This window comes from Stenotrophomonas sp. TEPEL (assembly GCF_004348785.1).
GTDB lineage: Bacteria > Pseudomonadota > Gammaproteobacteria > Xanthomonadales > Xanthomonadaceae > Stenotrophomonas > Stenotrophomonas indicatrix.
Window position 1 is genome coordinate 409,954 of record NZ_QQXJ01000001.1, and the last position, 55,032, is coordinate 464,985.

General features: G+C 67.2%; 54 protein-coding genes, 1 pseudogene and 2 riboswitches. Of the genes and pseudogenes, 31 read left to right on the plus strand and 24 right to left on the minus strand.

Annotated features, from left to right (window positions below):
* Positions 1–87: pseudogene (locus tag TEP_RS01830) on the minus strand (uracil-DNA glycosylase); the annotation flags it as partial.
* Between the two features lie 94 nt (positions 88–181).
* Here TEP_RS01830 and TEP_RS01835 point away from each other — a divergent pair.
* The 6 genes from TEP_RS01835 to TEP_RS01860 are packed head-to-tail and all read left to right on the plus strand — an operon-like array spanning position 182 to position 5,995.
* On the plus strand, positions 182–802 hold the full coding sequence (locus TEP_RS01835; RefSeq protein WP_132823950.1) for a CDP-alcohol phosphatidyltransferase family protein: 621 nt from the start codon (positions 182–184) through the stop codon (positions 800–802).
* A 39-nt stretch (positions 803–841) separates the two neighbouring features.
* Positions 842–2,593 carry a bifunctional alpha/beta hydrolase/class I SAM-dependent methyltransferase gene (locus tag TEP_RS01840; protein ID WP_132823952.1) on the plus strand — a complete coding sequence of 584 codons (1,752 nt, stop codon included), beginning with the start codon at positions 842–844 and terminating at the stop codon, positions 2,591–2,593.
* Complete coding sequence (locus tag TEP_RS01845) at positions 2,593–3,927, plus strand: phosphatase PAP2/dual specificity phosphatase family protein (protein WP_132823954.1); 1,335 nt, start codon at positions 2,593–2,595, stop codon at positions 3,925–3,927. Before TEP_RS01840 ends, TEP_RS01845 begins: the two co-directional genes overlap by 1 nt.
* The gene (locus TEP_RS01850) at positions 3,924–4,361 is read left to right on the plus strand and encodes a hypothetical protein (RefSeq protein WP_132823956.1); all 438 of its coding nucleotides are present in this window, start codon (positions 3,924–3,926) and stop codon (positions 4,359–4,361) included. The genes TEP_RS01845 and TEP_RS01850 overlap by 4 nt, the downstream gene beginning before the upstream one ends.
* A gap of 12 nt (positions 4,362–4,373) precedes the next feature.
* Complete coding sequence (locus tag TEP_RS01855) at positions 4,374–5,003, plus strand: lysophospholipid acyltransferase family protein (RefSeq protein ID WP_025878621.1); 630 nt, start codon at positions 4,374–4,376, stop codon at positions 5,001–5,003.
* Positions 5,000–5,995, plus strand: coding sequence for a phosphatidate cytidylyltransferase (locus tag TEP_RS01860; RefSeq protein WP_025878622.1), 996 nt, complete (start codon positions 5,000–5,002; stop codon positions 5,993–5,995). The genes TEP_RS01855 and TEP_RS01860 overlap by 4 nt, the downstream gene beginning before the upstream one ends.
* Before the next feature lie 134 nt (positions 5,996–6,129).
* Here TEP_RS01860 and fis read toward each other — a convergent pair whose 3' ends face one another.
* The 3 genes from fis to prmA all read right to left on the minus strand — a co-directional run bounded on the left by fis (position 6,130) and on the right by prmA (position 8,233).
* The gene (gene fis, locus TEP_RS01865) at positions 6,130–6,405 is read right to left on the minus strand and encodes a DNA-binding transcriptional regulator Fis (protein WP_006397198.1); all 276 of its coding nucleotides are present in this window, start codon (positions 6,403–6,405) and stop codon (positions 6,130–6,132) included.
* A 115-nt stretch (positions 6,406–6,520) separates the two neighbouring features.
* Positions 6,521–7,270 (minus strand): DUF3426 domain-containing protein, encoded by a 750-nt coding sequence (locus TEP_RS01870; protein ID WP_132823958.1) that lies wholly within the window; start codon positions 7,268–7,270, stop codon positions 6,521–6,523.
* Positions 7,271–7,312: 42 nt separating this feature from the next.
* Positions 7,313–8,233, minus strand: coding sequence for a 50S ribosomal protein L11 methyltransferase (gene prmA / locus TEP_RS01875; RefSeq protein WP_132826424.1), 921 nt, complete (start codon positions 8,231–8,233; stop codon positions 7,313–7,315).
* A 163-nt stretch (positions 8,234–8,396) separates the two neighbouring features.
* Between prmA and TEP_RS01880 the strand changes: the two genes are divergently transcribed.
* A complete protein-coding gene (locus TEP_RS01880; protein WP_132823960.1) occupies positions 8,397–9,362 on the plus strand; it encodes a hypothetical protein in 966 nt (321 codons plus the stop codon).
* Positions 9,359–9,733 carry a hypothetical protein gene (locus TEP_RS01885; protein ID WP_105164750.1) on the plus strand — a complete coding sequence of 125 codons (375 nt, stop codon included), beginning with the start codon at positions 9,359–9,361 and terminating at the stop codon, positions 9,731–9,733. Before TEP_RS01880 ends, TEP_RS01885 begins: the two co-directional genes overlap by 4 nt.
* A 146-nt stretch (positions 9,734–9,879) precedes the next feature.
* Here TEP_RS01885 and accC read toward each other — a convergent pair whose 3' ends face one another.
* Genes accC through aroQ form a run of 4 tightly spaced genes read right to left on the minus strand, consistent with a single transcriptional unit; the run spans position 9,880 to position 12,677 of the window.
* The gene (accC, locus tag TEP_RS01890) at positions 9,880–11,247 is read right to left on the minus strand and encodes an acetyl-CoA carboxylase biotin carboxylase subunit (protein ID WP_025878627.1); all 1,368 of its coding nucleotides are present in this window, start codon (positions 11,245–11,247) and stop codon (positions 9,880–9,882) included.
* Positions 11,248–11,259: 12 nt separating this feature from the next.
* Positions 11,260–11,751, minus strand: a complete 492-nt coding sequence (gene accB, locus TEP_RS01895; RefSeq protein ID WP_132823962.1) for an acetyl-CoA carboxylase biotin carboxyl carrier protein — start codon at positions 11,749–11,751, stop codon at positions 11,260–11,262.
* Between the two features lie 54 nt (positions 11,752–11,805).
* Positions 11,806–12,228, minus strand: a complete 423-nt coding sequence (locus tag TEP_RS01900; protein ID WP_132823964.1) for a lysozyme inhibitor LprI family protein — start codon at positions 12,226–12,228, stop codon at positions 11,806–11,808.
* Entirely contained in the window at positions 12,225–12,677 is a 453-nt protein-coding gene (gene aroQ / locus TEP_RS01905; RefSeq protein ID WP_132823966.1) for a type II 3-dehydroquinate dehydratase, read from the minus strand. The genes TEP_RS01900 and aroQ overlap by 4 nt, the downstream gene beginning before the upstream one ends.
* 269 nt (positions 12,678–12,946) lie before the next feature.
* On the opposite strand from aroQ, the gene TEP_RS01910 reads away from it, so the two are divergent.
* Positions 12,947–14,287 carry an acetamidase/formamidase family protein gene (locus TEP_RS01910; protein WP_206140167.1) on the plus strand — a complete coding sequence of 447 codons (1,341 nt, stop codon included), beginning with the start codon at positions 12,947–12,949 and terminating at the stop codon, positions 14,285–14,287.
* A gap of 46 nt (positions 14,288–14,333) precedes the next feature.
* Complete coding sequence (locus tag TEP_RS01915; RefSeq protein WP_206140169.1) at positions 14,334–15,161, plus strand: isocitrate lyase/phosphoenolpyruvate mutase family protein; 828 nt, start codon at positions 14,334–14,336, stop codon at positions 15,159–15,161.
* An 11-nt stretch (positions 15,162–15,172) separates the two neighbouring features.
* Here TEP_RS01915 and TEP_RS01920 read toward each other — a convergent pair whose 3' ends face one another.
* A complete protein-coding gene (locus tag TEP_RS01920; protein WP_132823970.1) occupies positions 15,173–15,574 on the minus strand; it encodes a response regulator in 402 nt (133 codons plus the stop codon).
* Between the two features lie 191 nt (positions 15,575–15,765).
* On the opposite strand from TEP_RS01920, the gene TEP_RS01925 reads away from it, so the two are divergent.
* Together TEP_RS01925 and TEP_RS01930 are read left to right on the plus strand one after the other, a co-directional pair.
* A complete protein-coding gene (locus tag TEP_RS01925; protein ID WP_132823971.1) occupies positions 15,766–16,362 on the plus strand; it encodes an NAD(P)H-dependent oxidoreductase in 597 nt (198 codons plus the stop codon).
* Between the two features lie 9 nt (positions 16,363–16,371).
* Complete coding sequence (locus TEP_RS01930; protein ID WP_240790614.1) at positions 16,372–16,974, plus strand: TetR/AcrR family transcriptional regulator; 603 nt, start codon at positions 16,372–16,374, stop codon at positions 16,972–16,974.
* Between the two features lie 19 nt (positions 16,975–16,993).
* Here the strand turns inward: TEP_RS01930 and TEP_RS01935 are convergent, their stop codons facing one another.
* Both TEP_RS01935 and TEP_RS01940 read right to left on the minus strand, forming a co-directional pair.
* Entirely contained in the window at positions 16,994–17,527 is a 534-nt protein-coding gene (locus TEP_RS01935) for a hypothetical protein (protein WP_132823973.1), read from the minus strand.
* 70 nt (positions 17,528–17,597) lie between these two features.
* On the minus strand, positions 17,598–18,395 hold the full coding sequence (locus tag TEP_RS01940) for a serine hydrolase (RefSeq protein WP_132823974.1): 798 nt from the start codon (positions 18,393–18,395) through the stop codon (positions 17,598–17,600).
* Positions 18,396–18,479: 84 nt separating this feature from the next.
* Between TEP_RS01940 and TEP_RS01945 the strand changes: the two genes are divergently transcribed.
* Together TEP_RS01945 and TEP_RS01955 are read left to right on the plus strand one after the other, a co-directional pair.
* A complete protein-coding gene (locus TEP_RS01945; protein WP_132823976.1) occupies positions 18,480–19,034 on the plus strand; it encodes a GIY-YIG nuclease family protein in 555 nt (184 codons plus the stop codon).
* A gap of 243 nt (positions 19,035–19,277) precedes the next feature.
* Entirely contained in the window at positions 19,278–20,180 is a 903-nt protein-coding gene (locus TEP_RS01955; RefSeq protein ID WP_032976453.1) for a LysR substrate-binding domain-containing protein, read from the plus strand.
* 36 nt (positions 20,181–20,216) lie between these two features.
* On the opposite strand, the gene TEP_RS01960 is transcribed toward TEP_RS01955, so the two are convergent.
* Both TEP_RS01960 and TEP_RS01965 read right to left on the minus strand, forming a co-directional pair.
* Positions 20,217–20,915 carry a transporter substrate-binding domain-containing protein gene (locus TEP_RS01960; protein ID WP_132823977.1) on the minus strand — a complete coding sequence of 233 codons (699 nt, stop codon included), beginning with the start codon at positions 20,913–20,915 and terminating at the stop codon, positions 20,217–20,219.
* A gap of 12 nt (positions 20,916–20,927) precedes the next feature.
* Complete coding sequence (locus tag TEP_RS01965; RefSeq protein WP_132823979.1) at positions 20,928–21,761, minus strand: arylamine N-acetyltransferase; 834 nt, start codon at positions 21,759–21,761, stop codon at positions 20,928–20,930.
* 202 nt (positions 21,762–21,963) lie between these two features.
* Between TEP_RS01965 and TEP_RS01970 the strand changes: the two genes are divergently transcribed.
* A complete protein-coding gene (locus TEP_RS01970) occupies positions 21,964–24,501 on the plus strand; it encodes a methyl-accepting chemotaxis protein (protein ID WP_132823980.1) in 2,538 nt (845 codons plus the stop codon).
* 88 nt (positions 24,502–24,589) lie between these two features.
* On the opposite strand, the gene TEP_RS01975 is transcribed toward TEP_RS01970, so the two are convergent.
* From TEP_RS01975 to TEP_RS01995, 5 genes are all read right to left on the minus strand, one after another.
* On the minus strand, positions 24,590–27,115 hold the full coding sequence (locus TEP_RS01975) for a sulfite reductase flavoprotein subunit alpha (RefSeq protein ID WP_132823982.1): 2,526 nt from the start codon (positions 27,113–27,115) through the stop codon (positions 24,590–24,592).
* 717 nt (positions 27,116–27,832) lie between these two features.
* Positions 27,833–28,390 carry a TlpA disulfide reductase family protein gene (locus TEP_RS01980; protein ID WP_132823983.1) on the minus strand — a complete coding sequence of 186 codons (558 nt, stop codon included), beginning with the start codon at positions 28,388–28,390 and terminating at the stop codon, positions 27,833–27,835.
* On the minus strand, positions 28,387–30,777 hold the full coding sequence (locus TEP_RS01985; RefSeq protein ID WP_132823985.1) for a protein-disulfide reductase DsbD domain-containing protein: 2,391 nt from the start codon (positions 30,775–30,777) through the stop codon (positions 28,387–28,389). Before TEP_RS01985 ends, TEP_RS01980 begins: the two co-directional genes overlap by 4 nt.
* Positions 30,774–31,112 (minus strand): divalent-cation tolerance protein CutA, encoded by a 339-nt coding sequence (gene cutA, locus TEP_RS01990; RefSeq protein ID WP_132823986.1) that lies wholly within the window; start codon positions 31,110–31,112, stop codon positions 30,774–30,776. The genes TEP_RS01985 and cutA overlap by 4 nt, the downstream gene beginning before the upstream one ends.
* A gap of 68 nt (positions 31,113–31,180) precedes the next feature.
* A complete protein-coding gene (locus tag TEP_RS01995) occupies positions 31,181–32,971 on the minus strand; it encodes an endonuclease (protein ID WP_132823988.1) in 1,791 nt (596 codons plus the stop codon).
* Positions 32,972–33,323: 352 nt separating this feature from the next.
* On the opposite strand from TEP_RS01995, the gene TEP_RS02000 reads away from it, so the two are divergent.
* Complete coding sequence (locus tag TEP_RS02000) at positions 33,324–33,611, plus strand: co-chaperone GroES (RefSeq protein WP_025878649.1); 288 nt, start codon at positions 33,324–33,326, stop codon at positions 33,609–33,611.
* An 82-nt stretch (positions 33,612–33,693) separates the two neighbouring features.
* Complete coding sequence (gene groL / locus TEP_RS02005; RefSeq protein WP_049467197.1) at positions 33,694–35,343, plus strand: chaperonin GroEL; 1,650 nt, start codon at positions 33,694–33,696, stop codon at positions 35,341–35,343.
* An 81-nt stretch (positions 35,344–35,424) separates the two neighbouring features.
* On the opposite strand, the gene TEP_RS02010 is transcribed toward groL, so the two are convergent.
* A complete protein-coding gene (locus tag TEP_RS02010; RefSeq protein WP_132823990.1) occupies positions 35,425–36,393 on the minus strand; it encodes an aspartyl protease family protein in 969 nt (322 codons plus the stop codon).
* Positions 36,394–36,504: 111 nt separating this feature from the next.
* Between TEP_RS02010 and TEP_RS02015 the strand changes: the two genes are divergently transcribed.
* From TEP_RS02015 to TEP_RS02040, 6 genes are all read left to right on the plus strand, one after another.
* Positions 36,505–37,215: a response regulator transcription factor gene (locus TEP_RS02015; RefSeq protein WP_132823992.1), complete on the plus strand. Its 711-nt coding sequence runs from the start codon at positions 36,505–36,507 to the stop codon at positions 37,213–37,215.
* Positions 37,216–37,247: 32 nt separating this feature from the next.
* Positions 37,248–38,543 carry a HAMP domain-containing sensor histidine kinase gene (locus TEP_RS02020; protein ID WP_132826427.1) on the plus strand — a complete coding sequence of 432 codons (1,296 nt, stop codon included), beginning with the start codon at positions 37,248–37,250 and terminating at the stop codon, positions 38,541–38,543.
* Positions 38,544–38,616: 73 nt separating this feature from the next.
* Positions 38,617–39,117 (plus strand): MarR family transcriptional regulator, encoded by a 501-nt coding sequence (locus tag TEP_RS02025; protein WP_132823993.1) that lies wholly within the window; start codon positions 38,617–38,619, stop codon positions 39,115–39,117.
* Complete coding sequence (locus TEP_RS02030) at positions 39,114–39,851, plus strand: DNA alkylation repair protein (protein WP_132823995.1); 738 nt, start codon at positions 39,114–39,116, stop codon at positions 39,849–39,851. The genes TEP_RS02025 and TEP_RS02030 overlap by 4 nt, the downstream gene beginning before the upstream one ends.
* A gap of 187 nt (positions 39,852–40,038) precedes the next feature.
* Entirely contained in the window at positions 40,039–40,299 is a 261-nt protein-coding gene (locus TEP_RS02035) for a hypothetical protein (RefSeq protein ID WP_132823996.1), read from the plus strand.
* A gap of 252 nt (positions 40,300–40,551) precedes the next feature.
* Positions 40,552–41,625 carry a 3-deoxy-7-phosphoheptulonate synthase gene (locus tag TEP_RS02040; protein WP_132823998.1) on the plus strand — a complete coding sequence of 358 codons (1,074 nt, stop codon included), beginning with the start codon at positions 40,552–40,554 and terminating at the stop codon, positions 41,623–41,625.
* A 171-nt stretch (positions 41,626–41,796) separates the two neighbouring features.
* Here the strand turns inward: TEP_RS02040 and TEP_RS02045 are convergent, their stop codons facing one another.
* Entirely contained in the window at positions 41,797–42,414 is a 618-nt protein-coding gene (locus TEP_RS02045) for a trimeric intracellular cation channel family protein (protein ID WP_132824000.1), read from the minus strand.
* An 84-nt stretch (positions 42,415–42,498) separates the two neighbouring features.
* Positions 42,499–42,602, minus strand: a riboswitch (glycine riboswitch).
* A gap of 13 nt (positions 42,603–42,615) precedes the next feature.
* Positions 42,616–42,705: riboswitch (glycine riboswitch) on the minus strand.
* Positions 42,706–42,745: 40 nt separating this feature from the next.
* Between TEP_RS02045 and TEP_RS02050 the strand changes: the two genes are divergently transcribed.
* Both TEP_RS02050 and TEP_RS02055 read left to right on the plus strand, forming a co-directional pair.
* Complete coding sequence (locus tag TEP_RS02050) at positions 42,746–43,003, plus strand: GIY-YIG nuclease family protein (protein ID WP_032952084.1); 258 nt, start codon at positions 42,746–42,748, stop codon at positions 43,001–43,003.
* A gap of 72 nt (positions 43,004–43,075) precedes the next feature.
* Positions 43,076–43,501, plus strand: a complete 426-nt coding sequence (locus TEP_RS02055; protein ID WP_132824001.1) for a nuclear transport factor 2 family protein — start codon at positions 43,076–43,078, stop codon at positions 43,499–43,501.
* A 131-nt stretch (positions 43,502–43,632) separates the two neighbouring features.
* Here TEP_RS02055 and TEP_RS02060 read toward each other — a convergent pair whose 3' ends face one another.
* Positions 43,633–44,913, minus strand: a complete 1,281-nt coding sequence (locus TEP_RS02060; RefSeq protein ID WP_132824002.1) for an NAD(P)/FAD-dependent oxidoreductase — start codon at positions 44,911–44,913, stop codon at positions 43,633–43,635.
* A gap of 121 nt (positions 44,914–45,034) precedes the next feature.
* On the opposite strand from TEP_RS02060, the gene TEP_RS02065 reads away from it, so the two are divergent.
* Positions 45,035–45,829, plus strand: a complete 795-nt coding sequence (locus TEP_RS02065; RefSeq protein ID WP_132824003.1) for an NYN domain-containing protein — start codon at positions 45,035–45,037, stop codon at positions 45,827–45,829.
* 57 nt (positions 45,830–45,886) lie between these two features.
* Here TEP_RS02065 and TEP_RS02070 read toward each other — a convergent pair whose 3' ends face one another.
* A complete protein-coding gene (locus TEP_RS02070; RefSeq protein ID WP_132824005.1) occupies positions 45,887–46,078 on the minus strand; it encodes a hypothetical protein in 192 nt (63 codons plus the stop codon).
* A 78-nt stretch (positions 46,079–46,156) separates the two neighbouring features.
* On the opposite strand from TEP_RS02070, the gene TEP_RS02075 reads away from it, so the two are divergent.
* Entirely contained in the window at positions 46,157–46,777 is a 621-nt protein-coding gene (locus TEP_RS02075) for a glutathione S-transferase family protein (protein ID WP_025879392.1), read from the plus strand.
* 113 nt (positions 46,778–46,890) lie between these two features.
* Here TEP_RS02075 and TEP_RS02080 read toward each other — a convergent pair whose 3' ends face one another.
* The gene (locus TEP_RS02080; protein WP_132824006.1) at positions 46,891–49,101 is read right to left on the minus strand and encodes a primosomal protein N'; all 2,211 of its coding nucleotides are present in this window, start codon (positions 49,099–49,101) and stop codon (positions 46,891–46,893) included.
* A gap of 393 nt (positions 49,102–49,494) precedes the next feature.
* On the opposite strand from TEP_RS02080, the gene TEP_RS02085 reads away from it, so the two are divergent.
* The 4 genes from TEP_RS02085 to sppA all read left to right on the plus strand — a co-directional run bounded on the left by TEP_RS02085 (position 49,495) and on the right by sppA (position 54,647).
* On the plus strand, positions 49,495–50,496 hold the full coding sequence (locus TEP_RS02085; protein WP_132824007.1) for a hypothetical protein: 1,002 nt from the start codon (positions 49,495–49,497) through the stop codon (positions 50,494–50,496).
* On the plus strand, positions 50,489–51,064 hold the full coding sequence (locus tag TEP_RS02090; protein ID WP_132824009.1) for a DUF3106 domain-containing protein: 576 nt from the start codon (positions 50,489–50,491) through the stop codon (positions 51,062–51,064). Before TEP_RS02085 ends, TEP_RS02090 begins: the two co-directional genes overlap by 8 nt.
* A gap of 181 nt (positions 51,065–51,245) precedes the next feature.
* Positions 51,246–52,610 carry an MATE family efflux transporter gene (locus TEP_RS02095; protein WP_132824010.1) on the plus strand — a complete coding sequence of 455 codons (1,365 nt, stop codon included), beginning with the start codon at positions 51,246–51,248 and terminating at the stop codon, positions 52,608–52,610.
* 114 nt (positions 52,611–52,724) lie between these two features.
* Positions 52,725–54,647 carry a signal peptide peptidase SppA gene (gene sppA / locus TEP_RS02100; protein WP_132824011.1) on the plus strand — a complete coding sequence of 641 codons (1,923 nt, stop codon included), beginning with the start codon at positions 52,725–52,727 and terminating at the stop codon, positions 54,645–54,647.
* Positions 54,648–54,784: 137 nt separating this feature from the next.
* Here sppA and TEP_RS02105 read toward each other — a convergent pair whose 3' ends face one another.
* On the minus strand, positions 54,785–54,988 hold the full coding sequence (locus TEP_RS02105; protein WP_025879398.1) for a hypothetical protein: 204 nt from the start codon (positions 54,986–54,988) through the stop codon (positions 54,785–54,787).
* Between the last annotated feature and the right edge of the window lie 44 nt (positions 54,989–55,032).

A 55,032-nucleotide genomic window follows, 5' to 3' on the forward strand; every position in this document is an offset into this window, starting at 1 on the left:
GTTCAACACGTCCACCACGTGGTCGGTGAAGCCTTCCCACCCGTGCCCCTGGTGCGCACCGGCCTTGCCCTCTTCCACCGNCAGCACCTGCATGGGCCGGCATTGGGCGCAAGTGGATACGTGGCGCTGTCGCAATCAGGTAGGCTGTGCCCGCACTGCCAAGGAGTAGCGGGTTCAGATCGTGTCGATCTATGCATTGAAAGGACGTTTCCAGGACCTGCTGCGTCCGGCCGTACACGGCCTGTACCGCATGGGGATCACCGCCAACACGGTGACCGTGGCTGCGGCCGTGGTCTCGCTGCTGGTGGCCGCTGCGGTGTGGTGCTGCGCCCCCACCCAGCCGCTGCTGTATCTGGGCCTGCCGCTGTGGATGCTGCTGCGCATGGCCCTCAACGCCGTGGACGGCATGCTGGCCCGCGAATTCGGCCAGCAATCGCGGCTGGGCGCCTATCTGAACGAGTTGTGCGATGTGATCGCCGACGCGGCGCTGTACCTGAGCCTGCTCAGCGTACCGGGCGTGCGCCCCGAGGCGCTGTGGCTGCTGGCCTGGGCCGCCGCGCTGAGCGAGTACGCCGGCGTGCTGGGCCTGATGGCCGGCGCCAGCCGCCGCTATGACGGCCCGATGGGCAAGAGCGACCGTGCGTTCGTGATCGGCGTGCTGGGCCTGCTGCTGGCGCTTGGCTGGGCAGGCGCGACCGTGGTCAGCGCGGTCGCCGCACTGGCCGCACTGCTGTGTGGGGTGACGGTGGTCCGTCGCGTACGCCAGGGATTGAAGGAAGCCGCGGCGATACCGCAGCGGTAAGCACAACACGATTACAGGCCCTATCCATACGGAGATTGCATGCGTCAGGCGCAGGAACGGGAATTCCACAGCTTCGACCAGGTACCGCTGTTCTACCGGTACTGGCCGAGCACCTCGGCAACCACGCCGGCCAAGGCCATCGTGCTGCTGCATCGCGGCCATGAACACTCCGGCCGGGTCACCCATCTGGTCGACGAGCTGGACCTGCCCGACACCGCGTTCTTCGCGTGGGATGCGCGCGGCAATGGTCGCTCACCCGGCACGCGCGGCGACGCACCGGGCTTCCCGGCGCTGGTGCGCGACCTGGACAGCTTCATCGCCCACATCAGTGCCGAGCACGGCATCGCGGTGGAGGACATCGTGGTGATCGCGCAGAGCGTGGGCGCGGTGGTTGCCGCCACCTGGGTGCATGACTATGCGCCGCGGCTGCGCGCGCTGGTGATGGCTTCGCCGGCATTCAAGGTGAAGCTGTACGTGCCGTTCGCACGCGCTGGACTGGCGCTGATGCAGAAACTGCGCGGCAACTTCTTCGTCAACAGCTACGTCAAGCCGCAGTGGCTGACCCACGACCCGGCACGGGTGGAAAGCTACCGCACCGATCCGCTGATCACCCGGCCGATCTCGGTGCGCGTGCTGCTGGGCCTGTACGAAGCGGCCGACCGCATCGTGGCCGACGCGCAGGCGATCAGCGTGCCGGTGCAGTTGCTGGTATCGGGCTCGGACTTCGTGGTGCATCGCGGCCCGCAGGACCGCTTCTACGAAGGCCTGTCCAGCCCGATAAAGGAGCGCGTGCACCTGCCGGGCTTCTTCCACGACACCCTCGGCGAGCGTGACCGTGCACCAGCGCTGGCGCGTATCCGCAGCTTCATCCAGGCACGCTTTGCCGAACCGCTGCAGGAGCTGTCGCGGCGCGACGCGCATCGACATGGCCCGACTTTCGACGAATCGGAGATCCTGTCGTGGCCACCGGAACGCAACAGCCTGGCCGACCTGCGTTGGCGCGTGGTGCGCGGTGGCCTGCGTTTCGGCGGCACGCTGTCGGAGGGCATCGCCCTGGGCCTGCAGACCGGTTTCGACTCGGGCAGCACGCTGGACTACATCTACCGTGATGAGGCGCGGGGCAAGGGACCGCTGGGCCGGATGGTCGACCGCAACTATCTGGATGCGATCGGTTGGCGCGGCATCCGCGTGCGCGGCAAGCACCTGCAGGAACTGCTGCGCGATGCCGCCCAGCGACTGCGCGGGCAGGGCGCGCCGGTGCGCGTGCTGGACGTGGCGGCCGGCCATGGCCGTTACGTGCTGGAAGCACTCGGCCAGGGCGAACAGCGTGCCGACCGTATCGTGCTGCGCGATTTCAGCGAGCTGAACGTAACGCAGGGCAAGGCCTTGATCGAGCGCCTCGGCGCGGCCGACATCGCCCGCTTCGAACAGGGCGATGCGTTCGATCCGGCGCAGCTGGCAGCAGTGGAACCGGCGCCGACGCTGGCGGTGGTGTCCGGCCTGTACGAACTTTTCCCGGACAACGATGCGGTGCTGCGTTCACTGCAGGGCATCGCTGCGACGGTGCCGGTGGGCGGTTACCTGGCCTACACCGGGCAGCCGTGGCATCCGCAGCTGGAGTTCATCGCGCGTGCGTTGACCAGCCATCGTGGTGGCGCGGCGTGGGTGATGCGCCGCCGTACCCAGCACGAGATGGACGAACTGGTGCGCCTGGCCGGCTTCCAGAAGGTGGCCCAGCGCATCGATGACTTCGGCATCTTCACCGTATCGCTGGCACGACGGATCGCGTGATGGCGACGCTGGCGGCAACCGCATCATCCAGCGAGGCGCGCCCCTGGCGGCGCGCCCTGCTGTGGCTGGCCCTGCTCGGTCCGTTCTTCTTCGCCAGCTATGGCTTTGCCAACTGGATGGCAGGCCGCCATGCCCAGCTGCCGGTGATGGCATTTGCCTGGGAGGCGCGGATTCCGTTCGTGCCGTGGACGATCGTGCCGTATTGGTCGATCGACCTGTTCTATGCGATCTCGTTCTTCCTGTGCCGGCGCCGGCTGGAGCTGGACCGGCACGCGCTGCGCCTGCTCAGCGCGCAGGTGATCGCGGTGACGTGTTTCCTGTTGTGGCCGTTGCGCTTCAGCTTCGAACGGCCGGAAATCGGCGGTGTGTTCGGCTGGTTGTTCGACGTGCTGCTGGGCTTCGACAAGCCATTCAACCAGGCGCCGTCGCTGCATATCGTGCTGCTGATCGTGCTGTGGGTGAAGTTCGCGCAGTACCTGCACGGGGTCTGGAGGCTGGTGCTGCATGCGTGGGCGCTGCTGATCGGCATTTCGGTGCTGACCACGTTCCAGCATCACTTCATCGACATTCCCACCGGGCTGCTGGCGGGCTGGTTGTGCGTGTGGCTGTGGCCGGAGCAGGGCACGCCGCCGTTGCGCGCCTGGCAGGCTGCCGGTGACCCGAAGCGTTGGCGGCTGGCCGCGTTGTATGTGTTGGGCGCCGGCCTGCTGCTGGTGCCGGTGGTGATGCTGCGCGGCACCGCACTGTGGCTGCTGTGGCCCGTGGTGTCGTTGCTGCTGGTGTCGCTGGCCTATGCCGGGCTGGGCACGGCGGTGTTCCAGAAGCGTGCCGATGGCCGGTTGACGATGGCCGCGCGCTGGCTGCTGGCACCTTACCTGGGGGCGGCGTGGATCAACTCGCGGTTGTGGACGCGCCGTGCGCCGCAGCCGGTGCCGGTCGTCGACGCTGTCTGGCTGGGTCGCCTGCCAGGTACCGCACTGCCGGCACCGCTGGTGGGCGTGGTAGACACCTGTGCGGAGCTGTCCTGCCGCGCGCCGGGAGCAGCGTACGCCAGCGTGCCGATGCTGGACCTGGTGGTGCCTTCGGCGGCGCAGCTGCGTGCCGCGGCAGATGCCATTGAACGCCTGCGTGGTCATGGCCCCGTCCTGGTCTGCTGTGCGCTGGGGTATTCGCGCAGCGCGGCCAGCGTGGCGACCTGGTTGCTGCGCACCGGCCGTGCGCGCGATGTGGCCGACGCGGTGTCGATCATGCGTGGCGCGCGGCCGTCGATCGTGCTGCACGACGTTCATCTACAGGTGATCGCGGCCGCTGCCGCGCAGGAGACCATTGCATGAGCGCCATGCCCGATCTGCCGACGATGCATCTGCTGCTGCGCCAGGGGCGATTGCCTGCCGCGTTGTCGCTGGGCCTGCTGCTGGTGGCCCTGTTGTTGTTGGGCATCGAGCCTGGGCTGGCAATGATCGCCGCTGGCCTGCTGCTGCTGAGCCTGGTTGCAGGTGTTCTGCAGGCGTACTACGCGGTGCGGGTGCAGTTGGACGCCAGCCTGCTGCGCCTGCTGCAGCAGGAGGGCCTGCAGGGTGAAGACGCAGCGCAGCGGGTGGACCAGGCGCTGCACACCGCTGGCCTGCGCAGGCTGGACGCAGCGGCACCGACGCGTGGATGGGATGCGCGCTGGACCGGCATGCGGCGTCTGCTGATGCGGCAGTACGCCGCCACGCTGCTGCAGTTCGCTGCCCTGCTGCTGGCCGTGCTGTGGCCGCAGACCTGACCGGAGGTGCCGATGTTTGCTGAACTGATCGCCCGCGCCTGCAGCGCGGCCATCCATGTAGTGACCGGCGCCCGCGCGCTCTGGGTTGGCTGCGCGCCGTCCAGCGAGCACCGCGTCTACTACGGCAACCATGCCAGTCATGGTGATTTCGTGCTGATCTGGTCGTCGATGCCGCCGGCGCTGCGGCGCCAGGTGCGGCCGGTCGCCGCCGCCGAGTACTGGCAGCGCGACGGTCTGCGTCGTTATCTGATCGACGCGGTATTCAATGGCGTGCTGGTGGAGCGCGAGGCCGGCAACCGCCATCAGGATCCGCTGCAGGTGCTGCGTGACGCGGTGGACGAGGGCTGTTCGTTGATCCTGTTTCCGGAAGGCACGCGCAACATCGGTGATGAGCCGCTGCTGCCGTTCAAGAGCGGCATCTACCACCTGGCCCGGCAACGCCCGGAGCTGGAGTTCGTGCCGGTGTGGATCGACAACCTCAAGCGGGTGATGCCGAAGGGGCGTTTCCTGCCGCTGCCGCTGCTGTGCACGGCGACCTTCGGTACGCCGCTGCGGCTGCAGGCCGATGAGGACAAGGCGGCGTTCCTGGCGCGCAGCCGGCAGGCGCTGCTGGCCCTGGCCCCGAACGGAGGCCGTGCATGAGCTTCATGATCGATGTGTCCGGTGATCTTGCCGCGCGCAGTGTGGGCCAGCAGACCGGCCTGCTGTTCGCGGGCGTAGGCGCCGTGCTGGTGCTGGCTACGCTGGTGTCCGAAACCCTGCGCTGGCGCCAGCGTGGACAGCCCAGCGCGGTGATCGCCAACCTGGTCTCGCGCATCCGCGCGTGGTGGGTGATGGCCATCGTGGTCGGGCTGGCGCTGTTCTTCGGGCGCGCCGGAGTGATCGTGCTGTTCGCCATCATCTCGCTGTTCGCACTGCGCGAATTCATCACCCTGGCGCCAACACGATCAGGTGACTACTACGCGTTGCTGGCCGCGTTCTACATCGTGCTGCCGTGGCAGTACTACCTGGTGTGGATCGACTGGTATGGCATGTACACGCTGTTGATCCCGGTGTACGCGTTCCTGTTCCTGCCGATCCTGGCCACCATCGGTGGCGACACCACCCACTACCTGGAGCGCACGTCGAAGGTGCAGTGGGGCCTGATGATCTGCGTGTTCTGCATCTCGCACGTGCCGCTGCTGCTGAACCTGCGCGTGCCGGGCTACGATCCGGCGCGCAACGTGCTGCTGTTCGCCTTCCTGGTGATCGTGGTGCAGTCGTCGGACGTGCTGCAGTACATCTGGGGCAAGCTGCTGGGCAAGCACCTGATCGCGCCGAAGCTGTCGCCGTCGAAGACGGTGGAAGGCTTCGTGGGCGGCGTGCTCTGTGCCAGCGCGTTGGGCGCCGCGCTCTGGTGGATCACTCCGTTCACGCCGCTGCAGGCGTTCGGGCTGTCGCTGCTGATCAACCTGATGGGGTTCTGGGGCGGCCTGGTGATGTCGGCGATCAAGCGCGACCGCGGCATCAAGGACTGGGGCAACATGATCGAGGGCCATGGCGGCATGCTCGATCGTCTGGATTCAGTGTGCTTCGCCGCGCCGGTGTTCTTCCACGTGGTGCGTTACTACTGGAAGGCGGGTGGTGGCGGTTGAGCTGCGGGGGAGATTCATCCACGCATGGCGTGGATCTACCGGAGCCGGTAGTGCCGGCCGCTGGCCGGCAACCCCATGAATGATGACAGTGTGTTGCGGTTGCCGGCCAGCGGCCGGCACTACCCATGCTGCGCTTACGCGCTGATGCCGTATTCCTTCAGCTTCTTGCGCAGGGTGGCGCGGTGGATGCCCAGCATCGCCGCTGCGCGGCTCTGGTTGCCTTCGCAGTGGTTGAGCACTTCCACGAACAGCGGAATCTCCATCTCGCGCAGCACGATCTCGTAGACATCGTCCGCATCGCAGCCATCGAGGTCGCGCAGGTAACGGCGCACGGACTGGGCCACGTGTTCGCGCAGCGGTGGCCGGGCGGCGCCACGACTGTTGTCAGGACGAGAAAGGACAGCGTTCAAGGGGGTTCCCGATCTGGTTGGTCCATGCACGCGGGGCGCCGGACCGGATGAGGTGATTGCCGTCAGTCTAGCGCGAGCGTGCCCGGCCTGCCACGGCCGGACGGTCAGGTCCAGGTCAAAGAAACTCGAAGGTGAATGCGACCGTGGATGCGGCAGGCTCCTGCACGCGGAAGGCGATGCGCGCGCTTTGACCCGGTTCCAGCGCGGCGGCCCCCGGGTTTTCGCCGAGGTACTGCGCCGGGGTGAACACGCCGGTGCCGATCACCCGACCATCGGCATCGGACAGCGACAAGCGCAGATCCGGCCACGCCTGCGGCCAGCGCGCGTCGTTGCGGATGCTGGCCTGGATCTGCAGCACGCCGGGCTGGGCCGGCAACGGGCGGATTTCACGGCTGGTCATCGTCAATGCGGTGGGCTCGCGCCAAGCGGGCAGCTCGCAGCGCAGCACGTTGCACAGCGCACTGATCCACGGCCGGGTACCGGCATCGGCGGCCAGCCGTGCACGGTCGGCAAGCACGCTCTGCAGCAACAGCAGCAGCGCCAGCGCGGCTACCAGCAGCCAATGCCAGCGAGGGGGGGGCAGCGCCCGCGGCCGCACGCCAAGGAAGCTGGGCGCATCGGCGGCGGTAGCAACGATGCCGGGTCTGGCGGTGAAGTCCGGCGCGATGATTGGATCAGCGGCGGCCACCGGTTCTGTTTCGGTTGCCGCCACGATGTCCGTTGCCGGGTCGATGTCCTCGATCGCCGGCGCTGCATTGCTCGGCCCCGGTTCGCGCGGTTCGGCGGCTTCAGGCGCGGCATCACGTCCCGGCGCGGTGCGCAGGAACGTGGCCAGGGGACGGCGCGGTGGGTTCGGCTCGGACATGCTCAGGGCGCGGGCTCGGATCCAGCGGTCATTCAACCACGATCAGGCGCGGCGTACGCCGGTGATGCGCATCCAGTCGCCATCCTGGGTGGCCTGCAGTTCGTCGAACCACGCCGCATAGCGCTGCAGCAGTTCGTCTTCCTGGCCATGCAGGATGCCCGACAGGGCGATGCGACCGCCGCTGGCGACGCGGGTGGCCAGCAGTTCGGCCAGTGCGTCCAGCGCGGATGCAAGGATGTTGGCGACCACGATCGGATAGGTGGCGACCGGTTCGTCCTGCGGCAGGTATACCTGCATGCGTGCCTGTTCGCCGTTGCGTTCGGCATTGTCGGCGGTGGCGATCAACGCCTGCGGGTCGTTGTCCACGCCGATGGCCTGGGCGGCACCGAGCTTCAGCGCGGCCAGGGCGAGAATGCCCGAACCACAGCCGAAGTCGAGCACGCGCTGGCCCTGCAATTGACCATCAACGGCCAACTGGTCCAGCCAGCGCAGGCACAGCGCGGTGGTCGGGTGGGTGCCCGAGCCGAAGGCCAGGCCCGGGTCGAGGCGCACGATGGCAGCGTCGGCGGCCTGCGCGGCTTCCGGCAGCTCGTGGTTCCACGGCACGATCCAGGTACGGCTGCCGAAGTCCATCGGCTGGAACTGGTCCAGCCACGCGCGCTCCCAGTCTTCGTCTTCCACGGCGCGGAAGCTGCCATTGCTCCAGTCCAGCTCCGGGTCGAAGGCTTCCAGCGCGGCCAGCAGCAGCAAGGCGTTGCTGTCGGCGGGGAACAGCGCGCTGAGCACCAGGGTGTCCCACAGCGGGGTCTCGCCCACGCCCGGTTCGAGGATGGCCTGCTCGTTGCTGGTGTCGGCTTCGGCATCAAGCAGGGTCACCGCCAGCGCGCCCACATCCTCCAGCGCATTCTCATAGCGGGGCTGGGTGGCTTCGGTGCAACGCAGGGTCAGTTCCAGGAACGGCATGGCGGTGAGGGCAATCGCGGGAAAGGGGGCCATGCTAGACCATCAGCGCGTCTCCGTATCGCCTGAGATGCCGCCTTGAGATGAACGAAGCCGGTTCAGACAGCCCTCACGGGCCTTGCTAAACTCGGCGCTTTCCTGTGCACCGTACCGCCGACCGTTGCCGATGGCTTTCGCCCCGACCCTGAAAACCTGGTTGCTCGTCCTGCCGGCCGTGGCCGTGCTGGGCGTGGCCGGTTATCGGGCCAACGGCCACAGCCGGGCCATGGACGCGCATGTCGACGTGCCGCTGGCGACCCAGGCCAGCGATGCCCAGGGCGCGCTGGCACCGGTGATGCCCGAAGCGCTGGCACGCCGCCTCGCGGCTTTCGAACGTGGCACCGCGCTGCCGTCGGGCCTGCCGCTGGATATCCGCGCCGACATCGAAAGTGCCACCGATCTGTACGCCTACGCGCAGCGCCTGCGCGTGCTGGCCGACCAGGGCAACCACGAGGCGCGCTGGATGCTCAGCCGGGTCTACGACTACTGCGCGCAGTACGCCGTTGACCCGGGCGGCTACCGGCTGGACAACAACGTGCTGTCCGGCCTCGGCCTGAGTGCGGCGCCGGAGATGGTGGAGGCGCGCGAACGGGTGGCGCAGCGTTGTGGTGGCTTCGTGCCCGGCGACAAGCTGGGCCCGGCACTGGTGATCGGCGAGCGTCGTCGTGCGGCCCAGCAGGGCAACCTGGCGGCCGAAGCGGCGCTGTTTGCCGAAGGTGAGCCACTGCAGGACAGCGAGCAGTACCGCCGCGACCTGGTTGAACGCGTACGTACCTCGCGCGATCCGGAGGCGTACATGGCGATCGCGCCGGGCATGGGATTGCGTGCGGCGGGCGACAAGGCATTGACCGGCATGGTCGCCGGTGAACAGCTGAGTGAACTGGCATGGCGGGTTGCGGCCTGCGAACTCGGTCTTCCCTGTGGAGCCGACAGCGTGCTGGTCAACAGTTTTTGTGCGAATGGAGGGATCTGTTCGCCGGATGGAACGCAGGACTTCCGTGATTTTGTGTATGACGCCGCGGTTTCGCGGCAAGGTGCGGGGAAAATGAAGGAATGGATCAAGCGATTGATTGGAACGAGGGACGGGCGATGAACTACCGTCGATTCCTGCATGGGGCCAAGTTCTGGTTCTGGGTGGTGTTGTTCGTGGCGTACTCGGCCGGTGCCGTGGGCCTGCTGATGATCGACACCTACGAAGACCGCTACCGGCATCTGTCGAAGGTGGAGCTGACCTCGGTGAAGGCACAGGAGGATGTACGCCGTGCTGGCGCCAGCCAGGTTGCCGCCGTGTACCGCGCGCAGAGTGGCGTTCCGTTCTCGTCCTTGCCGGCCGGCAGCACCTTCCAGGTGGTCTGGCCCGATGGTTCCAGCGAGACCATGGTGATCGTCGATCCGACCTCGCCCAACGGCGTGCGTCCTCTGGCGAATTCGCAGATTCCGGCGACCGCGGCCGACGCGCGCTGACGCCACGCCGATAGCGCCGGGCCATGCCCGGCCGGTGGGCGGTGGCGATGGAAGGCCGCCGGGCATGGCCCGGCGCTACCGTAAAAACGCAAAAAAGGGCGGGGANNTCCCCGCCCTTTTCGTGTCCGGCGATGGCGCTCTGCCGATCAGGTCAACGCGATCGGCTTGCTCTTGCGTTCGGCAAGGCGCTTTTCCAGGTAGTGGATGTTCTGGCCACCGGCCTGGAAGCCCTTGTCACGCATGATCCGCTGCTGCAGGGCGATGTTGGTCTTGATGCCATCGACCACCATTTCGCTCAGCGCCACCCGCATGCGGGCAATGGCGGTCTCGCGGTCCGGACCGTGCACGATCAGCTTGCCGATCATCGAGTCGTAGTTCGACGGCACGCGGTAGCCACTGTAGATGTGGGTATCGACGCGCACGCCGGGGCCGCCCGGTGCGTGGAAGCCGGTGATGGTGCCCGGGCTCGGCACGAAGGTTTCGGCGTCTTCGGCGTTGATGCGGCACTCGATCGCGTGACCGGTCAGCACCACATCGCTCTGCTTGATCGACAGCTTCTGGCCGGCAGCGATCTTCAGCTGTTCGGCGACCAGGTCGATACCGGTGACCATCTCGGTGACCGGATGTTCCACCTGGATGCGGGTGTTCATTTCGATGAAGTAGAAGCGGCCGTCTTCGTACAGGAACTCGAAGGTGCCGGCGCCGCGGTAGCCGATGCGGATGCAGGCTTCCACGCACACCTTGCCGATCTGCTCGCGCTGCTCGGCGGTGATGCCCGGTGCCGGTGCTTCCTCGACCACCTTCTGGTGACGACGCTGCATCGAGCAGTCGCGCTCGCCGAGGTGGATGGCGTTGCCCTGGCCGTCGGCCAGCACCTGGATCTCCACGTGGCGCGGGTTCTCCAGGAACTTCTCCATGTAGACCTCGCCATTGCCGAACGCGGCCTTGGCCTCGCTCTTGGTGGTTTCGATGGAGGTCTTCAGCGAGGCTTCGGCGTGCACCACGCGCATGCCGCGGCCACCGCCGCCGCCGGCTGCCTTGATGATGACCGGGTAGCCGATCTCACGGGCGATCTTGGTGTTGGCGACGATGTCGTCGCCGAGCGGGCCGCCCGAACCGGGCACGCACGGCACACCGGCCGACTTCATGGCACGGATCGCTTCGACCTTGTCGCCCATCAGGCGGATGGTGTCTGCCTTCGGGCCGATGAAGATGAAGCCGGACTCTTCCACGCGCTCGGCGAAGTTGGCGTTCTCGGACAGGAAGCCATAGCCGGGGTGGATGGCCTGGGCGTCGGTGACCTCGGCCGCGGCGATCAACGCCGGGATGTTGAGGTAGCTTTCCGCCGACGCCGCCGGGCCGATGCAGACCGATTCATCGGCCATGGCCACGTGCTTGAGATTGCGGTCGACCGTGGAGTGCACGGCCACCGTGCGGATGCCCAGGGTGTTGCACGCGCGCAGGATGCGCAGCGCGATTTCCCCTCGGTTGGCGATGACGACTTTGTCGAGCATGGCAGCCGTCCCTTAGCCGATCACGAACAGCGGCTGGTCGAATTCCACCGGCTGGCCGTTCTCGCCGAGGATGGCGACGATGGTGCCCGACGCATCGGCTTCGATCGGGTTGAACATCTTCATCGCTTCGATGATGGCCAGGGTCTCGCCGGCCTTGACCTGCTGGCCGATGGTGACGAACGCCGGCTTGTCCGGTGCGGACGAGGCGTAGAAGGTGCCGACCATCGGCGAGCGCAGCACGTGGCCTTCCGGCAGCGCGTTGCCCGGCTTGGCGGTGCCGCCGGTGGAAGCTTCGGTCGGCGACTGCATCGGCATCGCCGGGGTGGCCGGCTGGGCGGCGGCCGGAGCGGCCATCATCATCTGCGGCGGGGCCTGCATCATGCCGTAGCCGGACACCGGAGCGCGCGACAGGCGCACCGACTCTTCGCCTTCCTTGATTTCGATTTCAGCCAGGTTCGACTCTTCCAGCAGGTCGATCAGCTTCTTGATTTTGCGGAGATCCATGGTGGCCTCTTTGCTCTTTGATGTCAGTGTGGTGGGAAGCGCGTTGCGCTCGGGTCAAAGCAGTTCGTAGAAGTCGCGCAGCTGCCGGGTGCGGTCGCGCGCGAGGGTGATCAGGCACCGCATCTGCGCGCCGTTGCGCGCGGTGCCGTCGGAATTGAGGGCGTACACCGCCTGGCAGTCGTGGTCGCGCAGCTGCATCCATGCGCGCTGGGCCAGCACCAGTTCCTGTTCGGCGTTGCCGCAGTAGCTGCAGGTGCCGCCGTTGGCCGGCGTGCGCAGCTGCCTGCGTGCCTGGGCGTAGACGGTGTTGAGTTCGGCGTCGGCAGCCGCCGCCACATCCGAGGCGCACAGGTCGCTCTCCATCGTGGTGGTCGGATGCGCGCAGTCGATGCCCTCGTCCTTGCGGTCGAACGCGCTGGCAGCGCCGCACAGGCCGGCCCACAGCACAACGCTGGCGAGGACGCGCGACAGGCTCATGATGCGGCGGCAGCCTGCACGCGCGCCAATGCCGCGTCCATCGCATAGCGGTAGCTGTCGGCACCGAAGCCACACACCACGCCCACCGCCTTGTCGCTGAAATAGCTGTGCTGGCGGAAGGGCTCGCGGGTATGCGGGTTGGACAGGTGGATCTCGATGAACGGCACCGCCACCGCCGCCAGCGCATCGCGCAGGGCAACCGAGGTATGGGTGAAGGCGGCCGGGTTGATCAGGATGAAGGCGGTTCCGTCGGAGCGTGCGGCCTGAACGCGATCCACCAGCACGTGCTCGGCGTTGGACTGCAGGCTCTCCAGCGCATGACCTGCGACAGCGGCCTGGGCGGCCAGCGCCCGGTCGATGTCGGCCAGCGTGGTGTGGCCGTAGACCTCCGGCTCGCGGCTGCCGAGCAGGTTGAGGTTGGGGCCATGCAGGACCAGCAGCTTCGCCATGGGATCCGATTGACGGGAAAGGGCGGCAGTCTGGCGGAAGCTGAGGATGCTGTCCAGTTCGGCGAAATTAGTGGTGTTTAAAGCGATCGTTTGAAAAAGGCCGTGCGCCGCATCACTGCTCACTATAGATGGTGGAAATTGCGCGTGCCGGCCATCCCTCAGCCCCTGAGACTGCAGCCGGACCGCATTACGTTCGACACTGCGGAGGTTGCCAGGGTGTTCCTACACTGGGTCAACCCGCCATGTCGGCGCTCCCGGATGCTCGCGCCGTGCCCACCCCCATGCGATTGCCTGCAGTGCTGCTGGCGCTGCTGCCCTTGAATGCGCTGGCTGCCGAACAATGGATCGTTGCCACCGACCTGTGGGGCAACCGGAACTACCAGACCCTGCAGGTGGACGTGCAGGACGGGCGTATCGCCGGCCGTCTGGACGCCGACCCGGTCACCGGCACCCTGAGTGCCGGGCAGATGGTATTCACCGCAACCGACAGCCAGGGCCAGCGCTACCAGTTCGACGGGCGCCTCGACGGGGCACGGATGCAGGGACAGAGCGATCAGCCGGACACCAACAACCGCGAGGCGCGTGCCGTCCACGCCTTCAGCGCCTGGAAAGTACCGGCGCGGGTTTCGACCGCACCTCAGCGCCATGTGTTCACGCCGACCGACTATTCCAATACGTTCAGTGCCGATCGCGCGCCGGTGCTGGTGATCTGGCCTGGCGACTCGGTGCAGACCCGTACGCTGGACTCCGGCGGCGTCGATGAGAAGGGCGTCACCCGCGCGCTGTTCGGCAATCCACAGGTCGGGCCGTTTTTCGTGGTCGGCGCCGAACCCGGCGACACGCTGGCGATCACGCTCACCTCGTTGAAGCTCAACCGTGACTACGCCGACAGCCTGGATGGCCTGGTGGGGCGCTTGAAGACGCCGCGGGTGGCTGCCGAAGCCACTGGGCTGGGCAAGCCGGTGCGCTGGCAGCTGGACCGCAGCAGGGGCGTCGCCCGTCCGCAGGGCGCAAGCGCCGGCCTGCGGCATTTCGAGGTGCCGGTGAAGCCAATGCTCGGCGGCCTGGCGCTGGCGCCCGGCTTCGGCTACCCGCCGTTATCCACCGGCGACACCGGTGACTTCGGCGGCAACATGGATTTCAACGCCGTGGTTGAGGGCAATACGGTCTACCTGCCCGTGCAGCAGCCTGGCGCGCTGATGTACCTGGGTGATGGCCATGCGCTGCAGGGCGATGGCGAAACCACGCAGTGGGCGCTGGAGACGTCGCTCGATGTGGAGGTTAAGGTCGAGCTGCTGAAGCAGCATGCGATCGCAACGCCGCGGGTGGAATCGGCAACGCAGATCATGACCCTGGGCCAGGGCGGCTCCAGCGACGATGCGCTGCGCATCGCCACCTCGGGAATGCTGCAGTGGCTGCGCCAGGCCTATGGATTGACGTTGTCCGAGGCGACCCAGGTGCTGGGCGTGGCGGTGCAGTACCAGGTGGCCAACCTGGCCGGGCGCAGTGTGGGCGTGGCGGCGAAGCTGGACAAGGCAGTGTTGCAGGGGCTGCCGTTGCAGACGACAGCGGAACCGGGCCGCGCCGCCGTGAAGCCCGCTGCCAGGTGACCGCTGCGCCGGCAGCAGCCGGCGAGGGTGTATCAATCAGGAGTCCGTGATGAGTGCCGACGCCATCCGAAACCGCCGTGACGCCTTCAGGGCGCTTCATGCCTCCGGTTGCTTCCTGCTGCCCAACCCATGGGACGTGGGCAGCGCGGTGGCGCTGGCGCGGCTGGGGGCCAAGGCACTGGCCACCACCAGCTCCGGTCATGCCTGGGCCCATGGGCAGCCAGACGGGGCGATGGGGCGCAGCGAGATCCTCGCTCATCTGCAGGCGATGGTGGCGGCGACCGATCTACCGGTGAACGCCGACTTCGAAGATGGTTTTGGCCACAGCCCGGAGGCGGTGCACGAGAGCGTGTCGATGGCGATCGCTACCGGTGTGGCTGGCCTGTCGATCGAGGATTCCAGCGGCGATGCGGGCCATCCGCTGCGCAGCATCGAAGACAGCGTGGCCCGGCTGCAGGCCGCGCGCCGTGCCATTGATGAAAGCGGGCACGACGTGATGCTGGTGGGGCGCGCGGAGAACTTCTTCGTCGGGCGACCCGATCTGGACGATACATTGGCCCGCATCCGCGCCTATGCCCAGGCGGGTGCCGACTGTCTGTATGCGCCCGGCATCCGGACCGCAGAGCAGATCCGCGCCGTGGTGGAGGCCGCTGGTGGCAAGCCGGTCAACCTGCTGATCGGTGCGCCCGGCGTGATGACGCTGCAGCAGGCCGCCAGTCTGGGCGTGCGCCGGGTCAGTGTCGGCGGTGCGCTGGCCCGCAGCGCGTGGTCCGGCTTTCTGGACGCCTCCCGGCAGATGCTTGCCAGTGGATCATTCGATGCGCTGCCGGCCACCCCGTCCGGTGCCGAACTCAACGGGTTGTTCAAGCCGTAGGTGCGTGCAGGCTAGTGTGGCTGCGGCGGCGCGGTGGTCGTCCTGCCGAGCGCTTCGCGCACCGCGCGCTGCAGCCCCTGCACATGGAACGGTTTGGCCAGGAAGGGCGCGCGCCGATGCCGGACCGGCACCAGCTGGTCGTATACCGCTGAAGCGAAAAGGTAGGGGATACCCAGTTCGAGCAGCCGATCGGCCACAGGGAATACCACGCCATCACGAAGTTCCACGTCCAGCACGGCGCCATCGAAGTGGCCAGTGTCGAGCATGCCCAATGCCTCGAAGACGCTGTTGGCGTGGGCGATTTCGTTGCCTTCGTCGGTCAGGGCCTGTTCCATCAGATCTGCCAGATCGAGCTGGTCTTCCACAAGGAGCAGGCGGGGTAGTGGCGCGGGTCGTTCGTTGTTGCTCTGCATGGTGTGTTGTCGTGCGAATGCTGCGTTGGTCCGGCAAGCATCCGCTTACCGGCATCAAGGCCGTGGCAGCCCAGTGTGGCTGAGATGTGCACAACAGCGACCACAGCGCGCAACAGCATTCCACCGATGGTGCTGGTGCTGGCTGCAATCGTAGTTACCATTGGTAACTAGTGAACAGCAGAGCCCCCCTCATGCATACCCAGATTGTCGTTGCACATCCTGAACCGGCCTCGCTCACCCACGCGGTCGCTGCGCGGATCGGTGAGGCCATCGTCAACGCCGATGCCGGCAATACGGTCACCTCGGTGGATCTGATGGCCGAAGGCTTCGATCCACGTTTCAACGCGCAGGACCACGCGTTCTTCCGCAGAACCACAGCGCTGCCGGCCGATGTCGCCGCCGAGCACGCTCGGCTGGACGCGGCCGATGCGCTGGTGCTGGTCTACCCGCTCTACTGGTGGTCGTTCCCGGCGCTGCTGAAGGGCTGGATTGATCGCGTCTTCACCCAGGGCTGGGCCTATGACGAAGGTGCCGATGGCAAGGTGGAAAAGAAGCTGCAGCGGCTGCAGGTGCATCTGGTAGGTCTGGGCGGCGCCGGCCAGCAGATGATCGACCGGCGTGGCTATGGGGCGGCGATGAAGACCCAGATCGACCAGGGCATCTTCGATTACTGCGGAGCGCCGGTGCTGTCCTCCACGCTGCTGCTGGACGCCGACAGCGGCATGGCCGAGGCGCATCTGCAGACGGCAGTGGACATCGGACGTAAGATCGGAACCCCCGCGCCCTGACGACCTCCCTTGCCTTCCAGCCCTGCCGCGCCCGAGCCCCGTCGCCGCCTGACCCGTGAACAGCGCGCCCGCCAGCTGCTGGACGTGGCGTGGGCGCTGGTTGGCGAAGAGGGAACCGATGCGCTGACCCTGGCCCGCCTGGCCGAGGCGGCCGGTGTGACCAAGCCGCTGGCCTACGACCACTTCGAAACCCGCCACGGACTGCTGGCCGCGCTGTATGCCGACTATGACCAGAAGCAGACGGTGATCTTTGATGAGCGCATCGGCAGTGCGAAGGCCCGGTTGAAGGATCGCGCGCATGCCATCGCCTCGGGCTACATCGATTGCGTGCTGTCGCAGGGCAGCGAGATCCAGGACATTCTCGCCGCGCTGGCCGGATCACCGGAACTGCGTGCGGTACGTCGTTGCTATCAGCAGGATTTCATCGACAAGTGCGCGCGGTGGCTCGGCCCGTTCGCAGCGGGTGAAGCCGTGCCGGCTACCGGCCTGTGGGCCATTCTCGGTGCCGCCGAAACACTGTCTGAAGCGGTTGCGGCCGGTGCGGTGGAACACACGGCCGCCGAGGCCGAGCTGGAGCGCGTGATCGTCGCCATCGTCAAGCGTGGCAGCTGAATCGTGTGGGCGAAGCGGCCTAGAGTTGCTCGACGCTGACTGATGGCAGTGGCACGTCACGCGGCAGGTCCGGCAACAGCTGTCGCAGCAGCTCCGGCATCGCCTGCATCGCGGCACCATCGATGTAGCGCCACTGCGTACCCCCTGCCGGCCGGATGGCGACCATGAAGGTGAGGCTTTTCACCGTCTGTGCGTCGGTGGTGAATACCGTGGTCCGCGGCACGAAGCAGACTTCTTCGTCGCCGGCAGCATAGGTGCGGGTCGGTTCGCCGACATCATCGCTGATGACCTTCAGGCCCATGTCGCCGAGTGCCTTCATCGCATCGCGCGCGGCTTTCGCATACGCCGCGTCGCCGCCGGCAAAACGCTTCACGCTCGGATGCGTTCGCTCGATCATGGCATCGGTATCGCCACGCGCGAAGGTGGACAGCAGAGATCGCACATCCTGCTGCAGCGCCCCGGCCTCGGCAGGGCTGAGTTCGCCGGCATGGGTGATTGCAGCGGCGAACATGCAGGACAGCGCAAGCATCCAGCACAACAGGCGTCGATCCATCGGTGGGGGGTACTTCTTCGGGCGCTGGACTATAGAGCGCATTGCCCGTGGTGTCTGCCCAGCCTGCCGGTCACGCGGGTTGGGCGTCGGCCATACCGGCGCTGGCGAAGCCTGCATCAAGCTGCGCACGCACCTGCTCATCGCGCGACGCACGGGAATCAGCGCCCAGCACCACGTTGATGAGGCGCAGTGGCAGCGCGTGCCCAGCGCACCTGCGACGGGCGGTGGCCGCCAGGCAGAAGCCGGCCGCCTGGGTGTAACCGGTCTTCAAACCATCCACGCCGTCTTCGCCCAGCAGGGCGTTCTGGTTGGCCTTGTGCAGGGTGTGGTGCACGAAGCTGCGCTGTGCGGTGATCGCCAGCAGATCGGGGTGGCGGGCGAGCAGGTGCGCGGCCAGCATCGCCATGTCGCATGCAGTCGACAGATGGCCCGCAGTGGTGATTCCGGACACGGAAATGAAGTGCGTATCGTGCAGGTCCAGCGCTCGCGCGTGATCGTTCATGTGCTGCGCGAACGCCGCCTGTGATCCGGCCAGGTGACGGGCCAGGGCGAGCGCGGCATCGTTGCCGGAGACCACCATCAGGCCCTCCAGCAGTCTGCCGAGGGCGATGCTTTCGCCGGGCACCAGACCCATCCGTGTTTCATCGTCGGCTACCTCGTGCACATCGCGCGGATCGATGGTGATCGTGTCCGACCACGAGCCGCCCGACTGCGCGAGCAGGTCGTACGCGGTGTAGGCGGTCATCAGCTTGGTCAGCGAGGCCGGCGGTCGTCGCAGGTCCGCGTGCTGCTGCTGCAGGATGTCGAGCGAGACGGCATCGATCGTGATCGATGACACGGGCGGGCGAGGGGCGTGCGATGAAGGCATGGTCGCGCAAGCGTAGCTGGAAGTACGCATGCCGTGGGCATTGCCTGCACATACTGCGAATACCCGCCACGCGATCCTGTGGTCATGGATTCCGACATCCGCATCGATGGCCGCGTGTTCGCCTACGTCTTTCCCTGTGCCTGGGAGGACTACGCGAAGATCGGCTTCTCGCGCGATCCGCTGGGCCGGATCAGTGCGCTGCATCGGCGCTGGTTCGAGTTCTTCGATCTGGAAGCAGGCGCGCTGGTCGAGGCGGAATCAGAGCGGGATGCGCGTGACCTGGAACTGCAGTTGCGCCGGCCCTTCAAGCTGCATCGTGCGCCGGCACCGATGACGGTGCAGGACAAGGCCGGTGGGCACACCGAGTGGGTGCGCGGGGCCAACGCTGCATTGGCCGAGGCTGTGCAAGCGCTGGCGCAGCAGGGCTATCACACCTATCCGCTGCGGCTGTGGCTTCGCGCTGCGATGGTACAGCGCCTGGACCGGCTGCATGACTGGGCCGCAGTGCAGGTGCCGGAAGAGGAAAGCCTGCGTTCGCCCGTCGGCGTGGCCGCACTGCGCGACGCCATTGATGCGTATCGCGCGCTCGCTATCGATCCGCAGCCGTGGTTGCCCGAGCACCTGCAGCACGGGTGGTGACACTGCCCGGGGCGGCCGGGGTGTTGCCCGGACGGGGGGCCCGGCGTGCATCGGGCGCTGCGGGAACGGGGCTGGCCAGGCGCTGGGCCAGGGCAACGTTGGTCACATGACCCTGCAGGAACAACAGACCGCTGAAGATGTTCATGATCGTGCCTCCACTTGAGTGGAATGGACGATACGGGCAGCATGGCGGTGCAAAAAGCGACATTTCCGCAAGGTCGACTTGAGAGGAATTCAAGGCTTATGTCACGCCCACCGCTGCATGCCCTGCAGGGCTTCGTCGCTGCCGCACGCTTGGGTAACCTGTCCCGCGCCGCCGCGTCGATGAACCTGACGGTCAGTGCGCTCAGCCATCAGATGCGCCAGCTCGAGGAACGCCTGGGCCAGCCGCTGCTGATACGGCAGGCACGCGGTGTTGCCTTGACCCTGGAAGGGCAGCGCCTGCTGGATCAGATCGGCCCGCACCTGGATGCGATCAACGAAGCCTTCCAGCCCTACGCCGCGCGACCGGAGCATGTGCTCACCCTCAGCGCCGTGCCGTCGATGGCCAGCGCCTGGCTGGTGCCACGCCTGGGCAACTTCGTGGCGGCGCATCCGCAGATCGAAATCAATCTGCAGTCGAGCGAGCGGCTGATCGACTTCGATCGGCAACTGCAGTTCGATGCAGCACTGCGGCTGGGCAGCGGACAATGGCCGGGGCTGGTGGTGGAACCGTTGTTCGACGAATGGCTGCTGCCCATGGCCAGCCCGGCACTGATCGAGCGCATGGGTGGCATCGGCCACCTGCCGTTGGCACAGTGGCCGCTGCTGGGAGACCCCGACGGCGCGTGGGGCGCATGGTTCGCGCTGACCGGGCAGCGCCCGCCGGCGCGGTACGTGGCGGTGCTGGATGATTCCGAGGCCCATCATCGCGCCGCACTGGACGGCGTCGGTGTTGCGCTGGGACGAGTCACGCGGGCGCGGCTGCTGCTGGATTCTGGCCAGTTGGTTGCGTTGTCGGACCGGCGCCTGAAAACCGCATGGCCGCATTGGCTGGTGTATCCGCAGCGCTCGGTGCGGCACCGTGGTTTCCTGGCCTTCCGCGAATGGTTGCACGCCCAGGCGGCCGAGCATGTGCGGCACATGCAGGCCGCAGACGCGGGGTAGCGCCACGCGGGCAGGCGCGACGCCATGGAGTGCGCGTCACCGCAACAGCGTGACTGCCTGCCCGGCACGCGCGAAGGCCTCGCCCAGCAGCGGCCCGGCCTTGATCGCCTGCACTTCCGCGAACAGCGCCTGCAACGCCGTTGCGGGCCGTGCGATGGGCGCGGCAACCGCCTGCTGGATGACGGTGAAGCGATCGGCCAGCACGCGATGGCCGGGATGTGCCTGCGCCCAGGCCAGCAGGGGCTGGCGTACGCCGGCCGCTGCATCCAGGGTGATGGCCGCGGCCGAGGTGCCGGCACGTTCAATCGTCGCGTGCCGCAGCTCACGGCCGAGGAACAGATCGTAGGCGGCGCCGCGTCCCACCGCGATGCGCAGCCCGTTGCGATCAAGGTCTGCAACCCGTTGCGCTGGACTGTCATCGCGCACCAGATAGGTGCCTTCGATCTCCACATACGGCGTGCTGAAGGCAATGCGGTCGGCACGTGCCGGGTCCGCCGCCAGGAAGGCCAGATCCCATGCATCGTCGCTGGCCGCTGCAACCACCGATGCGGCCGCATCGTGGCAGCTGAAGCGTGCCTGCACACCCAGCCGCTGTGCCAGCGCGGTGGCCAGTTCCACCGACGGCCCACGTGGTGAAGTGGCGTCGCCCTGGGCCAGCACCGGGTTGCCCAGGTTGATGGCAACGCGCAGGAAGCCCAACGGGGCCAGGGAATGACGGTGATCGGCCAGGGACATGGGCGTTTCCGGCTACACGGACGTGGCCCGTGATCGCTGCAGCCAGTCGGCGATGGCCGGATCCAACCGCGGATCGTCGGGGAGGCGCATGCCGAAGCCCTGCTGCAGCACCTCGCGCACGTCCTGCACATCACGTAGCGGGCGCTTGGCCGGCGCCTGGCCCGGACGGTAGTCGGTGTAGTTGCCGCTGCCGATGGTGCGTCGCCAATCCGGCCCGGTCAGTGATGCACGCAGCTGGCCGGGAAAGCTCGACTGCGGATGCGTGCACACGTACCAGTTGCCTACCTCGTTGTCGATCGGCGCCGGTGATTGCAGGTCGAAGCGGTACAGCGCCCGCCAGTCATCCCCCGCCTCGGCGGCGAGCATGAAGTCGCCATCATCCAGCGTCCGCACGCGGTAACGCTCGTGCGGTGTGTCCTGCACTGCGGTCTCGTGCAGGCGCAGCGGTACGGTCGGGGTCAGGCTGCCGAAGCCGGTATCGACCAGCCAATCCTCTTCCTGCAGACGCACCCGCAGGAGCAGATGCGTACGCGCAGTCAGCTCGCCATCGGTGGCCGACAGCAGCACCCGTGCGCTCAGTGGCTGCGCATCGAAGCCCAAGGCCTGCAGCAGGGCCAGGAACGCGCCATTGAGTTCAAAGCAGTAACCGCCGCGCTGCGCATGCAGCAGCTTGTGCTGGACGCTGTCCAGGTCGATCGCCACCGCGTCGCGCAGCAGGCTGGTCAGGGTCTCGAACGGCAGCAGGGCGTTGTGGCGCTGCTGCAGCAGGGTCAGCCCGGCCAGGGTGAGCGGGGGCGGGGCATCCAGCTGCAGGCGCTGCAGGTAGCGGGGGGCGTCGATGGGCATGGCAGGCATCACGGGCAGGGGCCTCCACTGTGATACCGCAACCGGGGTTGAGGTCAAGCGCATCCCGCCGGTGTCATCCCCCGGTCGCCTGCGGCCGGTACAACAGCGACAACTGCCCGCCGCTCGTGGCAGGAATCAATCCGGGGCTAAAGTTCTGCTGCAACCGGTCGATACAGGTGCGTCCTTCCGCCTGGAGTCTGTCATGTCGGCCGTCGTTCCCCACCTTCGGTCCCTGCGTAGCCGCGTTGCCGGGTTGCGTTTCCGTTTCCCTGGCCTGCTGCGCTGGTTGCAGCCCCATCGGCTGAGCGTCGCCGACAAGCTCAAGGCGACCCTGCTGGTCTGCAGCCTGGGCCTGGTGGCGATCGCCGCCGTGCATGCCTGGACCAGCCATGCGAGCAGGCAGGCCGCGCGCGATCAGGCCAGCTACCAGCACGGCAGTGACCGCGTCGATTCGCTGGCAGCGCGGGTGGCCGAGGCCCGGCGCCTGCAGACCCAGTATGCGCGAAGTTTCGACGATGCCGACCGCAGCCAGTTGCTGGCCACGCAACGGATGTTGAAGCAGGATCTGCAGGCGTTGCGTGCAATGCCGATGGATGCGGGTCGGCGCAAGGCGTTGCAGGCGATGACTGAAGCCGTCGACGCATTCTCACAGGGCATCGCCGCGTTGTTCGAGCGGGTGGATGAGATGGGGCGCGGCGACGCAGGCCTGGCCGCGCAGCTGCAGCAGTCCGCCGACGCACTGCAGGCACAGGTGGACGCGCTGGAGCGCCCTGCGCTTTCCCTGCATGTGCAGCGGATGCGGCGGCAGGAAGCGCTGCTGCTGCTCGATGGCGACTCCACCCACGCCGATCGTGCCAGCGAAGAAAAGCTGCCTTTCGATCTGGCATTGGCGGGCCTGCCAGCCGAGGTGCAGGAACACATGCGCACGGGCATGGAGGCCTACCAGGCCGCGCTGCTGGGCTATACCGCCGCGCGTGTCGGCCTGGATGTGGAAGCACAGTCGCTGCTCGAGACGGCGGCAGCCGTGGGTCCGGCACTGGCCACATTCCAGCAGGCGCAGACTGCGGCACTGGCCCAGGCGCAGCTTCGTCAGCAGTCGGGCGCACGGATGGCCAGCGTGCTGTTCGTGGCCACCCTGCTGCTGGTGGCCGGTGTGCTGATCACCAGCCTGGTGCTGGTCGTCCGCGCGGTGCGTCGACCGATCCAGGACACCCTGCGTTTCGCTGGCGATATCGCCGATGATCGGCTCGACACCACGCTGCGCGTGCACAACGCCAACGATGAGATCGGCCAGCTTGCGCAGTGCCTGGTCGACATGCAGCAACGCCTGCGTGCGCGGATCGAAACCGAGCGCGCAGTTGCGCGCGGCAACACGCGCGTGCGGCAGGCGCTGGATAGTGCGCAGACCGGCTTGATGGTGGTCGACGCGGAAGGGCAGGTGGCCTACGCCAATCCAGCGCTGCTGCAGCTGCTGGATCTTCCCGCAGAGACGTTGCTTGGCAGCGACGCGGTCCGCCTGCACCCGGTACTGGCGGGGCTGATTGGAGTCCGTCAGCGCGAAGAGCGCGAGATCGGCCACGCCGGCACCCGCTACCAGCTGATCGCCAACGCCATCGTCGAGGACGACCACTTCCTCGGCGTGGCAGTCGAATGGCGCAGCCGCGCGCTGGAGACACTGCTGGAAACCGAAGTGGCGGCACTGGTCGACGCGGCGGCGCATGGCGAGCTGCAGGGGCGCATTGTACTGGAGGGAAAGCAGGGCTTCGTGCGCACGCTGTCGACCAGCATCAACCGACTGCTGTCCACCTTCGAGGCCAACCTCGGCGACCTGCAGGCGCTGCTGGCCGCACTGGCACGCGGCGACCTGAGCGTGCGCCTGGAAGGCGACCTGCAGGGCGTGTTCGCCCGCATGCGTGACGATGCCAACGCCACGGTCGCGCAGCTGGGCCACATCGTCACCCGCATCCAGCAGGCCACCGTCCGCCTGGATGTGGGGGTGGGCGAAATCGTCGCCGGCCATCACGATCTTTCCCAGCGCACGGAACAGCAGGCCGCCAACCTGGAAGAAACCGCTGCATCGATGCATGAACTGACCGATACCGTAGGCCGCAATGCCGATGCGACGGAGCGCGCCGATGGACTGGTACGTGAGGCCGCCCGGGTTGCCGAGCGCGGTGGCAGTGCGGTTGGCCAGGTGGTGGCCACCATGCAGGGCATCAGTGCGGCGTCGCGGCGCATCGGCGACATCATCCAGCTGATCGACGGCATCGCCTTCCAGACCAATATCCTGGCCCTCAACGCGGCAGTGGAGGCCGCGCGTGCAGGCGAGCAGGGCCGAAGCTTCGCGGTGGTGGCGGCCGAAGTGCGCTTGCTGGCCCAGCGCAGTGCCGATGCGGCCAAGCAGATCAAGGGGCTGATCGAGGATTCGGTGACGCGGGTCGACCAAGGCAGTACGCAGGCCGAGCAGGCAGGTACGACGATGGACGAGATCGTCAGCAGCGTGCAGCAGTTAGCCGGTCTGCTGGCCGGTATCCGCAGTGCCTCGCACGAACAGCATGCAGGCATTGCCCAGGTAAACCAGACCGTCGTACAGATGGAGGCCAGCACGCAGCGCAATGCGAGCCTGGTGGAAGAGGCCGGCGCGTCGACTGCGCAGATGCAGACCCAGGTGCGCGCGCTGGCCGAAGCGGTGGCCGCGTTCCGGCTGCAGCCCGAGCGCCGGGCACGGGCGGCGGCGTGATGGCCTGATCGCCTTCGCCCGGGCATGGCCCGGCGCTACCGTTGAAACCCATGACGGGTAGCGCCGGGGCCATGCCCGGCGAACGGATTCAATACACGTCGCGCCGGTAGCGCCCATTCTCCAGCAGCAGTTCCACCCTTTCATCGCCCAGTGCCTCGCGCAGCACCTGGTCCACGCCTTCGGCCATGCCGTGCAGCGATCCACATACATGGATCACTGCACCTCGTGCCAACCACGCCTGCAGTTCATCGGTCGCAGCGCGCAGTCGATGCTGTACGTAGCTGCCATCGTCCACATCACGCGAATAGGCCTGATCCAGACGCAGCAGATGCCCGTCATCCTGCCACTGGATGATCTCGTCGGCGAACAGGAAATCGTGCGCGCGCTGACGCTCGCCGAACAGCAGCCAGTGACCGTGCTCGCCCTGGTGCGCGGCTTCGCGCAGCAGGCTGCGCAGGCCGGCGATGCCCGTGCCGTTGCCGATCAGCAGCATCGGCGCGCCCGGCTGCCGATGGAAGCCCGGGTTGCGATGCACGCGGGCGGCTATCGCACCGTCCAGCGGCGCATGCAGGGCCAGCCAGCCCGAGCCCAGTCCTGCGCGGCCTGCTGCGTCGTGGACCAGGCGCACCACCAGCTCCACTTCGCCATCGGCGGCGCATGAGGCGATCGAGTACTCACGCCCAGGCAGTGACGGCAGGCCCGACAACCACAGGCCTGCATCCTGCACCTGCAACGCGCGGCCGGGTTCGGGCAGCACGCGTTCGCTGGCCAGTTCCAGCAGGGTCTTGGTAACGCCATCGATCAGCTGTGGCTGCTGGGGATCCAGGCCATGCGCGCGCAGTACCGCGCTGGCATGCATCGCGTCGTGGCGGGGCGCGATGTGCAGGATGTCGCCGGCCTGCCAATCGACATCGGCCGGCGGTGCCAGGCGGATCTTCCAGATCTGGCCGCCGACGCTGCCAGCGTTGAGCAGGGTGCGGCCGAGCAGGCGCCAGCCGTGCATCACTGTGGCGGCCGGCAACACGCTGTCATCGGTATCGATGCCAGTGAGTCCGGTCAGCTGCAGCTGCCACTGGCGCAGCGCCCCCACCGAAGCAGCATCGACGTCGATGCGGGCGAACAAGGGTTGCGCGCCCGAGCGCGTCAACCAGTCGTCGATCTGGATGCCGAACCCGCAGAACTGTGCGTACTGGTGATCACCCAGCGCGAGCATGCCGTAACGCAGCCCGGAAAGATCCGGACGCTGTGCCAGCAACTGGCGCGCGCTGCGCCGTGCGTTGTCCGGTGGTTCGCCATCACCGAAGGTGCTGAGTACGAACAGCGCTTGCGTGGTGGCCTGCAGCTGCGCGGCAGTCACGCGCGCAAGCGGCAGTACCTGCACCGCGTGGCCGGCGGCCTGTAGCTGCGCCGCCGCACGCCAGGCCAACTGTTCGGCCAGGCCGCTCTGGCTGGCATGCACCACCAGCCACGGCGTGCCCGCGGCATGGGGTGCTGCTGCCGGCACGGTCTGCCGCAGCGCGCGGGCGGCACGCTGGCCGCGGCGGCGGTCCAGGTACAACAGCCAGCCCGTAACGAAGAACAGGCACATGGCCAGGCTGCTGAGCATCACCACGATGCGCCCGGGCATGCCGAAGAAGCTGCCCGAGTGCAGGGCGAACATGCTGGTGGTGAGCTGGCCGCCGGCACCTTGGCGCGCGTAGGGGCGCGCGTCGAGGACCGCGCCGGTGGCCGGATCGAGCTGCAGCAGGTCATGTGCGCGGTCGTGATGGCCGCCCCGTTGTGCGGGATCTGCCGACATCACCCGTACGTTGAGCGCTTGACCGGGCTTCTCCGGCAGGCGCAGGTCGATGAAGCCCTGGCGCACGCCGGGCAGGGCATACAGCGTGGCCTCGACCTTGTGCAGATCCAGGGGCAGGTCCGTGGCGACCTTGTGCCTGGCGGGGGGCGCGACACCCAGCAGCTGGGTCAGCCCGTTGCGATACCAGTCGAACGACCACCACAACCCAGTCAGTGCGCTCATCAGGTAGATCAGCAGCACCCAGGTGCCGATCACCGAATGCAGGCTCCACAGGAAGCCCCGGCCCTTGCGCGCCCATTCCACCGCCAGCCAGCTGCGCCAGTGCCACCAGCGGCGTGGCCAGCGCAGGTACAGCCCGGACAGGGTGAAGAACAACAGTGCGATCGCACAGCTGCCGGTGATCCACGAGCCGCGTTCACCGGCGACCAGGTGGCGGTGCAGGTCCTCGACGAAATCGAAGAAGGCCTGTCCACGCAGTGAGCTGAAGCGCTCGCCGCTGTAGGGGTCGAAATACACCCAGTGGTCCTTGCCGCCGGCAAAGCGTGCCACCGACGGCCGCTGGCCGCTGGCATCCACCCGCAGGCGCTGCAGCGGCCGCTCGCTGCCTGCCTGCAGCAACGGCACCAGCTCGCTCAGGGCGAGCGGCTGCTGGTTGTCGGCATGGTGCTCGGCGATCTCGGCGAAGCCGGGATTGGCCGCGCGCAGCAGTTCATCCTCGAACGACAGGACGGCACCGCTCAGGCCCATCACGGCCAGGATGGCACCGGCGCTGATGCCCAGCAGCCAGTGCAGTTGGAACAGGACGTTCTTGAACATCGGGATCGAGGGCCGTCGAGGCTGCCGCCCGCATCCTGCGCAACAGCAAATGAGAATTAATCTCGTAATTCTCCGGGTCGCGGGCCGCTGCGGTCAAGGAGGGGGTGCCGGCAGGGCTGCGCCCTGCACCCGCCGAAGCGGTAGTGCCGGCCGCTGGCCGGCAACCTCAGCAGCAACAGCCGAATCAAAAGCGAGCTTCCTGAGGGTAGGCAGGGTGGGTCCGGTTGCGGGGGGGCGCTGCAAGTACGCCCATGTAAGCTCGGTCGCCGCATCCATGCGGCTCACGCCCCCGCCACCGGACCCACCCCGCCTTCGACAGTTGTCCGCGACCTGTCGGGACGGCGTTCTGTGATGCTCTGGTGGGTGTCGACCTTGGTCGACGTAGATCCACGCCACGCGTGGATGCTCTTCGTTCAATTGTCGAGATATTCGATTCCGATGAAGATTCATCCACGCACGAGGTGGATCCATCAGACACCGGAAATCTGTCAGAGGTGGGGCGGTGTCGGAGTGCGGGGTGTCCGCGGCATGGATGCCGCGGCCAAGCCTACAAGGACGTACTTGCGGCGTCCCCGCAGTCCGACACCGCCCCGCCATCCCACGCAATGCCGCTTTGGCCGTTGCTTCGGCTGTTGCTGTTGCTGTTGCCTGAATGCATCTGCATCTGCATCTACAGGTGCATCTACAGGTGCAGGTGCAGGGCGCAGCCCTGCCGACCTACTTCGCCCAGCCTTCGATTTCGCCATGCGCGAACGGTCCGAGCTTGGCCTTCACCATCCGTCCCTGCGCATCGAACAACACGCTGTAGGGCAGCAGACCCTGTGCGTTTCCCAACTGCACGCTGGCATCGCGTGGGCCAGGGGTATCGAGCACGATGGGGTAGCCCACCGGCACCCGCTGCAGGAAATCACGCACGCCGTCCGGCGTATCCAGTGCCAGGCCCAACACCTGCACGCCGTGTGCGCCCTGACCCTCGGCAAAGCGGGCCAGTTCGGGCATCTCTTCCACGCAGGGGCCGCACCAGCTGGCCCACACATTGATCAGCAATGGGTGGCCCTTGAAGCGTTCGCGGATATCCAGCGCGTGGCCTTCAGCGTCGGCAAGCACCAGCGCCGGCAGCGGATCACCGGGCCGCAGCATCGGCAGCGCCGGTGGCGATACGGCAGGCGCTGCAGCTTCCGTCGCCGGCTCCGGCGCCAACCGGTTGCCGGCCCACAGGCCAAGGCCGGCAGCCAGCACTGCTGTCCACAGCAGCGCTGGCCGTTGCCACTTCATCGCGCGGTGCGCAGCAGCGCTTCTTCCACCAGCGCCTGCGTCAGCAGGGTCGGCAGCACCGTCGGCGGGGCGCCGGGGCCGTACACCACGTACAGCGGCACGCCCACGGCCTTGTGCTCATCCAGGAACGCGGTGATCTGCGGGTCGACATTGGTGTAGTCGCCACGCATGTATACCGCGTTGGTGCGCTTGAGCAGTTCCTTGAACTCCGGGCGCGACAGCACCGCGCGTTCGTTGGCCTTGCAGCTCACGCACCAGTCGGCGGTCATGTTGACGAACACCACGCGGTTGTCGGCGCGCAGGCGGTCCAGCATCTGCGGCGAGTAATCCACCACGTTCTCGCTGCTCGCCTGTGCAGCACGCGCCGGCGGTGCCAGCTGGGTCACACCCCATACCGGCACCAGCGCGGCGATCACCAGCAGCACGCCCAGCAGCCCGGCCGCGCGCTGGCTGCGCCAGCGGCTGCGCTCGAACAGCCACAGGCCGCCGGTGAGCAGCAGCAGACCACCCAGCGCCAGCGCCATGCCGTCCACGCCGCGCTGCTTGCCCAGCACCCACAGCAGCCACAACGCAGCGGCGTACATCGGGAAGGCCAGCACGTGCTTGAGGGTTTCCATCCACGGGCCCGGCTTGGGCAGCCGACGGGCCAGCGCCGGCACGAAGCCGATCAGCAGGAACGGCAGGGCCAGGCCCAGGCCGAGGAACAGGAACACCAGCATCGCAGCCACTGGCGGTGCAACGAAGGCATAGGCCACCGCCGGGCCGAAGAACGGCCCCACGCAGGCACTGCCGACCACGCAGGCCAGCACGCCGGTGAAGAAATCGCCGGCCGGGCCACTGCGTCGCGCCAGCGACTGGCCGAAGTTGCCGATGCCGCCGCCCATGGTGAACACGCCGGACAGGCTCAGGCCCACCGCGAACATGACGTAGGCCAACGCCGCAACCACGCCGGGATGCTGCAGCTGGAAACCGATGCCGACCGCATTGCCGAGCATGCGCAGGCCGACCATCAGTGCGCCGATCACCGCAAAGGCGACCAGCACGCCCAGCGTGTACCACATGGCGTGGCTGCGGGCGCGCTCGGCGCTTTCACCGCTCTGCGCCAGGCTCAGCACTTTCAGCGACAGGATCGGCAGCACGCAGGGCATCAGATTCAGCACCAGGCCGCCGCCCAGTGCCAGCAGCAGTACCCACAGCAGCGAGCTGTCGGTTTTCGGTACGCGGCTCGGAGCCTTGGTACGCAGCGCATTGTCCTGCTGCGCGTCGGCGGCGAAGGCATCGCGTGGGCCATTGCCGGCGTCGGCACCAGCCGTGGCGGCCGGTGCGTCGTTGGGCACGGTCGGAAGCAGGCGCAGCGGTGTGCCGTTGGCGCCCTCGCGGGTGCCGGCAGTGGCCGAAGCCGGCAGCGAACGAATCACGTCGTCGCGTGCGGCAGGTGCATCACTGGTGGTGTTGGCCTTGCCGGCGGGGATCGACAACTTCACCCGGCGGGTCATCGGCGGGTAGCAGATGCCATCGGTCTGGCAACCCTGGAAGGTCACCACCAGCGTGCTGTCGACCGCCTCGGCGCGGCTGCGGCGCAGCGGCACCGGCACTTCCACCTGGTTGAAATAGACCGCCACATCCCCGAAGTGCTCGTCGCGGTGCGACTGCGCCGCCGGCCAACGCGGCTTGTCGGCCAATACCCCGGCGCTGCCTTCCAGCTTCAGCGAGGTGCGGTCGCGATACAGGTAATAGCCCGGTGCCGGGCTGAAGCGCAGCAGCAGGGTATTGCCATCGCTGGCGATGGCATCGAAGCCGAACGCCTGATCCGACGGCAGCGGCAGTGACTGGCTGTTGCTGGTGCCCGGAAGCCGCAAGCCTCCGCCACTGCCGGCGCCGGCCAGCGGGTTGTTGAACGCACTGGCACCGGTGGCGCGTGCGGTCGGCAGCGTGGCCGCCGCACCGCCTGCACCGGGCAGGGTCACCTGCACCACGCGCTTCTGCGGCGGGTAGCACACACCAGCATCGGCGCAGCCCTGGTAACGCACTTCCAGGCTGATGGTGCCGGCGGCATCGGTGGGCGCGCCGGGCAGGGTGGCCTGCAGGCGCTCGCGGTAGGTCTCCACCTCACCGAAGAAATCGTCGTGGTGCTTCTTGCCAGCTGGCATCTGCAGCGCAGCGGCATTGAACGCCGGATCGGCCTTCACCGTGGTGCGGTGGCGATACAGGTAGTAGCCCGGGGCGATCTTGAACTGCAGTTGGATCTGGCCACGCTCGGGCGCGCTGGCGGTCAGCGCGAACGCCTGGTCCACCGGCAGCAGATCCTTCTCATCCAGCGCGAAGGCCGGCAATGAAAGCCACAACAGAGCGCACAAGGCGGCGCCACGCGCAAACAGAGTCTTCAATCAGTGTCCTCCCGGGTCTGTGCCCGGATCCAGTCCAGATACGCCGGCAGGCCGGCCCGGGTTTCGACCGCGATGCACTCCGGGAGTTCATACGGATGCAGTTCGACGATCCGGGCGATGGCGTCATCGACGCGGCTTGCGGTGGTCTTCACCAGCAACTGCAGCTCGGCGTCGGTGGTGACCTCACCCTGCCAGCGGTAGGTCGACTGTGCGCCGTCCAGGCGGGTGACGCAGGCAGCCAGATGCCCGGCGACCAGCGCATGCGCGATGCGCTCGGCACTGGCCCGGTCCGGGCAGGTGGTCAACAGCAGCAGGACGGGATCGACGGTCGACATGACCGTCGAGTATAGGGCCGTCGCCGGGGCAGGGCCCGGCGACGGCAGTGCACGGCAGCGTTGCGCGGTCAGTTGGCCAGCTGGCAGGTGGCCGGCTTGGCCGAGGTGAACAGGGCCGGGGTGGCCCACTCGGGGTGGTCGATGAACGGGTTGCGGTTGCCCTGGAACGAGTAGATCACGTCATTACGCGCCTGCTCGGCGGCATCCGGCGGATCGGACAGGTGCCAGTCGATCAGGGTCGACAGCAGGCCCATGTAGGCCGGCGAGCTGCTGGTCTTGACGATCTTGCTGCGGTCGTCGGTCAGTTCCAGGTCCGGTTCGGACTGGCCGGTGGCCGCATCCTTGCCACCTTCATAGCGGATGGCCATGTACATCACCGCGCGTGCCATGTCGCCCTTGCGATGGCCCCACACCTCGAAGGTACCGGCATTGCCATCCGGTGTACGTACCCAGTTCGAATTGCCCGGGTAACCACCGCTGCCACCGCCGTGGCCGTTGTTGGCTTCGGTGGCACGCTCGCCGCAGTTGGCATCGCACTTGCCGAACGGCTTGTTGCCGCGGTCGGCATTCCACTGTGCGTCGGTCAGGTACAGCATGTGGGTATCGGTGTAGGGCGCGTACGGCAGGCCCTTGTCGCCGGTGGTGCTGGCAAAGCCCAGCGAGTTCGGCCAGGTGTGCTCGCGGTTGTACTTCAGGCCGCTGCCACTGCCTGCACGGTCGGTCACCTTGGCGAAGCTGTGGTTGCGATACGCATCGAGGATCCGGCCGCTGTTGTTCGGATCTTCGTCGGCGATTTCCAGGATGGTCCAGGTGCTGGTGCCGGTACCGCTGTACGGGTACGCGGTATGGCCCTTGATGGTGGCATGCAGCGAGCAGCGCAGCTGGCTGGGGCTGCTGGTGTTGACCTTCGAGTAGTAACCGGCCGGTCCGCCGGGATTGCCCGGGTCCGGATTGCCGGTGATGGTGGCCACGGTGAAGGCGATGCGGCTGTCGGCGGCCGGGTGTGCCCCCTGCGCATCGGTGATGCGTGCGGCACGGATGTCGAAGCGGCAGGCTTCACCGGCGACCAGCGCAGTGTTGGTCGACAGCTTCACGCTCTTGCCGCTGGCCGGCCAGGTCAGCGGCACGCTGCCCGACGTGCCGCAGGTCAGTGCGAAGGCGCCGCTGGCGAGGTTGACCGTCTCGCTGAACACCACCTCCAGGTCGGCGGCGGCAGGGAACGTACTGCTGCCCTGTGCCGGCGTGGTGGTGGACACCGACGGCGGCGTGTTCGGGCCCGGGGTGCCACCGCCACTGAAGGTCTGGTTGTTGTTGCAGCTGCCGAAGGTCTGCCTGGCCGATTCGGCCCAGGTGAAGTGCGCGTACTGGCTGCCGCTGCCGGTCAGCTGCAGCGAGGTGCCCGCCGCGGTGCTGTTGGTTTCGGCAACCGGAATGTTCTGGCTGGTCATGCCGGCGGCGGGGCCACCGGAAGCGGTGATCGCGCCCTCGTAGCTGAGGAACTGGACCACCTTGCCGCTGGCGTCGACCAGGGCGATGCCGTCGTTGGCACCGTTCTGCAGGCCGTTGCTGGGGTAGGTGACCACCGCCAGGGTGGCGCTGCCGCAGCTGGCCGCGGTTCCGGCCGGCACCGCGTTGTTGGCGTAGACCGTGGCGGACGACGGATTGCTGCCGTTGTAGAGGTACAGGCGGTAGCCGGACAGATCTTCGCCGGCAGTGGCGACCACTTCGATGGCTTCGCCGACGTCACCGGCAGCGGTGCTGTCGTCGTAGTGCAGTTCGTTGATGAAGACCTCGGCCTGGGCCGGCGCGGCAGCCAGTGCCAGCAGGCAGGCGGCGGCGAGCGGGGACAGCAATCGCATCGACTACTCCTTGTGATTGGGAATGCCGGGCCACCCTAAAGCCGATCCGGTGACACTTTGTCGTAAATGAACGCCAGATATCTGACAGTGCGACGGCGGTCACCAAATGGTGGCCAATTCCCCCTTGGCTTGCCGCGACGCATCCCTATAAAGGCGTCCGCGCAGGAATGGAGCGCCGCCGGGCCGCCGGGAAAAATTTCGGGGGCGGGCCTTGAAAGGCCTCCGGAGGTCTCCATCTCTGTCGTGCTCCCGACCTGTCGGGCTTTTTCACGCGCGTTGCTGGCAGTCGCCTGGTGCGAGTGCTAACATCGCCGGACTTTTTCAGACCAATCAATAACTTAAGAGGTCCCACATGAGCATCAAGCCGCTGCACGACCGCGTTGTGGTCAAGCCGATCGAAGCCGACGAAGTTTCCGCCGGTGGCATCCTGATCCCGGACTCCGCCAAGGAAAAGTCCACCAAGGGTGAAGTCGTGGCCGTGGGCCCGGGCAAGCCGCTGGACAACGGCAACGTGCGCGCTCCGTCGCTGAAGGTCGGTGACAAGGTCATCTACGGCCAGTACGCCGGCAGCTCGTACAAGAGCGAAGGCGTCGAGTACAAGGTCCTGCGCGAAGACGACGTGCTCGCCGTCATCGGCTGAGCGTCGGCGCGACCTGCTTCATCCCCTGATTCCAACACCCAGCCGCCGGGCATGGCCCGGCGCTACCAATGAGGTAAACGCAATGGCTGCCAAGGATATTCGTTTCGGTGAAGACGCCCGTTCGCGCATGGTGCGCGGCGTCAACGTTCTCGCCAATGCCGTCAAGGCCACCCTGGGCCCGAAGGGCCGCAACGTCGTGCTCGAGAAGAGCTTCGGCGCCCCGACCATCACCAAGGACGGCGTGTCCGTCGCCAAGGAAATCGAACTGGCTGACAAGTTCGAGAACATGGGCGCGCAGATGGTGAAGGAAGTCGCCTCGCGTACCAACGACGACGCCGGCGACGGCACCACCACCGCCACCGTGCTGGCCCAGGCCCTGATCCGCGAAGGCGCCAAGGCCGTTGCTGCCGGCATGAACCCGATGGACCTCAAGCGCGGTATCGACAAGGCCGTCGTGGCTGCCGTCGCCGAGCTGAAGAACATCTCCAAGCCGACCGCTGACGACAAGGCCATTGCCCAGGTCGGCACGATCTCGGCCAACTCGGACGAGTCGATCGGCCAGATCATCGCCAACGCGATGAAGGAAGTCGGCAAGGAAGGCGTGATCACCGTTGAAGAAGGCTCGGGCCTGGACAACGAGCTGGACGTGGTCAAGGGCATGCAGTTCGACCGCGGCTACCTGTCCCCGTACTTCATCAACAACCAGCAGTCGCAGACCGCTGACCTGGATGACCCGTACATCCTGCTGCACGACAAGAAGATCTCCAACGTCCGTGACCTGCTGCCGGTGCTGGAAGGCGTCGCCAAGGCCGGCAAGCCGCTGCTGATCGTTGCCGAGGAAGTCGAAGGCGAAGCGCTGGCGACCCTGGTGGTCAACACCATCCGCGGCATCGTCAAGGTCGTGGCCGTCAAGGCGCCGGGCTTCGGCGACCGTCGCAAGGCGATGCTGGAAGACATGGCCGTGCTGACCGGCGGTACCGTGATCTCCGAGGAAGTCGGCCTGTCGCTGGAAAAGGCCACCATCAAGGACCTGGGTCGCGCCAAGAAGGTGCAGGTCTCCAAGGAAAACACCACCATCATCGATGGCGTGGGTGACAAGGCTGCGGTCGATTCGCGCGTTGCGCAGATCAAGACCCAGATCGAAGACACCTCCTCGGACTACGACCGCGAGAAGCTGCAGGAGCGCGTGGCCAAGCTGGCCGGTGGCGTTGCCGTGATCAAGGTCGGCGCGTCGACCGAAATCGAAATGAAGGAAAAGAAGGATCGCGTCGACGACGCCCTGCACGCCACCCGTGCAGCCGTTGAAGAAGGCGTGGTCCCGGGCGGCGGTGTTGCCCTGGTCCGTGCGGTCTCCGCACTGGCTGGCCTGAAGGGTGGCAACGAAGACCAGAACCACGGCATCCAGATCGCCCTGCGCGCGATGGAAGCCCCGCTGCGCGAAATCGTTGCCAACGCCGGTGAAGAGCCGTCGGTCATCGTCAACAAGGTCAAGGAAGGCACCGGCAGCTTCGGCTACAACGCCGCTACCGGCGAGTTCGGCGACATGCTGCAGTTCGGCATCCTGGACCCGACCAAGGTGACCCGTTCGGCGCTGCAGAACGCAGCCTCGATCGCTGGCCTGATGATCACCACCGAAGCCATGGTTGCCGACGCTCCGAAGAAGGACGAGCCGGCCATGGGTGGCGCCGGTGGTATGGGCGGCATGGGTGGCATGGGCGGCATGGACTTCTAAGTCCCGCTGCACTGCTGTACTGCTGTAACAAAAAACCCCGCCGCAAGGCGGGGTTTTTTGTGCGCATGATCCGCAGCACAGCTAGCCAGCGGCGGCCGGCGCGACGTTTACCTGCGGCTGTGCACTGCGGCGCAGGCAGATCCACTCGGCGCCACTGCCTATCTGTACGCGGCTGTCGATCATCGCATCTGCGCCCAGGATCAACGCGGGGCGTTCTTTCAGTCCCAGCGAGGCAAACACCGGCAGTTCACTGATGCGCACTTCCAGCGTCGGGTGTTGCCAACGGCCCATGCGCAACCCCGGCAGCGGCGCCAGCCAGGTCTCCATCACCCGTTCGCCCAGTCCCTGCGTCCCCTTGGCACGCACCATCACCCGTGCATCGCTGCCGTCAGTGCGCAGGCCCAGCGCGGCGGCGGCCGCTCTGTTCAGCACTGTCTGTGCCGCGCCGGTGTCGACAACGGCGATCACCTCCACGTCGGTGCCGGGCACCTGCATCTGCACGAAGCCGAAGCGCTGCATGCTGGCGTCACGCCCGGGCAAGGCATTGCGCAGGCAGGCGTCATCATGCACAAGTGACCCGGCTGCCTGCAGCAGCACCTGCTGCGCAGCGATGTCATAGGTCGTGTCGAAGCGACTGGTGACATCGTTGCCGAGAATGCCGTCGATGCGGCGGCCGGCACCGCCGGCAAGCCGGCTCAGATCGGTCTGCAGCATCGCAGCCTCGAAGGCGAAGGTGCCCAGGTGCCAGCTCGCGTTACGGGTACGCCGCAGCACCGTGCTGCTGTCGGTAGCGCCTTCCACGCGTGTCTCGGCACTGGCCGTATCCTCCAGCCCCCGACGGCGTGCCGTGGCCTCATCCACCACAGTGGCCCCGGCGGCGCTGTCGATCACGAAGTGCAGCGGCTCGACGCTGTCGCCCAGCTGCAGCGCCACGGTGGGATGCCCGCCCTGCATCCACATCGGCAGTACGTGGGTTTGCGGGTCGGCCGGGGCGGCCATCAGCGGCGGCGCAGTCATGCAGGCAAACGCCAGCAGGGTACGGATACGCATCGTGTAGATCTCCATTAGGGAGGCCATTTCAGCCCATCGGCGTATCCGGCAGATGTCCGCACCGGCATCGCCCGATACAGTCCTGATACAAACGCGCGCCATAATCGTTGCATGACTGCAGCAACCGACATCGTGGTGGTCGATGATGACCTCAGCATCCGGGAAGCGATCGCCGACTGCCTGCGCGCGCATGGCTACCACGTCCGGGTAGCGGCCCATGCGGCCGCACTGGACGAGTTGCTTGCCCAGCAGGGCACCGACCTCATCGTGCTGGACTGGATGATGCCCGGCGAAGATGGGCTGTCGGTGTGCCGTCGCCTGCAGTCGCGCGGCACGCCCATCCTGATGCTCAGTGCCATGGCAAGCACGCCCGACCGCGTGATCGGCCTGGAGGTGGGCGCCGATGACTACCTGGCCAAGCCCTTTGACCCGCGCGAACTGCTGGCGCGGGTGCGCGCGCTGCTGCGGCGTGCGCAGAAGCAGGCCGACAGCGCGCAGGCCGCAGTGCTGCGTTTCGATGGCTGGCAGCTGCAGCTGGAACACCATCGCTTGCTGACGCCCGCCGGGGCCGAGGTCACCCTCACCACTGGTGAGTTCGCGCTTTTGCGGGCGCTGGCCGAGCGCGCCGGTCGCGTGCTCAGCCGTGAGCAGTTGATGTTGTTTACCCGGGGCGATGCCAGCGAGTCGTTCGACCGCGCCGTGGATCTGGGCATCAGCCGCCTGCGGCGCAAGCTGGCCCAGGCGGCACCCGGTGGCGAGGCACTGGTGCAGACGCTGCGCGGTGAAGGTTACCGGTTCTCCATCACGGTCAGCCGCCGATGAAGCGCCCTTGGCGAACCGCGACCTGGATGGCGTTGTTGACCCTGTCCACCCTGCTGGTGGCCCAGCTGGTCAGTTTTGCCGTGGTATGGGCGGTACCCAGCCCGGCGGCGCCACAGATGAGTCTGCTCGATGCTGTGCAGGTCATGGCCGGTCGTGCAGCCACGCCATTGGGCCTGCGTCGCTGGAGCCAGGCCAGCGCGCCGATCGGCGCCGACAACGATTGGATGAGTACCGTGGCTGCCGCGCAGCTGCGAGTGCCCCGTGAGCGGGTGCGAACGGTCTGGCAACGCACGCCCGACCCGGCTGCTGTGCAGGTGCAGGTGATCAAGCAGGGGCAACTGCTGCAGACCGGGCCCGAGCAGCGTGCCACGGTGGAGCAGGCCCTGCTGCTGCCGGGCCTGCGTTGGCCCGCATTTGAACTGGCAGTGCAGCAGCCCGGTGGTCGGTGGAGCGTCGTTGGCGCCAACCACAGCGAGCTGCTGCAGTGGCGCCGGCAAGTGCTTTTGGCCTTGCTGGCCGGCGCCGTGCTGCTGGCGCCGCTGGTCGCCTGGCTGGCGCTGCGCCTTACGCGCCCATTGCGGCGCCTGGCCGATGCAAGTGCGGACCTGTCGCTGCAGTCCAACGCATCTCTGCCGTTGGATGGGCCGCGCGAGGTGCAGGTGTTGGCCGCGGCGATGAACGCTGCCAGCGAGCGCCTGCGCGGCCAGGCCCATGATGTGACCCGGATGCTGGCAGCCGTGGCCCACGACCTGCGCACGCCATTGACCGGTCTCCGCCTGCGTGCCGACAGCGCGCCGCCAGCGCAGGCCGCACGCATGGTGGCCGACATCGAACGCATGAGCGCCATGATCGAGCAGGTACTGGACTACGCGCGTGGCGAGCTGGAACCTCCGCTTCTGCAGCCGCAGGATATGGTGGCGCTGCTGGATGACTGCATACAGTCAGCGCACGCGCGCGGAGTGGATATCCATGCTGCCTTGCCTGATGCGCTGATATGGCGAGCCGACGCACTGTTGCTGAGGCGCGCGCTGGATAATCTGATCGACAACGCGGCGCGCTACGCCGGTGCAGTGGAACTGCGTGTCGAGCGCGTTGGGGCGAGGTTACACGTGGAAGTGATGGACCGCGGTCCCGGCATCGCGATGGCAGACCGGCAGCGTCTGCTTCAACCCTTCCAGCGCAGCGAAGCATCCCGCAGCCGCGACACTGGCGGGGCCGGACTTGGCCTGGCGGTTGCTGCCAACGCCGCGCAACGCCACGGCGGTGACCTGCAGTTGCTGGGCCGCGACGGAGGCGGCCTTGTGGCAAGGCTGGCGCTGGCATCCTGAAAACATCTTTGATGTGCAACACCCGTCGCTTCCCCTGATATTATTAGGCGGCTAATTACATGGAATGAAGCGTGTGCTGGAGACCAAACATCGTGCCCTCATCACCGAAGCTGCCCGTCGCGGCGATCCCCACCTGGCCCAGCTTCGCCTGTGCTTCCAGCTGCTTTCGCTGTCCACCGCCATCGACCGCGACTGCGCCACCCGCCTGGCGCCGCACGGCCTGAGTGAAGGCCGCTTCATCGTGCTGTTTCTGCTGCACGGGACCGAAGGCGGTCTTTCCCCCCACCAACTGGCCGAACGCGCCGGTGTCACCCGCGCCACCATCAGCGGGTTGCTCGATGGCCTGCAGCGTGACGGCCTGCTGCAGCGGCGCAGCGATGCCGAGGATGGCCGCCGTCTGCAGATCGTGCTGACCGCGCGCGGCAAGCGCTTGGCAGCCGATCTGTTCGACCAGCACACCCAGTGGATCGGTGGACTGTTCAACGGCCTTGATTCCGGCGAGAAGGCGCAGTTGTCGCAGCTGCTGGAAAAAGTCTGGCGACACACCGACGCAGGCCAGGAAACAGGTACATGAGCAGCACCATAGGCACTGCACGCCTGCAGGCACTCAATGCGGGCAGCGCATCCAGCACGCACCTGGCCGAGTGCCTCGCAGTGGATTTCGCCGTGCTGCTGCAGGCGGTGGCACCAACCTTGCCCCAAGCATCCATGCAGCGCATCCGCGCCGCTGCAGGCAAGGGAATCACCCAGCGCATGGCATTGGCCGCAGCGGTGCTGCGCGAGGCAGGGCAGGGTGACGTGCACTGCTGGCAGGCGCATCCCTCCGACACCGTGCGCGGATGGGCCTGCTATCTGATCGGCGGCGACGCGCAGGCGGCATTGGCCGACAAGCTGCAGGCGATGCGCCCACTGGCAGATGATCCGCACTTCGGTGTGCGCGAATGGGCATGGTTGGCCCTGCGCAGCGATATCGTCGCCGAACCGCTGGAAGCGCTTGCCCTGCTGCAACCCTGGACGCAGCAGCGCTCGCCCCGTCTGCGCCGCTTCGCCTGTGAGGCGCTGCGCCCCCGCGGTGTATGGGCCACGCACATTGCGCTGTTCAAGCAGCAACCCGAGCACGCGTTGCCCCTGCTGGAGGCCCTCGCTGACGATCCCGAGCGCTATGTGCAGGACTCTGTCGGCAACTGGCTGAACGACGCCGGCAAGAGCCAGCCCGACTGGGTGCGCGATGTGTGCACGCGGTGGCAGTCAACGCACGACAGCGCAGCCAATACGTACATCCGCAAGCGCGCGCTGCGCTCGCTGTAGCGCCGTACCGTTCACCCGCGTTTCCCGGTAGTGCCGGGCGCTGGCCGGCAACCCGTGATCTTCAAGGAAGACCCCATGCGCCACTGCCTCATCGGACTACATTCCGGCGCCCTGGTGGCACATGCGCGTGTCATCCATTCCGGGTAAAGATGGCGCTTGGCCGTGTCCACCCGCAGGGAAGTCGAGCATGCAGAGCAAGATCCAGGTGACGTTGTACGGAGCGCTGGGCAGCAGTCCTGCGCTGCAGGTGCCCGGCCTGGAAGGGCCGGTGGTGGCCATCCAGGAAGCCACGGTGCGGCAGCTGGTGTCCGATCTGTATACGGCCAGGTCCATGCTCAACCCCGAACAGCTTGATGAGGCCAGGCAGGAACTGGACCGCGTGGTGGAGCGCTGGGTCGACATCCACGAGACGCTGTTGCTGGACGTGGAAGTGCATGGCGGCCGATAGCCCGCTGAACCGCGCCCGCAGTTGCGGATGAAACAGTTGGCACCCGCCAAAACCCTGTGTTATCAATAGATCCCATGAGCGCAGCCCACGCCAGCTTTTATTGGTATTACTTTCCGAAGCCCTCGGCGGAGGAAGGATTGCGCTCACCCTGAAGAAAGCTTCAGACGCATTCCCGAAAGCCGCCAGCGAACCTGGCGGCTTTTTTCATGTCGCCACGCTGCGGACCCCCACCTTCCGTAGAGACCCCTCAGCATGCCCCCGCACACCGACGACCTGCGTATCCGCACCATCGAACCGCTGACACCGCCTGCCCAGCTGCTGGCGATGCTGCCCTGCGATGACGAAGCCTCCGACACTGTCAGCGCCTCGCGCGCCGCCCTGCACCAGATCCTGCACGGCCGCGACGATCGCCTGGCGGTGGTGGTCGGGCCGTGCTCGATCCACGATCCGAAAGCCGCCATCGAGTACGCACAGCGCCTGAAGCCGCTGCGAGATGCGCTGGCCGGCGAGCTGGAAATCGTCATGCGCGTGTACTTCGAGAAGCCGCGCACCACGGTGGGCTGGAAGGGCCTGATCAACGATCCGGACCTGGATGGCAGCTTCAAGATCGACAAGGGCCTGCGCATCGCCCGTGGTCTGCTGCGCGACATCAACAAGCTGGGCCTGCCGGCCGGCGTCGAATTTCTCGATGTGATCTCGCCGCAGTACATCGCCGATCTGGTCGCCTGGGGCGCCATTGGCGCGCGCACCACCGAAAGCCAGGTGCATCGTGAACTTGCGTCGGGACTCTCGTGCCCGGTCGGCTTCAAGAACGGCACCGACGGCAACGTCAAGATCGCCGCCGATGCCGTAGGCGCAGCCTCCAATCCGCACCACTTCCTGTCGGTCACCAAGCAGGGCGGCACCGCCATCGTCTCCACCACCGGCAACCCGGATTGCCATGTGATCCTGCGTGGCGGCAAGCAGCCGAACTACGATGCGGCCAGCGTGGCCGATGCCTGCCAGGCATTGGCCAAGGCCAAGCTGCCGACGCGCCTGATGATCGATGCCAGCCACGCCAACAGCCTGAAGAACCACGAAAACCAACCGAAGGTGATCGAAGACATCGCCGCCCAGCTGGAAGACGGCGAGCAGCGCATCGTCGGCGTGATGGTCGAAAGCCATCTGGTCGGCGGTCGCCAGGAACTGGTGGAAGGCCAGCCGCTGGTCTACGGCCAGAGCATCACCGATGGCTGCATTGATTGGGACACCACCGTGCAGGTGCTGGAGCGGCTCGCCGCTGCCGTGCGCGCCCGCCGTGAGCTGAAGGTGTCCGAAGCCGCTTGAGTGCGGCACGTGTGTGGATGGCGGCCAGCGCCTGCGGGGGTGCGGCCGCGATCAGGGCCGGTCGGAGTTGGAGACCGGCCCGTCTGCACCGGCGATGCGCCTGGCGCTGTGCAATCCTGCCAGCGCCAGGTACATCGCCGGGGTGGTGTGAAACCCGGCGAACGTCAGCCCTCAATGCACTTCGTCGTGGTACACGAACTTGGGCATTTCCCAGCGAAAGTGGATGGCCAGCAGGCGCACGGCGAACCCGCCACCCAGGCAGCACAGGATCGCCGTGGCATCGGCCACGCCCCAGTGCAGCAACAGCAGATACACCGCACCGGTCAGTAGCGAGATGATCGCGTACAACTCTTTCTGGAAGATCAACGGCACCTCGTTGCAGAGGATGTCGCGCAGCACGCCGCCGAACGCGCCGGTGAGCATGCCGGCGATCAGCACGATCGGCAGTGCATGGCCGGCCTCGCGCGCGATCGAGCAGCCGATCAGGGTGAAGGCGATCAGGCCCAGCCCGTCCAGCACCAGGAAGGTGCGGCGGAAGTGGTGCATCCAGCGCGCCACCCAGGTAGCGATCAGTGCGGCGCACACGGTGAAGCCGAGGTACTCCGGATGTTTCACCCAGCCCAGCGGATAGTGGCCAAGCAGGATGTCGCGTAGTGAGCCGCCACCGAGGGCGGTGACACAGGCGATCATGACCACGCCGAACAGGTCCATGCGGCGGCGGCCGGCGGACAGGGCACCGGTCATGGCTTCGGCGGAAATGGCGATCAGGTAGATGATGGACAGCAGCATGGGACAGGCTCCAGGCGCGGTGGGGCCGGCCATGCGCCCATACCGCCACTGCCTGCGCAATGACGGGACGAGGATGACCGGTGCCGCTCCCGCTGTCCTTTTGCCTGAGAGTTCAGCGGCGTGAGCCGCGTGCCCCTTCGGCGGATCGTCCCGGGCGTGCCCGGTGACCTCTCTCCAGCTCGGCGAGTCGAATGCATGGTTGGTGGGATTCCAGCCCACCGGCCTGAGCGATCATGGGAGCCTGCGCCTTCGGCGGGCGCCAGCGCGGCGCCTCTCTCCTGCATTCGGTCGCCAGTATATCCGCTGCAGTGCAGCACGGCATAATCCGGCCATGGTTTCGCCCTCCCGCCCGTGGTTCCTGTACCTGCTCGAATGCCGCGACGGCAGCTATTACGCCGGCATCAGCACCGACGTGCAGGCCCGTTTTGCTGCCCACCAGGCCGGCAAGGGGGCCCGCTACACCCGGTCGCGGCCGCCACTGCGGGTCCTGGCGGTGCGCGAGTACCCGGACCGGGCAGCGGCCTCGCGTGCCGAATGGGAGCTCAAGCGGCAGCCACGCGAACGCAAGCTGGCGTGGCTGTTGCAGTAGATCCACGCCATGCGTGGATCGGGCGCATCCGCCCATGCCATGATCGCCCAGCCCTCAGCGCTGGAGACCGGGATGTCCACCGTTGCCCTGTTGTTCGCACTTTCCGCAGCAGCAAGCCCTGCCGCCGACGCCGCCACGATCGCAGCCATCGATGCCACCTGCCACGACTACGTCGACGGTCAACTGGAAGCCGACCCGCAGCGCGTCGCCCGTTCCCTGCATCCGGATCTGGCCAAGCGCGCGGTGCTCGGTGATACACCGGACGAGCGCCTGGGCCTGCGCCGGATGTCGAAGGAAGAGCTGGTTGCGTTGACGAAGCAGGGCGCGTTGAAGACCCCGAAAGATCAATGGGATCGCCGCTGCACGGTGCTGGACGTGACCGGCAACGCCGCATCGGTGCGGCTGGAAACCCCGTGGTTCGTCGACTACTTCCACATGGGCCGCTTCGAGCAGCGCTGGGTCATCGTCAACGCGCTGTGGTACCCGAAGCCGAAGTAGAGCCACGCCATGCGTGGCTGCGCTCCATGCAGCCTGCGCAGAGATTCATCCACGCATGGGGTGGATCTACTGCAGGGGCGGGTCAGAGCCCTTTCCTGCGGAAAGGGATCCGACCCCGTTGCACGTGGACCCTACCGCTTCGGTCGCCGGTCTTCGCGGTCGTCGCCGAAGATGATCCGCGCGCTGCGCTGGTAGCTCCAGTACGCCACCGCCCAGTTCAACAGCACCACGACGCGGTTGCGGAACCCGATCAGGAAGAACACGTGCGCGGCCAGCCAGAACCACCAGGCCAGCACGCCGGACAGCTGCAGCTTACCCAGGTGCACGATCGCGGCCATGCGGCCGATGGTGGCCAGGTTGCCGAAGTCGGCGTACTTGAACGACCCGGGTGCTGCCTTGCCATGCAGGCGCGCGCGAATCACGCCCGCCACGTACTTGCCCATCTGCTTGGCGGCAGGCGCAACGCCCGGTACCGGTTTGCCGTTGGCCTGGTTCAGCGCAGCGAGGTCGCCGGCCACGAACAGTTCCGGGTGACCAGGCAGGGTCAGGTCGGGCTGCACCTGCACGCGACCGGCGCGGTCCAGCGGCACGTCCAGCGTGCGCGCCAGCGGTGAGGCGGCCACGCCTGCGGCCCAGACCACGGTGCGTGCGGGCACGAACTGGTCGCCCAGCTTGAAGCCCTGTCCATCGATGTGGCTCACCGGCGTGCCGGTCATCACTTCCACGCCCAGCTTCTCCAGCTGCCGGCGCGCCTTCAGCGAAAGTACTTCGGGGAAGGTGGACAACACGCGCGGACCGGCCTCGACCAGCCGTACCTTGGCGCTGGCCGGGTCGATGTGGCGGAATTCATTGCGCAGCGTATGCCGGGCGATTTCCGCGAGCGTGCCGGCCAGCTCGACGCCGGTCGGGCCACCCCCCACCACGGCAAAGCTCAGCCATGCCGCCTTCTTTTGCGGGTCCGGTTCGGCTTCGGCGCGTTCGAACGCCAGCAGCAGTTTGCGGCGCAGGGCGATGGCATCGTCCAGGGTCTTCAGTCCGGGCGCATCGTCGGCCCATTCGTCGTGGCCGAAGTAGGCGTGGGTGGCGCCGGTGGCCAGCAGCAGGCTGTCGTAGTCCAGCGTGCTGCCATCGGCCATGCGCACCTGGCGGGCGTGCTTGTCGATGGCTACCACTTCGCCCAGCCGCACCTCCACGTTGCGCTGGTGGCCGAGGATGTGGCGCAGCGGTGCGGCGATATCCGGAGCGGACAGCCCAGCGGTGGCCACCTGGTAAAGCAGCGGCTGGAACAGGTGGTGGTTGCGACGGTCGACCAGGGTGATGCGTATGCGTTCGCGGGCCAGCGCACGGGTGGCCCACAGGCCGGCGAAACCGCCGCCGACAACGACCAGGTGGGGGACGCGATCACGACTCATCGACTCACTCCAGGGGGGCATGGGGGAAGTGCCTGGCATCTTCGCACGGCGGCTCCTTGTCACGTCAGCGTGCATCGGGATCGGCGATACTCGGGTTCAGGCAACTGCCCGTGAGGAGTCCATGAGCGAACCGGAAAAGCGCATCGCCCTGTTGATCGACGCCGACAATGCACCGGCCTCGAAGATCGACGAAGTCCTGGCCGAGGTCGCGCGCTACGGTGTGGCCAACGTCCGCCGTGCCTACGGCAACTGGAAGAGCCCACGACTGAAGGGCTGGGAGGCGGTGCTGCACGAGTACGCGATCCGCCCGATCCAGCAGTTCGCCTACAGCAAGGGCAAGAACGCGTCGGACATGGCGATGGTGATCGACGCGATGGACCTGCTGTATGCGCGCAACCTCGATGGCTTCGCAATCGTGTCCAGCGATGCCGACTTCACTCCGATGGTGATGCGCCTTCTGACCGATGGCGTAAAGGTGTATGGCTTCGGCGAAAAGAAGACGCCGGAACCTTTCGTCAACGCGTGCTCCAAGTTCACCTACCTCGAAGCGTTGGGCCAGACCCACGCCAGCGTGCAGGATGTGGAGCAGGCAGCGAACGAACCATCATCGAACGGACAGGCGCCCAGCGAGCAGGGCAGCAGCGATGATGTGCGCCCACGCAAGAGCGGGGCGGAAATGCGCAGCGACACGCGTCTGGTGAAGATGCTGCGCCGTGCGGTGTCCTCGGCAGAAGGCGAGGATGGGTGGTCGCACCTGGGTCCGGTCGGCAGCCAGATCGGCAACCAGGCCTCGTTCGATCCGCGCAACTACGGTTACGGAAAACTCAGTGACCTGCTGGCGGCGATCGGTTTGTTCGAACTGAAGAAGGACGGTAAGTCCTCCTACGTACGCGCGCTGCCGAAGAAGAACCGGTAGCGCCGGGCGTTGCCCGGCGTGTGCAGGTCGCGCAGCACTGCGGAAGACACGGTGAGGCTACAGCGTACGTGCGCTGTAGCCGGCATAGCCTTCCGCAAATCCGTTGGCGAAGTCTTCAACGCCATTGAAGGCCAGCAGCAGCACGCCGGCGCACAGCAGCATGTTGCGGTTCGAGCGCCGGTACCCGAGCACCAGCATCACCAGTCCTGCTGCCAGAAGCGTGTAGTTCACTGCATCCCATGCGGTCATGTCGTCTCTCCCTGTGGATGGGCGTATCGTAGCGGCTCCGCGCCATCGCGGCGCACTGCTGCACGCAAGGAAACCCGCATGTTGAAGATCTGGGGCCGCCGCAATTCCAGCAACGTCCGCAAGGTGCTGTGGTGCGCCGAGGAAATCGGCCTGCCGTACGAGTCCATCGAAGTGGGTGGCAGCCACGGGGGCACGCAGTCGCCGGAGTACGTGGCGATGAACCCGAACGGCCTGGTGCCGGTGATCGAAGACCACGGCCTGCCGCTGTGGGAGTCGAACACCATCGTGCGCTACCTCAGTGCGCGCTATTCGCTGGGCACGCTGTATGCCGAAGATCCGATGGAGCGCGCCCAGGCCGAAAAGTGGATGGACTGGAGCACCTCGCGGATGGCGCCGCTGTACTCCGAACTGATCTGGGGCATCATGCGCACCGCACCGGCCGACCGCGATGAGGCACGCATCAATGCGGCGATCGTGCGCGCCGGTGATTTCCTGGCGCTGCCCAATGCAACCCTGGCCAAGCAGCCGTGGCTGTCGGGCGACACGTTCGCCATGGGTGACATCGCGCTGGGCTCGTTGATCTACGCCTGGTTCGAACTGCCGATCCAGCGCCCGGACCTGCCGCACCTGGCCGAGTGGTATGCACGCCTGCGCGAACGCCCGGCGTACCAGCGCGGCGTGATGTCACCGATGACGTAAGCGAAGGCGCGACGTTCGGGGTCAGAGCCCTTTTCTGCGGAAAGGGATCCGAGCCCAAGCCTTCGGGGTCGGATCCCACCCAACGGGTGGGCTCTGACCCCAGCGCATTGCCCTCAGTACAGATCCGTTGGATCCACATCCAGCGACCAGCGCACCTTGCGCGCCTCCGGCAGCGCGTACAACTGCGGCACCAGCTGTGCCAGTACCCCATGCAGCGGCGGCCGCTGTGCCGCCGACAGCAGCAGCTGCGTGCGCTGATAACCGGCACGGCGCGGCATCGGCGCCGGCATCGGCCCGTAGGCCTCCACCATGTCCTGCTCACCCAGCAGTTTCCGCGCAGCGAGCAGGAACGCGTTGGCGTGCTCGACCTGCTGCGCTTCGGCACGCATCAATGCCAGGTGCGCGAACGGTGGAAAACCTGCCGCCTGGCGCTGGTTGAGTTCGGCCTGCGCGAACGGGTGGTAACCACCGTTGACCAGCGTCTCCAGCAGCGGATGGCCCGGATGATGGGTCTGCAGCCACACCTCACCCGGATCGCGCGCGCGACCGGCGCGGCCGGCTACCTGGATCAGCTGCTGCGCCAGCTTTTCGCTGGCGCGGAAATCGGCCGAGAACAGGCCTTCGTCGATGCCCACCACCACCACCAGCGTCAGCTTGGGCAGGTCGTGGCCCTTGGCCAGGATCTGCGTGCCGACCAGGATGCCGGGCGCGTCGCCGAGCTTGGCCAGCTGCTGCTCCAGCGCATCGCGGCGGGCGGTGGTGCCACGGTCGATGCGCACCACCGGGAAATCGGCGAAGGCACTGACCAGGTGTTCTTCCAGCCGCTCGGTGCCGATGCCCTGTGGCTGCAGGGCCAGGCTGCCGCAGGCGGGGCAGGCCAGTGGTGCCGGCTGCCGCGCACCGCAGTGATGGCATTGCAGGCGACGGCCACCGCCATGCACGGTCATCGGTGCATCGCAGCGGTTGCAGGGTGCGGTCCAGCCACAGTCGTGGCACAGCAGCACCGGCGCATAGCCGCGGCGGTTCTTGAACACCAGCACCTGCTGGCCACGCTGCAGGTGTTCGCCGATGCCGGCCAGCACGTCGGCAGAAAGGCCATCGCGCAGCGGGCGCTTGCGGACGTCCAGGATGCGCACGCGCGGCGGTCGGGCATCACCGGCGCGCTGTTTCAGGCGCAGGTGCGCATAGCGGCCGGCATAGGCGTTGTGCAGGGTTTCCAACGACGGCGTGGCGCTGCCCAGCAGCACCGGAATGCCCTGCGCCTTGGCCCGCACCAGAGCGAAATCACGTGCGTGGTAGCGGATGCCGTCCTGCTGCTTGTAGCTGCCGTCGTGCTCTTCGTCCACGATCAGCAGGCCGGGCTGCGGCAGCGGAATGAACACCGCCGAGCGCGTGCCCACGATCACCCGTGCTTCGCCGCGCGAGGCTGCGGCCCAGACGCGCGCACGCTCGTTGTCGGTCAGCCCCGAGTGCAACGCATGCACGGCGATGCCGAGACGGCCGCGGAAGCGCGCCAGGGTCTGCGGGGTCAGGCCGATCTCGGGCACCAGCACCAGGGCCTGCCTGCCCTGCGCCAGGCAATGGATGATGGCCTGCAGGTAGACCTCGGTCTTGCCGCTGCCGGTCACCCCGTCCAGCAGGAATGCCTGGAAGCTCTCGGCGGCGGTGATCGCGGCCACCGCTTCGGCCTGCTCCGCATTGAGGGTGGGGCCGGGCAGGGGCTGGGCGTGCTGCGGCGCCACGCTCAGGGCGATGCGCTCGGCCAGGTCGCGCTTGCCCAGACTGCGTGCGGCCACCCGCCAATCCTGCATGCGTGCGGACAGGACATCTTCGTCCACCACCGCTTCGGCCAGCAGCTCGGCCAATTGCCGCGGTCGGCTGCCGGCGCGCAGCTTCTCGCGCTGTGCGTGGCCTTCGGCTGTCAGCTGCCAGCCCCAGTGATGGGTGTCGGGCAGCGGTTCGCCATGCCGCAGCGGGCCGGGCAGGGCGGTGCTCAGTACTTCGCCCAAGGGGGCGTGGGTATAGCGGGCCAGCCACTGCAGGCTCTGCCACAACTCGCCCTGCAGCAGCGGTGTGGTGTCACACCAGGCCAGTGCCTGGCGCAGGCCCTGGCTGTCCTCTACCTGCCCATGCCCTGCCACCACGCCGATCAGTTCGCGGTTGCCGAACGGCACCTTCAGCCGGCAGCCGACCGCTACCGTCGGGCCTTCGCCCTGCGGTGGCTGGTAGTCGAACAGGCGCGGCAGGGGCACGGGCAGGGCGACCTGCAGGGTCGGGACAGGGCCGGATTCAGAGGCGAGCATCGGGCCAGTGTAACGGCCCATGCGAGGGCGCATGGCAGTGGCAGATGCGACTGGCATGCCCTCCGGCGAATCATAAATGTCACCTAAATATCGGTGTCTATTGGAGATTCAGTCTTATCCACATCTTCTGTGGATAAGTCTGTGCGTTAGCGGCTCATGGCGCCGTATGAGGCCGATGGCGACGGCCTCACGCTTTGGTTGGTCAAAAAATAGCCACACTTTAAATTCAATTTAAATCAATAACTTAAGTGTGAAACATTGCTGAAACAGGGTGAATTCAGCCATTCACGCAGGAATCGCCCGGTTCCCGCGTGGTGCTGTGCACAACCTGCAGCAGAAACCGTCTGCAATCGCAAGTCCTGCCGGGCAGTGATGGGCTGCCGCTATCATGCCGGCAGACCTTTGGAGTGACCGATGACGGCTGTGCCCGCCCCTGTTTCCTCGACCGCGGCCGGCGCGCTGTCGGCATTTCTGCGTGGCGTCGAACGCCGTGCCCTGGTCGTGGCCGAACTGCAGTGCGGTGACCCCGCCCGTGCCGAACAGACGCTGGTGGCGGTGATGCGCGCCTTCGCCGCGGTCGCCAGCGACCTGCCGATGGCGCAGTGGCCCAGCCGCTTCTGGACCCTGCTGGGCCAGCGCCAGGCGCTGCGCGAGCCGGCCACCGGCCAGTGGCCGCCGTCGTTGGCCGCGCTGGGCGAGATGGCACCCTTGCCGCGGCTGGCCTTGCTGCTGCGGGTGGGGGGCAGCCTGGACGAGGGCATCGCCACCCGCGTTCTGGATGTCGACGAAGAAGGCTATCAGCGCCTGTTGGCCACGGCCTGCCCACGCGATGCCGATGGCCAGCCCGACGCCCCTGCATGGCGTGCTCTGGCCGAACAGGTGCAGCTGCGTGTCCGCGACCTGCCGGCCAAGCGCCTGCAGCAGCTGCAGCAACCGTCCGCGCCAGCGGCCAACAACCAGGCGCCTGCGTCCAGCTGGCGTGCACCGCCGCGCGACGAACGCGCATCTGCAAGCGGCAAGCGTCGCCGCCCCAATGCCAAGCCGCGCTGGCGTGGCCCGGTCATCCTGTTGATCACCGTGGCAGTGCTGCTGCTGGCTGCGCTGGGCTGGCGCCATTGGCAGGGCCGTGCGCTGACTGCCGATGGCCCCCTGCCCGAAGGCGTGGTCGGCGAGGCCGGGCCGGTCACCGTCGAGGAGTTGCCAGCCAGCGATGTCCGCCCCGCTGCGGGCAGCGATGCGCAGGCCAGCGAAGATGCCGCGATGCTGGCCGACCGCGATTACCCGCTGCTGGCCGAGGCCGACATGCATGCCTGGAGTGCCGCCGGTGGCCCGTTGCCGGTGGACGAGTCACAACCCAAGCCGACCCGTCCGGAACCGGTCGGCGCAGCGCTGGAAACCTCTGCTGCCGATGAATAAGCGCCTCTTCGCCGGCCTGCTGCTGGCCCTGCCGCTGTCGCTGGCGGCCGCTCCGCAATCAGTGAACGTGCCGCTGCCCGCACCGTCGGCGACACCATCGGCAGCGCCCACTGCGGCGCCCACTGCCGCGGCGGCATTCGCGCAACTCGATCCCGCCCAGCAACGCCAGCGCCGCAGCGACTACGCCGCGTGGCGGGCCCTGCCGGAGGGTGAGCGCGAACGCATCCGCCAGGCCGCCGCCCGCTTCGCCGCGTTGCCGGCCGACCAGCAGCAACGCCTGCGCGCGCAGTTCCAGGCACAGGACCAGGCCTTCCGCGAAGGCTGGCGGCTGGGCCCGCAACTGGGCGCCGAGTTCCCCAAGCTGCACGGCCTGTTCGGCTTCGTACCGCCGCAACAGCGCGATGCCGTGCTTGCCGTGCTGCGCCAGCTGAGTCCGTCGCAGTTGGCGCAGCTGGCCCTGGTCGCCCAGCGCACGCCGCCGCAGGAACGCGACAGCGTACGCAGCGCATTCCTGACGGTTCCCGCCGCCGAACGCGACACTTGGCTCAAGCGCCAGGCCGGCCAATAAGCGAAAAGGGGACGGAGGGAATTAAGTCGTTTCTGGCTCGACTGTGCCGGATACGACTTAATTCCCTCCGTCCTCTTTATGGGGCAGTCATGGGAATGACCGCCCGGCGCGCGTAAGATGGCCGGCCGCAACCCGGTGCCTGTGCCCTTCGCGCGCAACCGTAGTTCGCGTCAAGCACCTAATGTCTACTGCAACCTCCACGCCGCGCTTCAGCAAGGAAGTCGGCGCTACCGGTCTGCTTGCCCTGCCGCTTGTGCTCGGGCACGTCTCCACCGGTCTGATCTCCTTCGTCGACAACGTGATTGCCGGCCACCATGCGACATCCACCCTGGCCGCAGTGACCATCGGCACTGCGCTGCTGTGGCTGCCGATGCTGATCCCGATCGGCACGCTGATCTCCCTCACCGCCTCGGTGTCGCAGCTGCATGGCGCCGGCCGCGAGCGCGAGATCGGCCCGCTGTTCCGGCAGGCGCTGTGGCTGGCGCTGGGCCTGGGCCTGATCATGTTCACCTTCCTCACCGTGGTGCCGCCGCTGCTGCCGGCATTCGGCATCGCCCCGGACATCGTGCCCGGCGCAACGGCCTTCCTGCATGCGGTGCGCTGGGGTGGCCCGGCGCTGACGCTGTACTTCTGCATGCGCTATCTCAGTGAAGGCATGCATTGGACGCTGCCGACCATGCTGCTGGGTTTTGGCGGCCTGCTGGTGCTGGCGCCGATGGGGTACGTGCTGGCCAACGGCAAGCTGGGCTTCCCGGAAATGGGCGCTGAAGGCCTGGGCATCGCCTCGGCGGTGATGATGTGGCTGCAGGCGATCGCCTTCGGTACCTACCTGTGGTTCACCAAGCGCTTTGCCCACCTGCACCTGTTCTCGCACTTCGAGGGCCCGCGCTGGAAAGCGATCTGGGACCTGCTGCGCACCGGCCTGCCGATCGGCATCACCGTGCTGATGGAAGGTGGCCTGTTCATCGTCACCGCATTGCTGATCGGTCGCCTGGGTGCCAATGAAGCGGCCGCGCACCAGATCGCGATCAACGTGGCGCAGCTGTGCTTCATGATCCCGATGGGCGTGGCCGAGGCGACCACCGTGCGGGTCGGCCATGCGGTCGGCCGTGGCGATGGCTTCGGCGTGCGCCGCGCGGCGTGGGCCGGTTACGCGATCATCATGGGTACGCAGACGCTGTCGGCGGCGGCACTGCTGTTCGGCCACGACGCCATCGTCGGCGTCTACACCAACGACCTGGCCGTGGCCGGGCTGGCCTCGACCCTGCTGCTGTACGCGGCCACCTTCCAGTTCCCCGATGGCATCCAGGTGCTGTCGGCCGGCGCGCTGCGCGGCCTGAAGGACACCCGCGTGCCGATGTTCATCGCCATGTTCGCCTATTGGGGCCTGGGCATGCCGCTGGGTGCCGGGCTCGGCCTGGGCCTGGGCATGGGGCCGCAGGGCATGTGGATCGGCCTGATCGTCGGCCTGACCGCCGCCGCCATCCTGATGGGCTGGCGCCTGAGCCGCAGCAGCAAACGCATTGGCCAGTCCACGCTGGCCTGACATCACGCCGGTCGCGGGCAACCGTGACCGGCGATCCCCTGACTTGTGTCCGATGCTGCCTCACGCGGCACCGGCTATGCTGTTACCACGGCAAGAAGCCATCCGGAGTGCTCCATGAACCAACCCGTGCCGCCGCTGCCCCCGGCGAACCGCAATCCTGTCGCCAGCTTCTTCATCGGGCTGTGGGACGTGATGAATTTCACCCGCCGGTTGATCCTCAACCTGGTGTTCTTCGGCCTGTTGCTGCTGGTGCTGGTGATGTTCATCGTCGCTGCGGGCATGGGCGCTGGTGCCAGCAAGGCGCTGCAGGACCGCACCACCCTGGTGATCGCGCCGGAAGGCCGCCTGGTCGAGCAGTACAGTGCCGATCCGGTCAGCCGCGCGCTGGCCAAGGCCGTCGGTGACAACGGTGCCGAGGAAGTGCAGCTGCGCGATCTGATCCGGGTGATCGAGAGCGCGCGCGATGACAAGAAGATCGAGCGGGTGGTGCTGGAACTGGACAAGCTGCAGCCGTCCGGTTTCGCCTCGCTGCGCGAAGTGTCCGCCGCGCTGCAGGACCTGCGCGCCTCGGGCAAGCAGCTGGTGGCCTTCAGCGAGAGCATGGGGCAGTCGCAGTATCTGCTCGCCGCACAGGCCGACGAGGTCTACCTGGACCCCATGGGCTCGGTGGTGCTGGAAGGCCTGGGTCGCTACCGCCAGTATTTCCGCACCGGCCTGCAGGACAAGCTGGGCGTGGACGTGCACCTGTTCAAGGTGGGCGAGTACAAGTCGGCGGCCGAGCCGTACGTGCTCGACGCGGCGTCGCCGGCGTCCAAGGAAGCCGATCTGTTCTGGATGAACGATGTGTGGCAGCGCTACCTCGGCGATATCGCCAAGGCCCGCCGCCTGGATCCGGCACAGCTGGCGGCCGGTATCGACACCCTGCCTGAAGGCGTCGCTGCCGCCGGCGGCGACCTGGCCAAGTTCGCCCTGCAGCAGAAGCTGGTGACCGCGCTCAAGACCCGCGAGGAATTCGAGGATCTGATGATCGAGCGCGGCGTGGCTGACGAAGACGCCGACGGTGGTTTCCGCAACATCGATTTCGGCACCTACATGGCCCAGCTCGATGCGCGTCGCAACCCGGTTGATTCGCGTCCGCAGGTCGCCGTGGTGGTGGCCTCCGGTGAAATCAGTGGCGGCGATCTGCCGGCCGGCCGTATCGGCGGTGAATCGACCTCGGCGCTGCTGCGCGCTGCGCGCGACGATGGCGACGTCAAGGCTGTGGTGCTGCGTGTGGATTCGCCGGGTGGCGAGGTCTACGCCTCCGAGCAGATCCGTCGCGAAGTGGTGGCTCTGCAGGCTGCGGGCAAGCCGGTGGTGGTGTCCATGGGTGACCTCGCTGCATCGGGTGGCTACTGGATCAGCATGAACGCCGATCGCATCTATGCCGATCCGTCGACCATCACCGGTTCGATCGGCATCTTCGGCATGATCCCCAACTTCAGCCGTGCGCTGGACAAGTTCGGCGTGCACACCGACGGCGTCGGCACCACCCGCTTCGCCGGTGCCTTCGATGTCACCCGGCCGATGGACCCGGCCGTAGGCCAGGTCATCCAGTCGGTGATCAACAAGGGTTATGCCGATTTCACCGGCCGTGTTGCCGAGGCCCGCAAGAAGCCGGTCGAGGCGATTGACGAAGTGGCCCGTGGGCGTGTCTGGAGCGGTGCGCAGGCCAAGGAGCGCGGTCTGGTCGATGCCTTCGGTGGCCTGAAGGACGCCGTGGCTGACGCTGCTGGCCGGGCCAAGCTGGGCGCGACCGACAAGTACCGTGTGCGCTACATCGAGAAGGCGGCCACGCCGTTCGCGCAGTTCGTCAGCGGCTTTGCTGGCAGCCGCGCCGGCGCCTGGATGCTGGCCGATTCCGGCGTGGGCCGGATGATGCTGGCGCGCACGATGCCGGAAATCGATACGCAGCTGCGCTTTGTTGAAAATGCGGCCCGCGAGAAGGGCAACGGTGCACCGGTGAAGTCGCTGGCGTATTGCTTCTGCGGGTTCTGATGGCCCATCCACGCATGGCGTGGATCTACTGGGGATGTCCACGCATTGCGTGGATCCACCAGAAGTGTCCACGCATGGCGTGGATCTACTGAACGCACGACGCCCGGCCTTGGCCGGGCGTTGTTGCATGCGGGGTTCTACTGCGCGTCGGCCTCTGCCTTGCGCTCGCGTTCGGCGGCCTCGTCCAGGGTCTTCTGCACGGCCTTTGCGCGGTCCAGCGGTTGATTGATCGCCTTGGCCATCGCCTGCGGTTGCGGTGGTCGTTCGGGATTGGGCGGTGCAGGGCGCTGGCACCCGGCCAGCGCGACGGCCGACAGCAGGACGGGAATCAGGACGCGCATGGCAGCTCTCCACGAGGGACGTGCAGCCAGTGTCGCATCCCGGG

Bases quoted from the DNA above. Each gene is read 5' to 3' on its own strand.
- TEP_RS02085 (WP_132824007.1), top strand. From the start codon at position 49,495: ATGACGGCTGTGCCCGCCCCTGTTTCCTCGACCGCGGCCGGCGCGCTG.
- TEP_RS01845 (WP_132823954.1), top strand. From the start codon at position 2,593: ATGGCGACGCTGGCGGCAACCGCATCATCCAGCGAGGCGCGCCCCTGG.
- TEP_RS01995 (WP_132823988.1), bottom strand. From the start codon at position 32,971: ATGCGATTGCTGTCCCCGCTCGCCGCCGCCTGCCTGCTGGCACTGGCT.
- accC (WP_025878627.1), bottom strand. From the start codon at position 11,247: ATGCTCGACAAAGTCGTCATCGCCAACCGAGGGGAAATCGCGCTGCGC.
- TEP_RS02070 (WP_132824005.1), bottom strand. From the start codon at position 46,078: ATGACCGCATGGGATGCAGTGAACTACACGCTTCTGGCAGCAGGACTG.
- TEP_RS02075 (WP_025879392.1), top strand. From the start codon at position 46,157: ATGTTGAAGATCTGGGGCCGCCGCAATTCCAGCAACGTCCGCAAGGTG.
- TEP_RS01855 (WP_025878621.1), top strand. From the start codon at position 4,374: ATGTTTGCTGAACTGATCGCCCGCGCCTGCAGCGCGGCCATCCATGTA.
- TEP_RS02040 (WP_132823998.1), top strand. From the start codon at position 40,552: ATGCCCCCGCACACCGACGACCTGCGTATCCGCACCATCGAACCGCTG.
- TEP_RS02080 (WP_132824006.1), bottom strand. From the start codon at position 49,101: ATGGGCCGTTACACTGGCCCGATGCTCGCCTCTGAATCCGGCCCTGTC.
- TEP_RS02010 (WP_132823990.1), bottom strand. From the start codon at position 36,393: ATGCGTATCCGTACCCTGCTGGCGTTTGCCTGCATGACTGCGCCGCCG.
- TEP_RS02050 (WP_032952084.1), top strand. From the start codon at position 42,746: ATGGTTTCGCCCTCCCGCCCGTGGTTCCTGTACCTGCTCGAATGCCGC.
- accB (WP_132823962.1), bottom strand. From the start codon at position 11,751: ATGGATCTCCGCAAAATCAAGAAGCTGATCGACCTGCTGGAAGAGTCG.
- TEP_RS02030 (WP_132823995.1), top strand. From the start codon at position 39,114: ATGAGCAGCACCATAGGCACTGCACGCCTGCAGGCACTCAATGCGGGC.
- TEP_RS02060 (WP_132824002.1), bottom strand. From the start codon at position 44,913: ATGAGTCGTGATCGCGTCCCCCACCTGGTCGTTGTCGGCGGCGGTTTC.
- prmA (WP_132826424.1), bottom strand. From the start codon at position 8,233: ATGCCGTTCCTGGAACTGACCCTGCGTTGCACCGAAGCCACCCAGCCC.
- TEP_RS02105 (WP_025879398.1), bottom strand. From the start codon at position 54,988: ATGCGCGTCCTGATTCCCGTCCTGCTGTCGGCCGTCGCGCTGGCCGGG.
- aroQ (WP_132823966.1), bottom strand. From the start codon at position 12,677: ATGGCGAAGCTGCTGGTCCTGCATGGCCCCAACCTCAACCTGCTCGGC.
- TEP_RS01935 (WP_132823973.1), bottom strand. From the start codon at position 17,527: ATGGATCGACGCCTGTTGTGCTGGATGCTTGCGCTGTCCTGCATGTTC.
- TEP_RS01850 (WP_132823956.1), top strand. From the start codon at position 3,924: ATGAGCGCCATGCCCGATCTGCCGACGATGCATCTGCTGCTGCGCCAG.
- TEP_RS01925 (WP_132823971.1), top strand. From the start codon at position 15,766: ATGCATACCCAGATTGTCGTTGCACATCCTGAACCGGCCTCGCTCACC.
- TEP_RS02035 (WP_132823996.1), top strand. From the start codon at position 40,039: ATGCAGAGCAAGATCCAGGTGACGTTGTACGGAGCGCTGGGCAGCAGT.
- TEP_RS01940 (WP_132823974.1), bottom strand. From the start codon at position 18,395: ATGCCTTCATCGCACGCCCCTCGCCCGCCCGTGTCATCGATCACGATC.
- TEP_RS02065 (WP_132824003.1), top strand. From the start codon at position 45,035: ATGAGCGAACCGGAAAAGCGCATCGCCCTGTTGATCGACGCCGACAAT.
- TEP_RS02045 (WP_132824000.1), bottom strand. From the start codon at position 42,414: ATGCTGCTGTCCATCATCTACCTGATCGCCATTTCCGCCGAAGCCATG.
- TEP_RS02000 (WP_025878649.1), top strand. From the start codon at position 33,324: ATGAGCATCAAGCCGCTGCACGACCGCGTTGTGGTCAAGCCGATCGAA.
- groL (WP_049467197.1), top strand. From the start codon at position 33,694: ATGGCTGCCAAGGATATTCGTTTCGGTGAAGACGCCCGTTCGCGCATG.
- cutA (WP_132823986.1), bottom strand. From the start codon at position 31,112: ATGTCGACCGTCGATCCCGTCCTGCTGCTGTTGACCACCTGCCCGGAC.
- TEP_RS01975 (WP_132823982.1), bottom strand. From the start codon at position 27,115: ATGTTCAAGAACGTCCTGTTCCAACTGCACTGGCTGCTGGGCATCAGC.
- TEP_RS01955 (WP_032976453.1), top strand. From the start codon at position 19,278: ATGTCACGCCCACCGCTGCATGCCCTGCAGGGCTTCGTCGCTGCCGCA.
- TEP_RS02095 (WP_132824010.1), top strand. From the start codon at position 51,246: ATGTCTACTGCAACCTCCACGCCGCGCTTCAGCAAGGAAGTCGGCGCT.
- TEP_RS02055 (WP_132824001.1), top strand. From the start codon at position 43,076: ATGTCCACCGTTGCCCTGTTGTTCGCACTTTCCGCAGCAGCAAGCCCT.
- TEP_RS01945 (WP_132823976.1), top strand. From the start codon at position 18,480: ATGGATTCCGACATCCGCATCGATGGCCGCGTGTTCGCCTACGTCTTT.
- TEP_RS01870 (WP_132823958.1), bottom strand. From the start codon at position 7,270: ATGTCCGAGCCGAACCCACCGCGCCGTCCCCTGGCCACGTTCCTGCGC.
- TEP_RS01920 (WP_132823970.1), bottom strand. From the start codon at position 15,574: ATGCAGAGCAACAACGAACGACCCGCGCCACTACCCCGCCTGCTCCTT.
- TEP_RS02015 (WP_132823992.1), top strand. From the start codon at position 36,505: ATGACTGCAGCAACCGACATCGTGGTGGTCGATGATGACCTCAGCATC.
- TEP_RS01970 (WP_132823980.1), top strand. From the start codon at position 21,964: ATGTCGGCCGTCGTTCCCCACCTTCGGTCCCTGCGTAGCCGCGTTGCC.
- TEP_RS01980 (WP_132823983.1), bottom strand. From the start codon at position 28,390: ATGAAGTGGCAACGGCCAGCGCTGCTGTGGACAGCAGTGCTGGCTGCC.
- TEP_RS01860 (WP_025878622.1), top strand. From the start codon at position 5,000: ATGAGCTTCATGATCGATGTGTCCGGTGATCTTGCCGCGCGCAGTGTG.
- TEP_RS01960 (WP_132823977.1), bottom strand. From the start codon at position 20,915: ATGTCCCTGGCCGATCACCGTCATTCCCTGGCCCCGTTGGGCTTCCTG.
- TEP_RS01840 (WP_132823952.1), top strand. From the start codon at position 842: ATGCGTCAGGCGCAGGAACGGGAATTCCACAGCTTCGACCAGGTACCG.
- sppA (WP_132824011.1), top strand. From the start codon at position 52,725: ATGAACCAACCCGTGCCGCCGCTGCCCCCGGCGAACCGCAATCCTGTC.
- TEP_RS01880 (WP_132823960.1), top strand. From the start codon at position 8,397: ATGGCTTTCGCCCCGACCCTGAAAACCTGGTTGCTCGTCCTGCCGGCC.
- TEP_RS01885 (WP_105164750.1), top strand. From the start codon at position 9,359: ATGAACTACCGTCGATTCCTGCATGGGGCCAAGTTCTGGTTCTGGGTG.
- TEP_RS02090 (WP_132824009.1), top strand. From the start codon at position 50,489: ATGAATAAGCGCCTCTTCGCCGGCCTGCTGCTGGCCCTGCCGCTGTCG.
- TEP_RS01900 (WP_132823964.1), bottom strand. From the start codon at position 12,228: ATGAGCCTGTCGCGCGTCCTCGCCAGCGTTGTGCTGTGGGCCGGCCTG.
- TEP_RS01965 (WP_132823979.1), bottom strand. From the start codon at position 21,761: ATGCCCATCGACGCCCCCCGCTACCTGCAGCGCCTGCAGCTGGATGCC.